The sequence below is a fragment of the Oceanobacillus longus genome (genome assembly GCF_042650085.1).
Taxonomy (GTDB): domain Bacteria; phylum Bacillota; class Bacilli; order Bacillales; family Amphibacillaceae; genus Oceanobacillus; species Oceanobacillus longus.
In genome coordinates, this window is the sequence record NZ_JBHSAO010000001.1 from 519,045 (window position 1) to 576,715 (window position 57,671).

67 protein-coding genes and 1 pseudogene (2 of these 68 cut by a window edge) are annotated in these 57,671 nt (G+C 37.7%); 55 read left to right on the forward strand and 13 right to left on the reverse strand.

Annotated features, from left to right (window positions below):
• The 14 genes from ACFOUV_RS02570 to ACFOUV_RS02635 form a co-directional block, all read left to right on the forward strand.
• Positions 1-299 carry the 3' end of a DUF3102 domain-containing protein gene (locus ACFOUV_RS02570; RefSeq protein WP_379495199.1) on the forward strand. The gene continues 640 nt to the left of window position 1, outside the view, so the window shows 299 of its 939 coding nt (coding positions 641-939); the start codon falls outside the window, past its left edge; it ends in the stop codon at positions 297-299.
• A complete protein-coding gene (locus ACFOUV_RS02575; RefSeq protein ID WP_379495200.1) occupies positions 300-827 on the forward strand; it encodes a hypothetical protein in 528 nt (175 codons plus the stop codon).
• Positions 828-1,086: 259 nt separating this feature from the next.
• Positions 1,087-1,317 carry a helix-turn-helix domain-containing protein gene (locus tag ACFOUV_RS02580; protein ID WP_379495201.1) on the forward strand — a complete coding sequence of 77 codons (231 nt, stop codon included), beginning with the start codon at positions 1,087-1,089 and terminating at the stop codon, positions 1,315-1,317.
• A gap of 46 nt (positions 1,318-1,363) precedes the next feature.
• Complete coding sequence (locus ACFOUV_RS02585; RefSeq protein WP_379495202.1) at positions 1,364-2,038, forward strand: antA/AntB antirepressor family protein; 675 nt, start codon at positions 1,364-1,366, stop codon at positions 2,036-2,038.
• A gap of 475 nt (positions 2,039-2,513) precedes the next feature.
• The gene (locus ACFOUV_RS02590) at positions 2,514-3,338 is read left to right on the forward strand and encodes a hypothetical protein (protein WP_379495203.1); all 825 of its coding nucleotides are present in this window, start codon (positions 2,514-2,516) and stop codon (positions 3,336-3,338) included.
• A 33-nt stretch (positions 3,339-3,371) separates the two neighbouring features.
• The gene (locus ACFOUV_RS02595; protein WP_379495204.1) at positions 3,372-3,833 is read left to right on the forward strand and encodes a phBC6A51 family helix-turn-helix protein; all 462 of its coding nucleotides are present in this window, start codon (positions 3,372-3,374) and stop codon (positions 3,831-3,833) included.
• Positions 3,834-4,059: 226 nt separating this feature from the next.
• Complete coding sequence (locus ACFOUV_RS02600) at positions 4,060-4,293, forward strand: hypothetical protein (protein ID WP_379495205.1); 234 nt, start codon at positions 4,060-4,062, stop codon at positions 4,291-4,293.
• A 15-nt stretch (positions 4,294-4,308) separates the two neighbouring features.
• A complete protein-coding gene (locus ACFOUV_RS02605) occupies positions 4,309-4,929 on the forward strand; it encodes a hypothetical protein (protein WP_379495206.1) in 621 nt (206 codons plus the stop codon).
• Positions 4,926-5,156: a hypothetical protein gene (locus tag ACFOUV_RS02610; protein ID WP_379495207.1), complete on the forward strand. Its 231-nt coding sequence runs from the start codon at positions 4,926-4,928 to the stop codon at positions 5,154-5,156. The genes ACFOUV_RS02605 and ACFOUV_RS02610 overlap by 4 nt, the downstream gene beginning before the upstream one ends.
• Positions 5,150-5,515 (forward strand): hypothetical protein, encoded by a 366-nt coding sequence (locus ACFOUV_RS02615; protein WP_379495208.1) that lies wholly within the window; start codon positions 5,150-5,152, stop codon positions 5,513-5,515. The genes ACFOUV_RS02610 and ACFOUV_RS02615 overlap by 7 nt, the downstream gene beginning before the upstream one ends.
• Positions 5,512-5,763 carry a hypothetical protein gene (locus tag ACFOUV_RS02620; protein WP_379495209.1) on the forward strand — a complete coding sequence of 84 codons (252 nt, stop codon included), beginning with the start codon at positions 5,512-5,514 and terminating at the stop codon, positions 5,761-5,763. Before ACFOUV_RS02615 ends, ACFOUV_RS02620 begins: the two co-directional genes overlap by 4 nt.
• Positions 5,764-6,087: 324 nt before the next feature.
• Positions 6,088-6,315: a hypothetical protein gene (locus tag ACFOUV_RS02625; RefSeq protein ID WP_379495210.1), complete on the forward strand. Its 228-nt coding sequence runs from the start codon at positions 6,088-6,090 to the stop codon at positions 6,313-6,315.
• Positions 6,305-6,508, forward strand: a complete 204-nt coding sequence (locus ACFOUV_RS02630; protein WP_379495211.1) for a hypothetical protein — start codon at positions 6,305-6,307, stop codon at positions 6,506-6,508. Before ACFOUV_RS02625 ends, ACFOUV_RS02630 begins: the two co-directional genes overlap by 11 nt.
• Positions 6,509-6,535: 27 nt before the next feature.
• Positions 6,536-7,408 (forward strand): LamG-like jellyroll fold domain-containing protein, encoded by an 873-nt coding sequence (locus ACFOUV_RS02635; protein WP_379495212.1) that lies wholly within the window; start codon positions 6,536-6,538, stop codon positions 7,406-7,408.
• Between the two features lie 148 nt (positions 7,409-7,556).
• On the opposite strand, the gene ACFOUV_RS02640 is transcribed toward ACFOUV_RS02635, so the two are convergent.
• The 11 genes and pseudogenes from ACFOUV_RS02640 to ACFOUV_RS02690 all read right to left on the reverse strand — a co-directional run bounded on the left by ACFOUV_RS02640 (position 7,557) and on the right by ACFOUV_RS02690 (position 18,126).
• Positions 7,557-8,426 (reverse strand): helix-turn-helix domain-containing protein, encoded by an 870-nt coding sequence (locus ACFOUV_RS02640; protein WP_379495213.1) that lies wholly within the window; start codon positions 8,424-8,426, stop codon positions 7,557-7,559.
• A gap of 25 nt (positions 8,427-8,451) precedes the next feature.
• Positions 8,452-9,969, reverse strand: a complete 1,518-nt coding sequence (locus ACFOUV_RS02645; protein ID WP_379495214.1) for a recombinase family protein — start codon at positions 9,967-9,969, stop codon at positions 8,452-8,454.
• 276 nt (positions 9,970-10,245) lie between these two features.
• Positions 10,246-10,584, reverse strand: a pseudogene (locus ACFOUV_RS02650) (sigma-70 family RNA polymerase sigma factor); the annotation flags it as partial.
• Between the two features lie 146 nt (positions 10,585-10,730).
• Entirely contained in the window at positions 10,731-12,209 is a 1,479-nt protein-coding gene (locus ACFOUV_RS02655; protein WP_379495746.1) for a UDP-N-acetylmuramoyl-L-alanyl-D-glutamate--2,6-diaminopimelate ligase, read from the reverse strand.
• Between the two features lie 141 nt (positions 12,210-12,350).
• A complete protein-coding gene (gene mnhG / locus ACFOUV_RS02660; protein WP_379495215.1) occupies positions 12,351-12,743 on the reverse strand; it encodes a monovalent cation/H(+) antiporter subunit G in 393 nt (130 codons plus the stop codon).
• Complete coding sequence (locus tag ACFOUV_RS02665) at positions 12,730-13,035, reverse strand: monovalent cation/H+ antiporter complex subunit F (protein ID WP_379495216.1); 306 nt, start codon at positions 13,033-13,035, stop codon at positions 12,730-12,732. The genes mnhG and ACFOUV_RS02665 overlap by 14 nt, the downstream gene beginning before the upstream one ends.
• Positions 13,032-13,508, reverse strand: coding sequence for a Na+/H+ antiporter subunit E (locus tag ACFOUV_RS02670; protein WP_379495217.1), 477 nt, complete (start codon positions 13,506-13,508; stop codon positions 13,032-13,034). Before ACFOUV_RS02670 ends, ACFOUV_RS02665 begins: the two co-directional genes overlap by 4 nt.
• 6 nt (positions 13,509-13,514) lie before the next feature.
• Positions 13,515-14,996 (reverse strand): Na+/H+ antiporter subunit D, encoded by a 1,482-nt coding sequence (locus ACFOUV_RS02675; RefSeq protein WP_379495218.1) that lies wholly within the window; start codon positions 14,994-14,996, stop codon positions 13,515-13,517.
• Positions 14,989-15,327, reverse strand: coding sequence for a Na(+)/H(+) antiporter subunit C (locus ACFOUV_RS02680; protein WP_379495219.1), 339 nt, complete (start codon positions 15,325-15,327; stop codon positions 14,989-14,991). The genes ACFOUV_RS02675 and ACFOUV_RS02680 overlap by 8 nt, the downstream gene beginning before the upstream one ends.
• On the reverse strand, positions 15,328-17,649 hold the full coding sequence (locus ACFOUV_RS02685; protein ID WP_379495220.1) for a Na+/H+ antiporter subunit A: 2,322 nt from the start codon (positions 17,647-17,649) through the stop codon (positions 15,328-15,330). It abuts the gene before it with no gap.
• 330 nt (positions 17,650-17,979) lie between these two features.
• Entirely contained in the window at positions 17,980-18,126 is a 147-nt protein-coding gene (locus ACFOUV_RS02690) for a sporulation histidine kinase inhibitor Sda (protein ID WP_379495221.1), read from the reverse strand.
• A gap of 398 nt (positions 18,127-18,524) precedes the next feature.
• Between ACFOUV_RS02690 and ACFOUV_RS02695 the strand changes: the two genes are divergently transcribed.
• The 11 genes from ACFOUV_RS02695 to ACFOUV_RS02745 all read left to right on the forward strand — a co-directional run bounded on the left by ACFOUV_RS02695 (position 18,525) and on the right by ACFOUV_RS02745 (position 27,276).
• Positions 18,525-19,040, forward strand: a complete 516-nt coding sequence (locus ACFOUV_RS02695; RefSeq protein WP_379495222.1) for a YqeG family HAD IIIA-type phosphatase — start codon at positions 18,525-18,527, stop codon at positions 19,038-19,040.
• A gap of 3 nt (positions 19,041-19,043) precedes the next feature.
• Entirely contained in the window at positions 19,044-20,144 is a 1,101-nt protein-coding gene (gene yqeH / locus ACFOUV_RS02700; RefSeq protein WP_379495223.1) for a ribosome biogenesis GTPase YqeH, read from the forward strand.
• A gap of 11 nt (positions 20,145-20,155) precedes the next feature.
• Positions 20,156-21,001 (forward strand): shikimate dehydrogenase, encoded by an 846-nt coding sequence (gene aroE, locus ACFOUV_RS02705; RefSeq protein ID WP_379495224.1) that lies wholly within the window; start codon positions 20,156-20,158, stop codon positions 20,999-21,001.
• A gap of 1 nt (position 21,002) precedes the next feature.
• Positions 21,003-21,296: a ribosome assembly RNA-binding protein YhbY gene (yhbY, locus tag ACFOUV_RS02710; RefSeq protein ID WP_379495225.1), complete on the forward strand. Its 294-nt coding sequence runs from the start codon at positions 21,003-21,005 to the stop codon at positions 21,294-21,296.
• Between the two features lie 58 nt (positions 21,297-21,354).
• Positions 21,355-21,921: a nicotinate-nucleotide adenylyltransferase gene (locus tag ACFOUV_RS02715; protein WP_379495226.1), complete on the forward strand. Its 567-nt coding sequence runs from the start codon at positions 21,355-21,357 to the stop codon at positions 21,919-21,921.
• Entirely contained in the window at positions 21,911-22,483 is a 573-nt protein-coding gene (gene yqeK, locus ACFOUV_RS02720) for a bis(5'-nucleosyl)-tetraphosphatase (symmetrical) YqeK (protein ID WP_379495227.1), read from the forward strand. Before ACFOUV_RS02715 ends, yqeK begins: the two co-directional genes overlap by 11 nt.
• A gap of 4 nt (positions 22,484-22,487) precedes the next feature.
• Positions 22,488-22,844 carry a ribosome silencing factor gene (gene rsfS / locus ACFOUV_RS02725; protein ID WP_379495228.1) on the forward strand — a complete coding sequence of 119 codons (357 nt, stop codon included), beginning with the start codon at positions 22,488-22,490 and terminating at the stop codon, positions 22,842-22,844.
• Between the two features lie 3 nt (positions 22,845-22,847).
• Complete coding sequence (locus tag ACFOUV_RS02730; RefSeq protein ID WP_379495229.1) at positions 22,848-23,600, forward strand: class I SAM-dependent DNA methyltransferase; 753 nt, start codon at positions 22,848-22,850, stop codon at positions 23,598-23,600.
• Positions 23,601-23,718: 118 nt separating this feature from the next.
• A complete protein-coding gene (locus ACFOUV_RS02735; protein WP_379495230.1) occupies positions 23,719-24,309 on the forward strand; it encodes a helix-hairpin-helix domain-containing protein in 591 nt (196 codons plus the stop codon).
• Positions 24,310-24,393: 84 nt separating this feature from the next.
• A complete protein-coding gene (locus ACFOUV_RS02740) occupies positions 24,394-24,960 on the forward strand; it encodes a ComE operon protein 2 (protein WP_379495231.1) in 567 nt (188 codons plus the stop codon).
• 27 nt (positions 24,961-24,987) lie between these two features.
• Positions 24,988-27,276 (forward strand): DNA internalization-related competence protein ComEC/Rec2, encoded by a 2,289-nt coding sequence (locus ACFOUV_RS02745; RefSeq protein ID WP_379495232.1) that lies wholly within the window; start codon positions 24,988-24,990, stop codon positions 27,274-27,276.
• Between the two features lie 125 nt (positions 27,277-27,401).
• On the opposite strand, the gene ACFOUV_RS02750 is transcribed toward ACFOUV_RS02745, so the two are convergent.
• A complete protein-coding gene (locus ACFOUV_RS02750; RefSeq protein WP_379495233.1) occupies positions 27,402-27,536 on the reverse strand; it encodes a YqzM family protein in 135 nt (44 codons plus the stop codon).
• A gap of 321 nt (positions 27,537-27,857) precedes the next feature.
• Between ACFOUV_RS02750 and holA the strand changes: the two genes are divergently transcribed.
• Positions 27,858-28,877: a DNA polymerase III subunit delta gene (gene holA / locus ACFOUV_RS02755; RefSeq protein ID WP_379495234.1), complete on the forward strand. Its 1,020-nt coding sequence runs from the start codon at positions 27,858-27,860 to the stop codon at positions 28,875-28,877.
• 45 nt (positions 28,878-28,922) lie between these two features.
• Here the strand turns inward: holA and rpsT are convergent, their stop codons facing one another.
• A complete protein-coding gene (gene rpsT / locus ACFOUV_RS02760) occupies positions 28,923-29,183 on the reverse strand; it encodes a 30S ribosomal protein S20 (protein WP_379495235.1) in 261 nt (86 codons plus the stop codon).
• Between the two features lie 226 nt (positions 29,184-29,409).
• On the opposite strand from rpsT, the gene gpr reads away from it, so the two are divergent.
• The 29 genes from gpr to glyS all read left to right on the forward strand — a co-directional run.
• Positions 29,410-30,510 (forward strand): GPR endopeptidase, encoded by a 1,101-nt coding sequence (gpr, locus tag ACFOUV_RS02765; RefSeq protein ID WP_379495236.1) that lies wholly within the window; start codon positions 29,410-29,412, stop codon positions 30,508-30,510.
• Positions 30,511-30,627: 117 nt separating this feature from the next.
• Positions 30,628-31,788, forward strand: coding sequence for a stage II sporulation protein P (spoIIP, locus tag ACFOUV_RS02770; protein WP_379495237.1), 1,161 nt, complete (start codon positions 30,628-30,630; stop codon positions 31,786-31,788).
• Between the two features lie 12 nt (positions 31,789-31,800).
• Positions 31,801-32,100, forward strand: coding sequence for a hypothetical protein (locus ACFOUV_RS02775; RefSeq protein WP_379495238.1), 300 nt, complete (start codon positions 31,801-31,803; stop codon positions 32,098-32,100).
• A gap of 168 nt (positions 32,101-32,268) precedes the next feature.
• Positions 32,269-34,077: a translation elongation factor 4 gene (lepA, locus tag ACFOUV_RS02780; protein ID WP_379495239.1), complete on the forward strand. Its 1,809-nt coding sequence runs from the start codon at positions 32,269-32,271 to the stop codon at positions 34,075-34,077.
• 84 nt (positions 34,078-34,161) lie between these two features.
• A complete protein-coding gene (gene hemW, locus ACFOUV_RS02785; RefSeq protein ID WP_379495240.1) occupies positions 34,162-35,337 on the forward strand; it encodes a radical SAM family heme chaperone HemW in 1,176 nt (391 codons plus the stop codon).
• A gap of 90 nt (positions 35,338-35,427) precedes the next feature.
• Entirely contained in the window at positions 35,428-36,459 is a 1,032-nt protein-coding gene (gene hrcA, locus ACFOUV_RS02790) for a heat-inducible transcriptional repressor HrcA (protein ID WP_379495241.1), read from the forward strand.
• A 107-nt stretch (positions 36,460-36,566) separates the two neighbouring features.
• On the forward strand, positions 36,567-37,133 hold the full coding sequence (grpE, locus tag ACFOUV_RS02795) for a nucleotide exchange factor GrpE (RefSeq protein ID WP_379495242.1): 567 nt from the start codon (positions 36,567-36,569) through the stop codon (positions 37,131-37,133).
• A 32-nt stretch (positions 37,134-37,165) separates the two neighbouring features.
• Positions 37,166-38,998, forward strand: a complete 1,833-nt coding sequence (gene dnaK, locus ACFOUV_RS02800; protein ID WP_379495243.1) for a molecular chaperone DnaK — start codon at positions 37,166-37,168, stop codon at positions 38,996-38,998.
• 150 nt (positions 38,999-39,148) lie between these two features.
• Positions 39,149-40,276: a molecular chaperone DnaJ gene (dnaJ, locus tag ACFOUV_RS02805; RefSeq protein ID WP_379495244.1), complete on the forward strand. Its 1,128-nt coding sequence runs from the start codon at positions 39,149-39,151 to the stop codon at positions 40,274-40,276.
• A gap of 59 nt (positions 40,277-40,335) precedes the next feature.
• A complete protein-coding gene (gene prmA / locus ACFOUV_RS02810) occupies positions 40,336-41,295 on the forward strand; it encodes a 50S ribosomal protein L11 methyltransferase (protein WP_379495245.1) in 960 nt (319 codons plus the stop codon).
• Positions 41,296-41,309: 14 nt separating this feature from the next.
• Entirely contained in the window at positions 41,310-42,080 is a 771-nt protein-coding gene (locus ACFOUV_RS02815) for a 16S rRNA (uracil(1498)-N(3))-methyltransferase (RefSeq protein ID WP_379495246.1), read from the forward strand.
• A complete protein-coding gene (mtaB, locus tag ACFOUV_RS02820) occupies positions 42,068-43,417 on the forward strand; it encodes a tRNA (N(6)-L-threonylcarbamoyladenosine(37)-C(2))-methylthiotransferase MtaB (protein ID WP_379495247.1) in 1,350 nt (449 codons plus the stop codon). Before ACFOUV_RS02815 ends, mtaB begins: the two co-directional genes overlap by 13 nt.
• A 31-nt stretch (positions 43,418-43,448) precedes the next feature.
• The gene (deoC, locus tag ACFOUV_RS02825; protein WP_379495248.1) at positions 43,449-44,120 is read left to right on the forward strand and encodes a deoxyribose-phosphate aldolase; all 672 of its coding nucleotides are present in this window, start codon (positions 43,449-43,451) and stop codon (positions 44,118-44,120) included.
• 149 nt (positions 44,121-44,269) lie between these two features.
• Positions 44,270-44,446, forward strand: a complete 177-nt coding sequence (gene rpsU, locus ACFOUV_RS02830; protein ID WP_089062410.1) for a 30S ribosomal protein S21 — start codon at positions 44,270-44,272, stop codon at positions 44,444-44,446.
• Positions 44,447-44,461: 15 nt separating this feature from the next.
• Entirely contained in the window at positions 44,462-44,908 is a 447-nt protein-coding gene (locus tag ACFOUV_RS02835; protein WP_379495249.1) for a GatB/YqeY domain-containing protein, read from the forward strand.
• 214 nt (positions 44,909-45,122) lie between these two features.
• The gene (locus ACFOUV_RS02840) at positions 45,123-46,469 is read left to right on the forward strand and encodes an NfeD family protein (RefSeq protein WP_379495747.1); all 1,347 of its coding nucleotides are present in this window, start codon (positions 45,123-45,125) and stop codon (positions 46,467-46,469) included.
• Between the two features lie 18 nt (positions 46,470-46,487).
• On the forward strand, positions 46,488-47,480 hold the full coding sequence (gene floA / locus ACFOUV_RS02845) for a flotillin-like protein FloA (protein ID WP_379495250.1): 993 nt from the start codon (positions 46,488-46,490) through the stop codon (positions 47,478-47,480).
• A gap of 30 nt (positions 47,481-47,510) precedes the next feature.
• Positions 47,511-48,014 carry a hypothetical protein gene (locus tag ACFOUV_RS02850; RefSeq protein WP_379495251.1) on the forward strand — a complete coding sequence of 168 codons (504 nt, stop codon included), beginning with the start codon at positions 47,511-47,513 and terminating at the stop codon, positions 48,012-48,014.
• Positions 48,015-48,713: 699 nt separating this feature from the next.
• Positions 48,714-48,995: a sporulation protein YqfC gene (gene yqfC, locus ACFOUV_RS02855; RefSeq protein WP_379495252.1), complete on the forward strand. Its 282-nt coding sequence runs from the start codon at positions 48,714-48,716 to the stop codon at positions 48,993-48,995.
• 22 nt (positions 48,996-49,017) lie between these two features.
• On the forward strand, positions 49,018-50,247 hold the full coding sequence (gene yqfD / locus ACFOUV_RS02860; RefSeq protein WP_379495253.1) for a sporulation protein YqfD: 1,230 nt from the start codon (positions 49,018-49,020) through the stop codon (positions 50,245-50,247).
• A 2-nt stretch (positions 50,248-50,249) separates the two neighbouring features.
• Positions 50,250-51,209 (forward strand): PhoH family protein, encoded by a 960-nt coding sequence (locus tag ACFOUV_RS02865; RefSeq protein WP_379495254.1) that lies wholly within the window; start codon positions 50,250-50,252, stop codon positions 51,207-51,209.
• Positions 51,210-51,284: 75 nt separating this feature from the next.
• On the forward strand, positions 51,285-53,417 hold the full coding sequence (locus ACFOUV_RS02870) for an HD family phosphohydrolase (RefSeq protein WP_379495255.1): 2,133 nt from the start codon (positions 51,285-51,287) through the stop codon (positions 53,415-53,417).
• Positions 53,418-53,882 carry an rRNA maturation RNase YbeY gene (gene ybeY / locus ACFOUV_RS02875; protein WP_379495256.1) on the forward strand — a complete coding sequence of 155 codons (465 nt, stop codon included), beginning with the start codon at positions 53,418-53,420 and terminating at the stop codon, positions 53,880-53,882.
• The gene (locus tag ACFOUV_RS02880) at positions 53,872-54,237 is read left to right on the forward strand and encodes a diacylglycerol kinase family protein (protein WP_379495257.1); all 366 of its coding nucleotides are present in this window, start codon (positions 53,872-53,874) and stop codon (positions 54,235-54,237) included. Before ybeY ends, ACFOUV_RS02880 begins: the two co-directional genes overlap by 11 nt.
• A gap of 197 nt (positions 54,238-54,434) precedes the next feature.
• Entirely contained in the window at positions 54,435-55,343 is a 909-nt protein-coding gene (gene era / locus ACFOUV_RS02885; protein WP_379495258.1) for a GTPase Era, read from the forward strand.
• A 97-nt stretch (positions 55,344-55,440) separates the two neighbouring features.
• Positions 55,441-55,587 carry a YqzL family protein gene (locus tag ACFOUV_RS02890; protein WP_379495259.1) on the forward strand — a complete coding sequence of 49 codons (147 nt, stop codon included), beginning with the start codon at positions 55,441-55,443 and terminating at the stop codon, positions 55,585-55,587.
• A 43-nt stretch (positions 55,588-55,630) separates the two neighbouring features.
• Positions 55,631-56,374 (forward strand): DNA repair protein RecO, encoded by a 744-nt coding sequence (recO, locus tag ACFOUV_RS02895; RefSeq protein ID WP_379495260.1) that lies wholly within the window; start codon positions 55,631-55,633, stop codon positions 56,372-56,374.
• A gap of 303 nt (positions 56,375-56,677) precedes the next feature.
• Positions 56,678-57,556: a glycine--tRNA ligase subunit alpha gene (glyQ, locus tag ACFOUV_RS02900; RefSeq protein WP_379495261.1), complete on the forward strand. Its 879-nt coding sequence runs from the start codon at positions 56,678-56,680 to the stop codon at positions 57,554-57,556.
• Positions 57,557-57,671, forward strand: partial view of a glycine--tRNA ligase subunit beta gene (glyS, locus tag ACFOUV_RS02905; RefSeq protein WP_379495262.1) — the beginning only. The gene runs 1,973 nt beyond the window's last position; the window shows 115 of its 2,088 coding nt (coding positions 1-115); the start codon lies at positions 57,557-57,559; its stop codon lies beyond the right edge, outside the window. It begins immediately after the preceding gene.

The following is a 57,671-nucleotide window of genomic DNA, read 5'->3' on the forward strand; positions in this document are numbered from 1 at the left end:
CGGAACAACTTCAACGATACAAAAATCAATACGGTGAACTTCACGAAAACGGCGACACGGTTCGTCGTGTAAGAAATACGGAAGAACGCGATATACACTTCACCGATTTTGTCAACTTCTTGAACGAAGGTCGACGTCGCTTTTCGGATATCCAATTCGAAGGCAAGGAATTCAAAGATTGGGCGGAAGAAGACAATCAAGTTGTTGACGATATGAACGCATTCGGAGATTTCTTTGAACGATTTATAAAAGCAATCCAAAACGAAAATACAATCATTGATATCAAGGGGGAAATGTAAATGAATATTTTAGGACTAAACAAAAAGAAGAATGAAATTGCAGGTCAAGGGGAAGTTGCGGGTGTCGAACTATTCTTATCGAAAATGGAAGATCGTGACCGCAAGCGGGACGAACAAGTCGATCTATTGTTGCAGGAAAATCGTGAAATGCGAAAAGCAATTACACAATTGGTCGGAATAATGGCTTCGAACAAAGATGAAAAAACGACGGAACAACCGTTGCTTGCAGTTGAACAAGAATATCTGAATATTGACCAAGCACAACTTGAATTTTATCGAAACCAAGATCAAAGGGAACTTCGTAGAAATATAGATTTTGACGTTTCATTTCTTGGCGAAAAGATATACGGGGGCGACTATGAAAAGCGGGTTCATAACGGTGTGTTGTATCGAATGCTATACAAGGAATTAGCGTTCAAGACGGGGTTCAACGTGTATAAACTCAAATCCGAAAAGCTAAAACCGTACGAAAATTGGATTGATTTGATTGTTCGAAAAGGGAAGCTTCCCGAATTCAAGTGTATTTAAGCGGAAAAATTTCATGAAGCGTCACAATCCGCTTGATTTGAAGCACAAGTATTCGTGTAAGACGAAATTAATCGGATAACATTTCGAAAATCGTCTTGTGTTCGATTAGCTTGGAACAATTGTGTTTATGAACGGGCGTTCCAACGTCCAAAAATTCATTTGCGTTTAATCCTTCCCTTGTTTGGTTGCGGCGGCTTCGGTCGCCCGACTATTTTTTACCATTCAAGGAATCAAATATTTCAATTAGGGGGCAACATCTATGAAACTTACGGGTGAAATTATACAATTTTTGAGATTTACACGGGGAATTGACCAACGGACGCTTGCACGACAAGTCGGGATTGTACAAAGTAGCGTTTCAAAAATGGAATCGGGTCGTTTGGCTATTTCGCCGACCAACAACAATCGCTTCATGAAGGCGTTCGACCTTTCGGAAGCCGACGTCATTCTATTATTCAACCAAGTTCAAATGAATAAGCGGTTCAAATAAGCCACAACAAAATAAAACTACAATTTCGAAAGGGGGAGAATCAAAAATGACTAAAAACACTCAATTAGCTTTATTCGAAGTCAAAGGATTGCTTGAAGGAATGGTCAACGTAATTATCACGGATAGGAAAGAGCAACTTGTCAATGCCCGTGAATTGCATGAAGCGTTGGAAGTAAAAACACGCTTCGATATGTGGATTAAAAGACGAATTGAACAAGTCGGGCTTGAAGAAAACATTGATTATTTCAGTACGACCAAAATTGTGCGTATTGAGGGGACGAACATTTCGAAAGAAACTTCGGAATATTATTTCAGATTAGACGCCGCAAAGGAAGTCGCAATGATGGAAAATAACGAAATGGGTCGTAAATTCCGCAAATACTTCATTGAAATGGAACGTCAAGCAATTCGATTTCTTGGAAAGGAAGTTCGCCGATCGCTTACGGATACGATTCGTGACCATTGGCAACCGAAAGTCCCCGCACAATACGGATTGTTTACGAATGAACTGATTTACAAACCGTTGTTCGGCACGACTTCCAAGAAGCTAATCAAAAATCGTAATATAAGCGGTTCGTTGCGTGATGGTCTATCGAAGGAAGAATTGAAGATGGTCGAAAAGGCGGAACAAGGGGCTTCCACGTTGATTGATTTCGGTTTTGAATATAAGGAAGTCAAAGCACGAATGAATCAGAAATTTGGCGGAATGTTAGTTGATTAAAAACACAGGGAAAGACATTCCGCCCTTCGGACGGGGCTTCGCCTTGCCTAATTGATTATAGATTGTCGGTATTCAATAACCGATTGGGAATGATTCGAAAATTGCACGTCAAGGCGTAAGCCGAAGACCCAAGCGAAGCGAAGGTGTCACTTGATCTAATTGTTGTGATTCATGAAATGCAACAAGACTAAGAAGTGAAAATGACCCCGAAATCGCTATAACCGTTGGGGGAGTAAGGGCGAAGGCACTTTTCGAGTGTTTCCAAAAAGACCGATGAAAGGGCGATTTTGTTTCCAAAAAGACCGATGTGTCACCAAATGTCCGATAAATGCACATTGATTTTTGTTTCGCAAATGCCCGATGTTCGCAAAAAGACCGATGTTTCCAAAACTACCGATGTTCGCAAAACTACCGATAATGCCCAAAAAGGGCGTCTACAAAAATACTTGGTTTAATACCACGGAGGTACACGAAAATGACAAACAATGAAAGGAATGATTTTCGAGAAGTCACGGTTCAAGTCCGTGAAGGCGATTCGCTTAAAGTAACCCGCCGCGAACAAATGGAAGCTTTACGAGAAAAGGAAAAACGCGACTTCCGTCGTGCCGAAGGGGGTAATTTTACGTTTACAGATATGCAACCAATCCAAAAATTAACCGAAGAAGTTGACACCGTACAATTAGGATATTTGTTCGTACTTCAAACGTTTATTGATTACGATACAAACATTCTTGTAATCGGACGGGACAAGCGACCTATGACGAAAAAGGATATGCAAGCGGCGTTGAATGTCGGTCGAAAAGTGTTTTGGGAATTCATGAAGACAATGGAATTATATTCGGTCGTTATCGAAGACACGGAAGGTCGATTCGTAATCAACGACGCATATGTCTTTCGTGGTCGTCAAGGGAATCGGAAGCGTGTCGTCAAGGCTTACGATATGGGCGTTCGAAAGGTCTATGAAGTCGTAAGGTCGAAGAAGAAGGTCAAACAATTGGGATACGTGGTCAAAACGTTGCCCTATCTTCACATGAAGAACAATGTCGTTGCGGCGAATCCATTCGAAGAAGACGACACGAAGATTCAAGCATTCTCAAAGGCGGAACTTGCCGAATTGTTAGGGGTTCAAGAAAAGGCGGTTTATAGGTTGATTCGAGAAATGCACTTCGAAGGCGAATATGTATTTGTTTCCATTCAACGTGGGAAATCCCTATTCTTCATGGTCAATCCGTCAATTGCTTGTCGTGGGGAAATCGACGATTCAATCCGTTCACTATTCAAAGTCAAGGCGAAGAAATAAAAATAACCAAACAAAATAAAGGGGGTCTTTACTATGGCAAACTATAATGATAGAACACTTGAACACTTGAAAGGGACGGGAACACATTCGACAAATATGCAAATCGCGGCAGAACTTCTTGCGTTACCTTCTCGCGGCGGTCATACGTTGAAAGAAATAAGCGAAAAGGCGGAGATATCCGAAAGACAACTTCGCAATTGGAGAAATGACCCGCGATTCCAACGTTTGGTTGAAACGAAGACGAAGAACTTTGTCCGTGAAAGAATGCCCGACGTCTTGAACACCGTCCTTGACGCCGCGATCAACGATCGAAGCGGGAAACACGCCGAACTTTTGATGAAAATGCAAGGAATGTTCACGGAAAAGCACGAAGTTGTTGCGATTCAAGATCAACGAAACCGACACGACGTCACCGACTTCGACCGCATGAACGAAGAGATCGAAAGGGAAATCGCGGAATTGAAGCAACAAATTGGGGACGAAGAAGACGAATAAAACTTTTTCCAGTATCGACTTGTTATCGAACCGATTGGAACAATTCACGTATAGGGCGGAACTCATGGTCGAAGTTTCGTCTATACCAAGCCCTAACGTCATTGTGGTTTATATACGTTGTAGCGGATGCGGTAATCCTTCGGGGTTGCCGTTTTTATTTATTCCTATCATTAGAAACAATACTTCTAAATTAAAATATACTTCGAACAAAAAGGGGGTTGAAGCAATGAAAACAAAGTTGACAGGTGAAGAATTGCGCATGATTCGAACTTTACGAAAATTAAAGATTTCCGACGTTGCAATTGTCATTGGTCGATATCCTTCGGCGGTGACATATGTTGAAGGCGGGAATCGTTCGGCACTTGACGAAAATCAATCGCAAGCCGTATTGACCGCATTTAATATTGACGAAGAACTTCTTTCCTATATCCGAAAAACAATTAAATTATCGAAAATATAAGGGGGTTGAATATTAATGTTCAAAAACGAAAAGGTCGACAAGATCAACGAAAGATTGCAAACGTTGGAAGCCAAGCGGGAAGAAATCGCCAACACTATCGGCGAAATGGAAACCGCTCTTGAACAAACGGTCGAAATGTTCGCATTGGGGCAAATCGAAGAAAAGGACATCAACGAAGCACATGACTTTCTAAAAGAGCGACGGGCGGAACTTTCGGACATTGAACGCATGGTTGCACGTGTTGAATCTGTTCGAAGCAAGGTGAAAGTCGAATCCGTTCCATTGGTTCGTGAATGGAGAAACAAGCAAGCCGAAGCCGTGCAAAAGGACGTTGACAAAGCGGTCAAAGAAGCACTTGCCGCCCGTGAAGCATTCGTCAAAGCATTGGCGAAGGTCGGACAAGCACAAAGCAAGATCAACGCACCAAACGCCGAATATAACGATCTAATGGAATCGCTTGGGGAACGTAAAACTTCCGTGCAAATCAACGTTCCTTCCGTATATCCCGAAACGATAACAGTCGGATTATATGCTTCCGAAGTCAAAGAAGATACGGCGATCGGTCTTTCGAAGGCAACACAAGAAGCCGCCGCCAAACGTGGGGTTCTTCCGCATTGGGTTGGTGATTCGAAATGAGTTCACAATGTCGACTAAATGGTTTCGAGTTTATGGTGAAACAACTGGAATATGAAGTCGAAACAATCAAAGAAATTGTTAAATTGAAGAACGAAGGCATCAAAGCTTCCAAGATTGCCGAACTTGTTGGTGTGTTGTCAAGCGAAATTCCATATGCGACACAAATAAAATTGAAAAAGATGCAAGAACAACTTGCAATATATAAAGGGGGAATGAATTCATGTTGAACTATCAAGAAAAGAAATATAGTCCGATTGATTCAATTGCACAGGGTTACGCCGAAAGGGGAACGAACCAAGCGAACACGGACGCCGCTTCCGTTTCTTATGAAGCACTTCGCAAACGATTCAAGGAAAATCCCGATTCCCTTTCGCCTATGGAATTATTGACGTTGGGGTCTTATGAATATGACGAAAAGAATCGTCAACAATCCGAACAACAACAATCGGCGGCGAATGAAGACAAAAAGGAACACGACAAAGACCAAGAAATGATTTCGGCATCTTCGAAAGATTTCCAGACGTTGGCGGAAAACATGGCGCAAATGCAAGCCGATTTCCAAAAAATGAATGGCGGCGAAGAATGATGAACCGTCTTGTCGATATAACCCAATTGTTTTTATACGAAACCGACTTCGAAGTCCATGCAAATCGGGAGAAATCTTGGGATTTTGCAACGAAAAAAGATTTCGAATCACGGAAGGAAACCGCGAAGTCTTTGTTCCGTCAAGAACGAAAAGGTTACGATCTTTTCAAGATTGCGGACGTTGCAAAACTGCCAGTCATGACCGTTCGGGAAATTGAATCCGATCTTCAAATCAAGGCGACACAATAAACAAATAAAATATAAATATAAAATTGCATAGGCGTCGGGTTTTTTCGTCGGGTTTATTTTCATTGACGTGCCCCTTCAAACACAAATATGAAAAGGAAATCAGATTCGTTTCCCGACGTCGTGCAATAAATAAATAAAGGGGGTCAAGTATATGTTACCAATTAGTTATAACAAACGAAAACGAAGTCGATATTCCATTGATACACGTACAATGACGCCGCAATCAGATTCTTCCACGGCTTACGATAGACAAAAGCAAGAATACGACCGCCGCCACACTTTCGGCGATTTGAAACGTGAATCCACTAAGGAGGGCGACAATTCATGAATTACAAAGAAGTCGATACATTTATAGATGATTATTACAACGTCCCCAATGTCACAAGTCTTCCCGAAGATGAACAAAAAGAAATCCACAATTTGACGTTCAAGCAATGGAAGGTTCAAGCAATGGTCGCCGAAACGATCGAAGACCAAGCGAAAAAACAACGATTGATTGATAATATCGTCCAATATAAATCGGAAAAATGGGGTGTTGTAAATGGCGAATGATATATTGAAACGACTTCAAGCGTTGCAAAAAGAAAAAGAAACGAATGACACGTTGAAGAAACTTGCGGTTCTTGAAAATAAATTGTACGAAATGGACGTCGACGCCATGACATACGAAGTCGATAAAGGATATCGAACCCAAGAATCCGCCGACAAAGAACTTGAACGTCGTCGAAATAAGTATTTCGGATAATATGGGGGGGGGGGAAATAAAATGAAAATGAAACAATCGTATTGGGATAAAAAATATTCGGCAAGTGTTGGCGGTGGAAGTCTTGCGTTGGACGGTGACGGCGATTATGTAACGGTTAATGGTATAGACATTCAAGATGAATTTACAGTTGAAGCAACCTTCTTTCTTGAAAGTTATGACGAAGGTCTTTATTCGGGTGTTATTTCCCGTATTGATTCAAGCATGGACGGTTGGGGACTTGCAATTGTAGGCAAGAACTACGGCGAAGGTAATTTCGATTTGTATTACGGGCTAAATTCTGTTGTAACCGAAGAAAAAATGAATCTGAATGAATGGCACACGGTAACAATGACCGCAAGTAAATGGATTGAAACGGTGGACAACGGTGACGACACAACAACCGACGTTCCACACGGGAAATTTGAACTTTTCGTTGACGGTGTAATGGTCGATTATACGCCCGATTCAATGGATTGGTCGAACAACAACGTAATTCCAATTCGAATCGGTGGAATGTATCATTCATTATATTTGAACGGATATATGCACGGAAAAATACAGGACGTTCGCATTTACAACCGAGTATTGACCGAGCAAGAAATCGAATCCAACTATGAAGGCAACGTCGTCCGTGACGGTCTTGTCGGTGAATGGTTGATGAACGGCAATGCTATCGACACAAGCGGCTTGAATAACAATGGAACGCTTCACGGTGACGCTTATTTCGTTGAAGGTCAATCACCACGACCAATGACGAATCAAGACAAAGAAGTCTTCGCATTACGATCAATGGGTTTTGACGGCACGTTGAACGATATGCGCCGAGCGTTTTACCAAAAACGTACGGGGATTTCTTCGTTGGGCGACGCAATTGCGGCGAATAAGAACACGGAAGAATAAAACGAATGACGGGGGTTACTTTTTCCCGCCGTTACATATAACGAACAACATACAACCGCCTACAATGAACAATTGACGACTTCCGAAGGGGATAAGTCACGAATCCCCAAAAACGCCCCATAATGGCTTAAATCAACGATAAAGACGATTATACTTCTTGCATACATTCTGCGAACAACTTCAACGTTCCTTGCGGATTTAAAAGACGCTTGACTTTCGACAATTCTGTATCCAAGACCCCGAAGAAATATGACGCAAATGTTTTCTTGATTCGATTGTATTTATAAGCGAATACGGTCGCCTTGAACGCCTTTTCGATTGCTTCGGGTATAGATGGGTCATAATACGTCAAACTATGCTTATTTAAGGCATTACGAAGCACCCGTGACAACGAAAGAATTTTTCGTGTGCCAAAGAACGGTTTCGCCAATTTTACGAAATCAGATTCGACAACAACGTCTGGAATAAGATCGTTCAATTGATCGGGGTCAATGTCGTCTATTTTATCAACGGAAGATTCATTTGCCGATTGTTCAACGGGCTTGTCTAATGTATTAAAAGAATTTAATGATTCTGGTACAATTGGTTCGAAAGTTTCAACAAGCGTCAAACCTTCGTCATTGTTGGCTTCGTCGGTTTCGTATGATGTAACCGCCTGTTGTAACCTTACAAGCGAAAAGGGAAGAATCCGCATGATTTTGACCGACGGGCGACCCGCCTTCGTTTGAGTACGAACGCTATCGACAACGCCCAACGATTCAAGACGCTTGATTGCCTTGTTGACCGTCTTGCGTGTGAATCCCGTGTCTTTCGCGATTGTCGATTGCTTCATGAATGAAATACCAACGCAACGCAAAGACGCCTTGCCAATACATAGCAAGACATCAATGACCGATCTAGGAACGTCGTGTCGAATGTGTTCGATATAATTATAAATTGATTCGTCCATTTGCGATATATTTTCAAATGATTCGTGCTTCCGTAATTCCTTCAAATTGATTGCGTTGATTTCTTTCACAATTATTCGTCCCCTTTGGTTTATACTACATTCGGATAAATTCGACTTTGCCGCTTGGATATACACGAACTTCACGTAATGCCTTTCGAAGTAATTCTTGTTTGCGTTCAACCGACATTTCGGACGCATCTTCCTGCATGAATTCTTCGAATGTTTCTTTCATGATTTCTTCGTTGAATGATTCGTGTTGCATATCTTCAATTAATGCGGCGGTTTCGTCTTTTAGCTTCGACAACTGTTCTTCCTTGTCTTTGAGTTCTTTCAATTGATTTCGGATATCTGCTTCGTCGATAAGATCGCCATTCTTGACCATAAAGTCGAGAAGTCGTTTTCTTCCCGATTTGATTCGTCCGAGTTCCCCGTCAATTCGATCAAGTTCGGATTCTTCAAACGTCTTGGATTTGTCTTCCGTTGTTACCGCCGCTTCCGTCAATGCGTGGGCTTTTGTCGTCATAAGATTGACGAATTGTTCCCAAACGGCGTCGTCAAGGATTTCACATTTGACACGGTTGCCACACCCTTTATGTTTTGCCCCTGCGGTATTTTTGACGTCACTGTATTCGAAGACGTACGTGTCCCAATTCTTTGCATTTCTTCCCGTCATAGTGTTGCCACATTCGCCGCAACGAACCAATCCCGATAGAAGATATATATTCTTTGAATTACCCGCCCAACGACGACGTGATTCCTTCAACAATTTTTGTGCATAATCGAAAGTTTCTTTGTCGATAATAGGGGGGACGTCGACCGCAATCCATTCGTCACGGGGACGCTTGGTCATTTGAACTTTTTCGTCCTTATCTTTTTTATATTTATTCCCAAGCATTCCTTCCGTGTTCCATTTGTTTTGATAGAAGACCCCCGTATACGTTTCATTCAAAAGGAATTGACGGACAACTTGCCTATGCCACGTTCCTTTTCCTTTCTTGGTCGGAATTCCCTTGTCCATCAAATATTTTGCGATTCCGTTTATGCCTTTGACCCGTCCTTGCGGATTGGTGAATAGGTCGAAAACCAAACGCACGACTTCCGCTTCGGGTTCGTGAATTTCAAGTTCGGCGGTTTCTTTGTTATATTTATATCCGTAAACTTTCGAATCCTTCACGACTTTTCCTTTTCGTGCCTTCGCCCGACGTCCGTTTGACATTCGTTCCGTGATCTTTGCCTTTTCGAATTCCGAGAATGCACCCCGCATCTGATAAAACATAATGCCTTCGGGCGTCTTCGCATATTCTCCGTTGACAAATATCAGTTCCGCACGTTTTTCGATTTCTTCCGTGATTACTAATTGATTTGCTAGTTTCCGAGATAACCTATCGGGGTCATATACGATAACTTTGTCGACCAAGCCTTCCCGAACGTTTTCCCGAAGTTTTGAAAGGGCAGGGCGTTCAAGAAATTCGCCCGAGTAACCGTCGTCAACAAATTCTTGGATAGCTTCGTCGTTTCCCGCTTTATTGCGACATTGGCGGATTTGATCTTGAAGTGAATATCCCGATTTAGCTTGTTCGTCGGTCGAGACCCTTACATAAATTGCTATCATTATTTCGTTTCTCCTTTCGTATCAATTTCTTTATATCGTTGTAACAATCAATAAGTGCTTGGTCGCTTGCATTGTCGTCAATTACAACGACGTGGATTTTCTCTTTTGGGATAAGTCCTTTTTTACTCATGAACAACCGTCCCCCCGTAATGTTTTCTTGTTGCCTTCACGAATAAATGTGATTTCAAAAAACGGTGTTGTGACGGTTGCTATGAAGTTGTTGTGGATTGTTTGCAGAATGGTTCGAAGTAATACGCACCCTATTGACTTTACACTTTCGTTTTCAATGCATCGGGCAGCATAAGTAGCCAATTTTGTACCTTTATCAGCAGAGAAACTTTCAACACCTTTTATTAACCCGATCGTACCAATTGATATTAAATCTTCCATATCTTCCCCTGTATTCTCAAACTTTTTAACAATATGTGCGACAAGTCGTAAATTATGTTCAATTAACTTATTTCTAGCTATTTCACTGCCATTTTCCATTTCCTGAATGTATTTCGCTTCTTCATCAGAGGGTAGAGGCTGCGGGAAGGCATGATTTTTTACATAGGAAACGAAAAAGAGAGCTTCTTTAACCAAAAGGGCGAGGACAGATAGAATCCCGGACAAACACAATCACCTCCTAGGTGTGGAGTCTGCTTCAAACGATTAAAGATGTACTTTGGGGTTTTGCCTATATAACATCTTTATGAAGCTTCGGGCTGATTAGTGTCTGTCCATAATAATAATCTTATAAAAGGTTTTACGAATATTTATTACACTTTAAAATTATACTTAGCACTGCATCTTTCCATAGCTATTTTCATATCGCTATGCGGATATTTTTTGTCTTCGATAATCTGATAATCTTCCTGTCCTTTACCGGCGATAATTAATATATCACCTGGTTCACTAATGTCTATTGCATGTTGGATAGCTTCTTTACGATCAGGAATCATTTCGTAATTATTATGACGCATTCCTTTTTCCATATCATATAGGATTGTTGCAGGGTCCTCAAAACGTGGATCGTTTACTGTAAGAATAACGAAATCTGCTGCAGAGGCTTTTTCCCCCATTAATGGGCGTTTTAATTCATCCCGGTTTCCACCAGTTCCAGCAACAAAAATCAGCTTTTTCTTTTTGAAAGGTAATACCGTTTTGATTATATTTTCAATGGCATCGGGCGTGTGAGCATAGTCAAGATATATGCTGATTGGAGAATCAATATCAATTTTCTCCATACGACCACTAACAGGGTTCATTTCTTGAATATACGCAACAATTTTTTCTAAAGGAATATCTCCTTTTGCATAAAGGGATGTGATTGCAGCAAGAGCATTGTAGACATTAAATTTACCCAATAAATTAATATGCATATCTATTTTTGCAGCAGGTGCTATGAGAGTAAAATCAGTGCCATGCTCATGAAAGTTAATATTTTCAGCTTTAAAATGAGCTGCACTGTGAATTCCATATGATATTACTTCGACAGGAGCCATAGAAGCGTATGTTTGAAACCATGCATCATCTTTGTTTAAAATGACATATTTTTCTTTGGTCATGTCATTACCTAATTGTGAAAACAACAATCCTTTAATATAACCATAATCCTCCATCGTATCGTGATAATCCAAATGATCCTGGGTCAGATTGGTAAAAGTGACAATATCAAATTCCACTCCCCAAAGTCTTCCTTGAGATAAGCCGTGTGAAGAGACCTCCATGACCATATTCTTTATACCGAGATTACTTGCTCTATTCATCATTTGTTGGTTTGTTAATGCATCACATGTTGTATTTGGGCTGCTATTATATTCATTATCTAGCTCCGAACCATTCGTCCCAGATAAAGCAGTTTTTTGACCTGATCGTTTTAATACATGGTTGATTAGCGTTGTAACGGTAGTTTTCCCATTAGTTCCAGTTACACCAAAAATAGTAAGGTGCCTGGAAGGGTAGTTGTAAAATTTACATGCGAGTAAGGCTAATGCTTTTGTAGTATCCTCAACAACAACCATCCCAACATGATCTAATTGAATATCTAATTTTTCTTCTGCGATAATGAGGGTTGACCCATTTTTTATTGCTTCTGAATAATAATTATGCCCGTCCACTGTATAACCACGGAGACATATGAAAAGAGAGTTGTTAACAGCTTTTCTCGAGTCGTCGCACAAACCATCTATTTTTTCGGGAAGCGTACCGTATACTTGTTTCATTTTTAAACAGGATAATAATTCGTATGTATTCATCATTAATCGTCCTCACAATCTTCAACACTTTTTATTACCGAAATGGTTTATAAATTCTATTGTTATCCATATTTCCCTATATCTTATATTTTTAATCTTATTTCTTATGGTTTGAGACAAACAAAAAGGTGACTTATAGTGTCACCTTTTTGTTGAATCTGACGCATCCAATTTCCTCATTGCTTCTGCATACTCATCTTTCCGATTATTTAATACCGGTTTGATCCCCTTTAAGTGAGCTGCTCTTGAAATCATGTGGGCTGACACCGGATTAGTAAGAAGAATGAATACAATTGCCAGTAGTAACTTTCCGCTAATGATTGAATGCTGAATATATAGGAATAAAAATGCACCTATCAGAATTCCGATAACACCTAAAGTCGAAGCTTTGGTAGCTGCATGCAGCTTTGTATAAATATCGGGAAAGCGAATAACACCAATAGCAGCAGAAACGATAAAAAAGGTCCCTATTAAGATCGATATAATTATAAGGATGTTAACAATAATTTGAAATAATGTTTCAATCTCTGTCAATGATAACACCTGCTTCCAGATATTTTGCAATTGCTACGGTTCCAAGAAATGCAAGGATACCAATTAATAATACAATGTCATTCAATTTATCGGTTACAAGAAAAATAGAAAGTAGGGCTGCAACAGCCATCAAATTAATACCTATTGTATCTAAAGCTACTGCACGATCCACATTATACGGTCCTATAATAATCTGATACATGAGGAGGATCAAGGATAACGAGATGCCTGTAAACCCGATCTGTACAGTTAGTTCAAGTAGATTTTCTGTTGTCTGAAGTAATTGTGTCATCTTGTTACCTCCATTATCCCTTTTTCAAAAGTTTCTTTAATCGATCGGATTTCGTCATCTACATTTTCTATATTCATCGCATGAATATATAACTTCGATTTATCTTCGGAAATCGCTATTGATAATGTGCCTGGTGTAAGTGATATTAAACTTGATAAGATTGTTATCTCCCAGTCGGTTTTTAATTCAAGGGGATACTCGAAGATTCCAGGCTCTCTGATTGGTCTGGGTGAATAAATATACTTTATCATTTCAATATTGGACATCACCATTTCCCTAAGAAATACCAAAATCAGTTTTATGGCCTTGAGCACCCTGGTAAGATAAAACCCACCAGGGAGGAATCTCCTCAATAACAATAAGAGAAGAACACCGAACAGAAAACCAGTAATAAAACTCGCCATTGTGTACGACTCACTTAGGAACATCCACATAACTGCAATAATTAAATTAATTACTATCTGAAATGCCATAGTCAATTACTCCTTTAATACAGAATCAATATAGATTTCTGGTTCTAACAAATAAGCTGCAATCGAATCTGCAATTGGATAGAAAAATTCTGCTCCTACACCCATTATTACAGTAAGTAATAACAGGAAGATAACAGGTGCAATCATCCCTTTAATCGGTTTCTTTTCTATTCCTTCCATTGCTTGTTTATCCCCCCAAAATCCTCTTACAAAGATTTTAATAATCGAGTAGAGAATAAGCAAACTTGTGAGCAATCCAATAATTGCGAGGATGATCTGATCATTCCTAAACGCACCTTCCAATAATAATACCTTACCAATAAATCCACTGAATGGTGGAATACCAGCTAAAACGAAAGCCGATATAAACAAGAGCCATCCGAGGATAGGGTAGTGATGGATCAAGCCGTTCATCTTACGCAAATCTGATGTGCCAGCAACGTAAGCAATGATTCCAATAAGCAGGAATAGTGCAGCCTTCACAATCATGTCCTGTATGAGATAATATATGGAACCACTAAATGCTTCCTGATTAAAGATACCAATTCCCATTAATATATAACCAACAGCTGGGATGATATTATAAGCAACAATTAATTTAATATTATTCGTTGATAGAGCACCTATAACTCCAAAAATCATGGAAAGGCCTGCTACCCAAATGAAAATGTCATGTGTTAAATCAATATCATGAATGAAAATCAACGTAAAAACCCTTATTAACGCATAAACACCGACCTTGGTTAATAGAGCACCAAACAGTGCGGAAACGAGAGGGTTAGGCACGATGTAAGAATTTGGCAACCAGTAGTAAAGAGGGAAGACTGCAGCTTTTGTCGCAAATACGAAAAAGAGCAAAATTCCAATGGTAGTTAAAATACCTTGTTGATCAACCTCCTGTACTCGTTGGGCAATTTGAGCCATATTAACTGTTCCAACTACTCCATAGAGGAAAGCAATAGCAGTAACAAAGAGCATAGAGGAAAATAAATTGATCAATAGATATTTGACAGATTCTCTTAATTGAACTTTCCCGCCACCGAGTACAATTAATGCATAGGAAGCCATTAAGAGAACTTCAAAGAATACAAAAAGGTTAAAAAGGTCACCTGTTATAAAAGCACCGGATACACCAGTAATCAAGAAAAAGTAAAATGGGTAAAAGTAATAATTTTCTTTTTCTCCCAATCCTGCATGCGGCGCATAAAATGCTCCAGCAACTGAAATTATGTTTGTTGTAAATACAAGTACTGCAGCAAGTGAATCTACTACGAGAATGATACCGTACGGTGCAATCCAGTCACCGGTCTCAAGAATAATACTCCCATTTTCGATAACTTGCCACGTAATATATCCGGAAAGTCCAAGGCCAATTAAAGAAAAAATCTGTGTTAAAAGCCGGGAAACTTTTATTTTTGTATTGAAAAATATAAGGATTATCGCGGATATTAAAGGTATAATTATTGGTAGAACTGCTAAATTACTCATTTGAATTACCCCTCAACTCTTCCATATTATCTGTCTTGTTTTCCTGTGAAGTTCGGTATGCCAACACTAGTAAGAGGGCAGTAATGCCGAAACTAATAACAATTGATGTGAGAATTAAAGCCTGTGGTAAAGGATCGGTATATTCGGAAACACCATCGGTCAGTACAGGTGGCTGACCGCGTTTTAATTTCCCCATTGTTAAAATAAATAGATGAGCCCCATGTGATAATAAAATCGTGCCTATAATTATCCGGAGCAATTGTTTTTGTAATAAATTATAGATTGCTGTAGTAAATAATACACCAGCAAGTATTGAAATAATGATTTCCAATTATTTCGCCTCCTTATTACTTGTTAATTTAATGAGGGCAATTATAGCCAGGGCAGCAATTCCTAACACGGCAATCTCAAATAATGTATCCAAGCCACGCATGTCCACTAGAATTACGTTAACTACATTATCGCCACCACCAAGTTTGTATGAGGTTTCTAGGAAATAATCGGATATTGAATCGAACAAATTAGTACTATGAGCTGAGATACCTATCAAAGTCATCATCAAACCAAAACCGACTGAAATAATAATATTCGTTGTTTTGGTCCGAACACTTTCTTCTCTTTTATTCATCCTAGGCAAGTGATAGAAGCAAAGAAGGAACAATGCAATTGAGATCGTTTCTACAACGAGCTGTGTTAAAGCAATATCCGGTGCACGGTAGATAGCAAACAGTAAAGCTATACCATACCCAACAATTCCAACAACCAGGATTGCGGCAAGATTATTTCGAGTAAAGAGGGTTGCCACTGCACCAATAATAATTACCATTACAACGGAAACTTCCAAAATAGATACACTAGCAACGTCATCAAAACTTATTGAAAAACCGGTTGTAATCAGCATAAATGCAGTGGTAACGATAAATATTGAACCCAGGATTAGCACCATATACGTTCTTAGTGAGCCAGTCATGTAAAAGTTAGTTATCCCCGCAGAATATGTGTCCACTTTTTCAATTAAAGCGTCATACACTTTATTGAAACTGTTTTTTCCAGGGAGAATACGATAAACGCCAGCCCATTTTTTACGGGTAATGAATAAAACAGTACCTACAACTAAAACAATTAGAGACATAATAAAGGCTGGACTTGACCAACCATGCCAAAAGTATACGTCATGGTACTCCACACTACTATTAACCGCTTCTGCGGCATGTTGTATAAATGGAGCGTTCACCATGTTCGGGAAGAGACCAATCAGTATTACTCCCAGGATCAGAATAATAGGCGAGACCAACATCCCGAATGGAGCTTCATGTGGCTTTTTAGGTAATTTTTCAACGTGATTTGGCCCAGTAAATACGCCAAAGAAATAATACATGGAATAAACAAATGTAAAGATACTTGCAATCACTGCAATGTAAGGAATTATCTGACCAAAGAAATTGGCACTATCCAAACCAAGTGTAGATTCAAAGAACAATTCTTTACTGTAGAACCCATTTAGGAATGGTAATGGTACACCTGCCATGGAAAAAGTTCCAAACAATGCAAGCGTTGCTGTCATCGGCATAAATGTCATTAAACCACCGAGTTTGCGTATATCTCTTGTCCCTGTTTCATGATCGATAATACCAGTAATCATAAAGAGACTTCCTTTAAATGTTGCATGGTTTAAAATATGGAACATAGCCGCAAATACAGCAGCTTCTGTACCGAATCCAAGCATAGCCATAATCATACCAAGCTGACTGATTGTCGAAAAAGCTAAAATTGCTTTTAAGTCTGTTTGTCTTACAGCCATGTAGGAGCCCCAGAACAAGGTAATCATTCCTACTAGGCTTACAATAATAAAGAACCATTCATAGGTTGAGAATATCGGTGAAAATCTAGCTACTAAATAGATCCCCGCCTTAACCATTGTGGCAGAGTGCAGGTAAGCGCTGACTGGTGTCGGTGCTTCCATTGCATCCGGAAGCCAAATATGGAAAGGGAACTGAGCTGATTTTGTAAAAGCACCCAGTAAAATGAATACAAGTATTAGAAACAGATATTCACTATTTAAAATGACATCCAATTGTTCAATCATTCCTTGAATACTCGTTGTGCCGGTAATGATTGTTAAGAGGATAAACCCACCAAGCATGCTTAATCCACCAAATACTGTTATTAGCATTGACTTTTGTGCGCCATATCTAGAACGTTCTTTGAAATTCCAATAACCAATAAGTAAGAAAGATGAAATAGATGTTAATTCCCAAAATGTATAAAGTACGAATACATTATCGGATAAGACAACACCTAACATTGCTGCCATAAACATTAGTAAGTAAACGTAGAAAGACCCCAGCTTTTCCGATTTACTTAAATAGAAGACAGAGTAGAGTACTACTAATGCACCGATACCACTTATAAGTAGTACGAATAGTAAACTCAAACCATCCAGATAGAAATCAAAATTGATTCCCATGGAAGGTATCCAATTAACTGTCTCCCTCACTGGTTGAAAGTCATTGCCGATGTATCTTACAAAGTATAAAAATATAACAAACGGAATGAAAAATACAAAAATACCAGTATGTATTTTATCTTTTATTTTACTTAACATTGGAACAAATATTGCCAAAAGAAGTGGGGCAAAAATTGCATAAATCATCAGATAGTATTCCTCCTAAGCTGAAAAAAGTGTTTTTTGAAATGTTTTTCGAGTGGTTTTAATCCTGAGATCGGGGTAGATCTTCATTTAAAGAGTTACTATTGGATGGAACAAATGAACTGCGTTGATATGATACGGGTGGATAAACAATCAATCGAGTTCTTTACTATGTAATAATATACTTTAAGAACAGTTTAACACAATTAATTTGGTCGATAAAACAAAACACCCCTATCAAATTAGATAGGGGTACTCAGCTTATAGATTCCTAATCAAATACCATGTATTATGGAGTATAATGAAAATGAGGGAGTTGGATGTTTATACCTTCTAACCAAATTTTGATTGCTTAATTTTATGAGATAAAGATCTTTTATGAATCTCTTCTTCAAAAAGAGAAATGAAATCAGGGCTTAAGCTTAATTCACATGCTGTATAATAGGACTCCAGCAATAATTCATCTGATAAATTTTCCATAATACAGCCCTCCTAAATAATTATTCTGACTTGAAGTTAGTAATAACTTAACATGTTTACATGGGTAGGACAAGACGCAAGTTATCTACATCATCTTGTAGATAACTTGTGTATAAGCATGTTGATTTAAGACGCAAATACCATTTATAAACCCTTTCCGATGTTAATAAAGTTATCCACAATGAGAAAAAGCATAGAATTTGTCGAACGATTTTTTCTGTTTTTATTGATTATTCGGTAATTTCGATATGTTTTTACACATATAGATGTAATTTGTTTGATAAAAATAGACAACTAACGGTTTTCACTGTAAAACTGTAGTAAGTTATTATAGGATTAGGTTATAATGAGATATTGTATATTAAATGATGCGAATTAAAGGTATTGAGGTGTAATAAATGTTAACGTATTTTTTGCCAAACGAACATGTAAAGAGTGTGTTCGACATCCAACCGGCAACATTAAAGAACAGAGGCATTAAGGGGATTATCACTGACCTGGACAATACTCTCGTAGCCTGGGATGTTAAGGATGCTACTCCTGAGGTTATCCAATGGTTTAAGTTAATGAAGGATCATGATATAAAAGTGACGATCATTTCAAACAATAATCAAGAGCGGGTGGAAGTCTTTTCAGAACCATTGGGCACACCATTTGTTTTCAGTGCGCGAAAACCTTTAAGTAAGGCTTTTAAAACGGTTGCTAATGAAATGGGTTTAAAGAAGGAAGAAGTTGTAGTAATTGGTGATCAATTGCTCACAGATGTGCTGGGTGGGAATTTAGCCGATTTGTACACCATCCTTGTTGTTCCCATCGTTCAGACAGATGGAAAAATAACGAAGTTTAACCGGAAAATCGAACGTAGAATTTTGAACTATTTTAGACGTAAAGGGAAGATAAGCTGGGAGGAATAGATTTTGGAAAATTTATATTGCCAAGGTTGCGGAGTGGGTATTCAGACGAAAGATCCGGAAGCGGCTGGGTTTACACCTTCTTCATCATTGGAGAAAGAAAACTTATTGTGTAAGAGATGTTTTCGACTAAAACATTACAATGAGATACAAGACGTTTCAATTACGGATGACGATTTTCTTCAAATGGTTAGTTCGATAAGGGGAGCAAACGGCCTTGTCGTACATGTTATCGATATTTTTGATGTGAACGGAAGTTTGATTAAAAGTCTTCCAAGAATTACGGGAGACAATCCGATTATACTCGTCGGTAATAAACTTGATCTTTTACCTAAGTCTACAAATCGTAACAGATTGGAACAATGGCTACGCTCTGAGGCAAAACAAGCTGGCATTAAAGTAAAGAACGTTTTTCTGATTTCTTCCGTGAAGGGAACTGGCATTGAAGAACTTACCCATGAAATTGAAAACGATAGAGATAATAAGGACGTATATGTCGTAGGGACAACAAATGTAGGAAAGTCAACGTTTATTAATCGATTGATTAAACAATCGACTGGATTAGGGGAAGTGATCACTACTTCCTATTTCCCTGGTACTACTTTAGGTTTTATTGAGATACCACTGGATGAAGAGACATCATTAATTGATACTCCAGGAATTGTTAACAAGCAGCAAATGGCTCATTACATTTCCGAAGAAGACTTGAAAGTTATAACACCAAAGAAAGAAATTAAAGCCAGAGTATATCAGCTTAATAACCAGCAGACGCTGTATTTCGGTGGTTTAGCCCGTATAGATTTTGTAAAAGGGGACAGGCAGTCATTTGTTTGCTATTTCTCAAATGAGTTGCCTATACATCGTACGAAGTTGGATAAAGCTGATGAATTATATGAAAATCATGTGGGGGAACTTCTTTCTCCACCTAATGAGAAAACGATGGAACATTTACCGAAGTTAGTCTCTAGTACATTTAAATTAAATGGAGGAAAAACAGATATTGTATTTCCTGGTCTAGGCTGGGTAAGTATATCCGGAGAAAATACAACTGTCACAGCACATAGTCCAAAAGGAGTTGCGGTCTCCATCCGCAACTCATTATTATAAGGAGGATTCATATGGGATTTCATTTTAAACTTATTGGATATCCGATAACGCATTCCCTTTCTCCTTGGATTCACGAACAATTTCTTGAGAGATCTAATTTGCAGGGGACATACAAGATAGATGAATTTAAGCCGGAGGACTCTTTTGAGGAAAATATAAAGCGGCTGAAAAATGAACAAATTGACGGTTTTAATGTTACAGTTCCTTATAAGCAGGCGATTATTCCGTTTCTGGATATATTGGATGACACTGCAAGGAAAATGGGAGCCGTAAATACTGTTGCTTATAAAAATGGTAAATGGATTGGTTACAATACAGATGGGGTCGGTTACGTACGTTCATTGGAAAGTAAATATCCCAATCTTTTCAATAATAAAGAGAATCGTGTCTTAGTAATCGGAGCTGGGGGAGCGGCAAGAGCAATTTATTATGCGCTTGATCAATATGAATTTTCAAATATAGATATAGCGAATCGAACAAAGGCCACTGCAGAGGGAATTATTGAGATGGCTCATTCACCAAGACGTACGGAAATACTCTCATTGGAAGAAGCCGAGAAAAATGCAGGAAGTTATGAATTGATTATACAAACAACGTCTGTTGGGATGAAGCCTAATCAAGAGCAGGCAATTATTTCGTCAAACAATATAAAATTAAATACAATTGTCAGTGATATCGTTTATCAGCCCGTTCTCACAAAATTCCTAAGAGACTCTGCTAAGAAGGGTGCGATGATTCATCAGGGACATACAATGCTATTATACCAAGGTCAATATGCTTTTGAAATTTGGACAAATAAGAAAATAAACATTGGTGATATGGATACAAAATTAAAAGATATATTGGAAGGAAGATAATATGTTAACAGGTAAACAAAAAGGATTCTTAAGATCTGAAGCACATCATTTAAAGCCGATTTTTCAAGTTGGAAAAACGGGTGTGAATGATAATATGGTAGAACAAATATCCGAAGCTTTAGAGAAAAGAGAGCTACTCAAAGTAAGTATTCTACAAAACTGTATGGAAGACAAAGATACAGTAGCGGAGCAGTTATCGGAAGGTACGAAATCGGATATTGTACAAATTATTGGGAGTAATATCGTATTATACAAGGAATCGAAGGAAAATAAAAAACTGCAACTACCTTCATAAATGAAAACAATCAATCGAAACAGTAGTTAACCATCAATGTTAGTAAGAGGGGTTTATAATGGAGCGGATTGGAATATTAGGTGGAACGTTTGACCCACCTCATTTAGGTCACTTATTGATTGCGGAAGAGGTCAGACTGGTTATGGAGTTGCAGGAAGTATGGTTTATTCCTACCTATACACCACCACATAAAAATGCTGCAAAGTCGAATGCATCTGATCGAATAAATATGTTGCGTTTGGCGACAGATAGCAATTCTTTTTTTAAAGTGAATACAATTGAAATAGAACGTCCAGGTAAATCATATACTTTAGACACCATGAAAATTCTAAAACAGAAATTTCCTGATAAGGACTTTTATTTTATAATTGGTGCAGACATGGTTGAATATTTACCAAATTGGTACAAAGTGGACGAACTTTTCTCAGTCGTAAACTTTATAGGTGTAAAACGTGCCGGTTATCAGCTGAAGACGAAGTACCCAATAACGGAAGTTGATGTTCCAATTATTGATATTTCATCTTCTATGTTGAGAAGATGGCTCAGGTCCAAAAGGTCTGTTAAATATATCGTACCTGATGCAGTTATTTCCTATATCAAGGAGAACAATTTATATGAAAATTGAATTAGCTATTGAAAAAGTGAAACCCCATTTAACAGAGGCAAGATTCAGGCACACGCTTCGTGTTGCAGAGACAGCTGTACATCTTGCAGGGGTGTATAATGGTTCCATTTCTAAAGCAGAACTTGCAGCAGTATTTCATGATTATGCGAAGTATCGCCCATTAAGAGAAATGGAACATTGGATAAAGAAATCATCTTTGCCGAAAGATCTTCTCGGGTACCATTCTGAATTATGGCACGGACCTGTTGGCTCACTGTTAGTTGAATGGGAACATGGAATCGCGGATACAGAGATACAGGATGCAATTCATTTTCATACAACAGGAAGAGCAAATATGAGTAAATTGGAAAAAATAATTTTTCTTGCCGATTATATTGAACCTGGGAGGAAATTCCCTGGAGTTGAAGAAGTAAGGGAAATGGCGCAACAGGATTTAACGAAAGCATGCTGGATGGCATCCAAAAATACGATTAGCCATCTTATGAAAAAAAATGCAACCATCTATCCAGACAGTTTTTATGCATATAATGACTTAACAAATCAAATTAACGGAGGGGTTTAATTATATGAAAAATAAAGAATTAGTAGAAATAATTGCAGAAGCTTGTGATGATAAAAGAGCAGAAGATATAGTCGCATTGGATATGAATCAAGTTTCACTTGTAGCCGATTATTTTTTAATTTGCCATGGTAATACAGAACGACAAGTACAGGCTATCGCAAGAGGAATTCAAGAATCCATGCATGAGAATGAAGTAGATGTTAGAAGAGTTGAAGGGTTTGAGCAAGCACGTTGGATATTAGTTGATATCGGGGATATCGTCTGTCATATTTTCCACAAGGATGAACGTCACTACTATAATTTGGAAAGATTATGGGGAGACGCTGCCCGAGTACCATTGCAATTGGGACAGGAAGGTTAATAAATGGCATACCAGCAAATGGCATACCTGTACGATCAATTAATGTTGAATGCACCGTATGGGGAATGGATAAATTTTACAGAAAAACTAATTAAAGATTCAGGTAAAACCGTTACCAAAATAGCTGATCTTGGTTGTGGTACTGGTGAGATAACAACCAGATTAGCACAATCCGGCTATCATATGACTGGAGTGGACTACTCTACAGAAATGTTGACGTATGCAGAGCATAAAGCAAGTATGAAAAATCTTTCGATACAGTGGTTACATCAAGATTTAATCACGCTTGAAGGTCTAAGTCAATATGATGCTGCAATTAGCTATTGTGATGTAATAAATTATATTACCGCCCCTGATGATTTGAAGAAGACGTTTCAAAATATTGCTGACTCATTAAGAGTTGGTGGTCTTTTTATCTTTGATATTCATTCCCTTTATCAGGTTGAAGAACAATACATCAATCAAACATTTGCGGATGTGACAGAAGATGCTTCCTATATCTGGTTCTGTACGGAAGGGGAGGAGCCTGGTGAGATGTTTCATGATCTGACATTTTTTTCACGCGTTGATGAGAAGTACATGAGATTCGATGAATTTCACCACCAGAAAACTTATCCTGTTGCGTTTTATAAAAAACTTTTAATGAATGCGGGCTTTGAAAATTTAAAAGTATATGCAGACTTTTCATTGAAAGAAAATGATATAGATGAAAATGCGGAGAGGATTTTCTTTTTAGCTGAAAAAAGATCGGGATAATTCATATTTCCCGATCTTTTTTTGTGTGCAGGAGTTTCATAAATGATGTCGAATAACTATAAGTAAAACCCTCTATGTTAAATTTCCAGAATCTTATTTTGGAGGGAGGTGTCTACTATTGTTCGAACTCCTGAAAAAATCCTCTTTTTTTATAGTTGCTTCGTTAGTGATTCTTCTTTTCCTTGTTTTTACAAGGGAAAAAGAAAGTGAGCATTTTCAAACTGATCTTCATGCTGTTACACCATCAGAAAACCTATTGGAGCAAAAATCTGAATCAAGTCAGAATAGTAATATGGCGATAATTGATGTAAAAGGTGCTGTTTTGAAACCAGGTGTATATGAAATAAAACTGGATTCGAGAATAAATGATATCATTTTAATGGCTGGGGGATTTACTGCCGATGCAGATCAGTCACAGGTTAACCTTGCACAAAAAGTCCAAGATGAAATGATTATCATTGTACCAACAACTGAGGCAGATGTGCCTGCTGGAGAAACTTTAACTAATAGTAATGGGAAAGTGAAGATTAATTATGCAACACCTGCTGAAATAGAAGCTCTTCCGGGAATTGGTCCTACAAAAGCTCAGGCAATCATTCAATACAGAGAGGAAAATGGTAATTTCCAGTCATTGGAAGACTTACTTCAAGTATCAGGGATTGGTGAGAAGACATTAGAGAATATGAAGGACGAGATACAAATTCCTTAGTACATACGTTTTGAAGTGAGGATTGACGAAGTTTCGACAGGAAATGTAAACTAGTAGTAACAACGTAAAAAGGAGTTTTAACAGATGGAAAGAATATCCTGGGATCAATATTTTATGGCACAGAGCCATTTACTGGCACTGAGAAGTACATGTACAAGACTGATGGTTGGTGCTACCATCGTTCGAGATAAACGAATTATTGCAGGCGGATATAATGGCAGTGTATCCGGAAGTATCCACTGTACAGATGATGGTTGCTATGTCATTGAAGGACACTGTGTTCGCACAGTCCATGCAGAAGCAAATGCATTGTTACAATGTGCAAAATTCGGAGTACCTACCGATAAAGCGGATATATACGTGACCCATTTCCCATGCCTGCAATGTACAAAGCAGCTGATTCAAAGTGGCATAAGTACGGTTTATTATGCAGAAGATTATCATAACCATGAATATGCCATTCAACTGTTTGAGGAAGCAGGGGTAAAAACAAAGAAAGTTAAATTGGATTATCTGGCGGTAGACGTGAATTATCAGGAAAAAAATTCCTTGATTAATAACCTGATTGTTAAGCTGGAATCAATAACAGAGAATGATCAGGAAGTTCATCATATGAAAAAAGAAGCAAGAAAACTTTTAAAAAACAAATGAAACTAATCGAAATAGGTGAGTGGAAAATTGAAAGGCTATTGGCATATTGCGGCGTTAGCAGCCGGAGCAGCCATTATTAAAATTTATTTTAATAATGATTGGATCATCCTCGTTTTTTTACTCTGGATATTCTATTTATATTTTTATGAACGGTTAAGGAAATGGCCGATAATCGTTTCCTTAACCGCTTTTATTTTTTTCTCATTTTACATACCCTCAATAGAAAGTCACGAGACAATAGATTATAAATTCCCTGTTGAAGAAACGCTTTATAACGGGAAAATTTCAGGACCTGTTACGAAAACGGAGGAGCGATTGGAATTCGTTGTAAAAGAGAACAATACTGAATCAAACATACTTGTCCTTTATTTCCCAGATAAGAATATTGACAAATCAATGGTAAACCATTTAAACCATGGAGCAGAATGTACGTTAAAAGGTACAGCGGAATTGCCAGCACAAAGCAAGAATCCCGGACAATTTGACTATCGTCATTATTTATTGACAAAAGGGATTACGCATCAGGTTGTTTTGCAGTCTTTAGATGAGATATCGTGTCAAGGATCTTCTTTTATTCATCGGTTTTATAAAGTACGAGAGCATTTACTAACCCTCGTGGATAAAAGGTTAACGGATTTTACAGCATCCTGGTTAAGCGCAATTGTCTTTGGGGAAGATTCGAATATAGATGACGAAACGGAAGAAATTTTTCAACGTTGGAGCTTAACACATATTATCGCTATCTCTGGATCCAATATTGGACTCATTATTGCACTCAGTTACTTTTTCCTAATTAAACTTAATGTAATGACAAAGGAAAATGCCCAGTGGCTTATGGTATTCTTAATGCCGGTTTATGCATTACTTGCCGGAGGTGAGCCGTCCGTTTGGAGAGCAACTGTTATGGTAGTCATCTTTATTCTTTTGAATAAGTACAAACTCAAATTTAGTTATACAGATGTTCTTAGCATCGTTTTTCTAGTTTTAATCCTATTTGATAACTATATTGTCTATCATGTTGGATTCCAATTATCTTTTATTGTCACTTTCGCAATTCTTCTTTCAAAACAATGGATCAGCGAAGTGAGATCCCCATTCTGGCAAGTTCTCCAGATTAGTTTCGTATCCCAAATGGTTATTATCCCAATCCAGCTAGCCTATTTCTCCATATTTCAACCACTATCCATTATCATCAACCTAATCATAATACCCTATTTTACGGTGTTTGCAATTCCTTGTATGTATATCTTATTACCATTGACTTTCTTACCAAGTGTTCTTTTGCGTCCGCTTGACATGACATTTACTTTTATTCACAAATTGGTCATATCTTTTATTGAATATATTGACGGCAATTTTTCTTTTCCACTACTTATGGACGCATTTCCATTGATTGCTACAGTATTGTATTTTGTATTATTTTTTACTTTTATGAATGATTTGCAGCGTAAAAGATTGAAAAAATCGTTTTTATCTGGAATTCTTTTTTGCTTCTTGATCGTAGCTATTGCCGCAAAACCCTATTTTTCGCCGTTAGGTGTAATCACCATGCTAGATATTGGCCAAGGTGACGCATTTTTAATTGAACTACCATTCCGTAAAGGCGTAGTAATGATTGATGCTGGAGCAAAGTTCTCGTTTGATGATATGGAAGAAACAGAAAGTGTATATAAACAGATTCTAAAACCATACTTTTATTCTAGAGGGATATCGGAGCTAGATGCATTAATACTCACACATGAAGATATAGATCATATAGGTAGTGCACGTTACTTGATGAAAGATATGAAAGTGGAGAAATTAATGGTAAGTAATTATTTTGATGAAGAGACATTAAACGAAATAACTAAAAGAAGTTCACTGACTGAAATCGTCCAGGTTGAACAAAATGATACGTTATTACTTGGTGGACAGGAATTTCATTTCCTTGCACCCTCACATAATCGTTTGTCAAATAATGAAAATTCGCTTGTTCTGTATACACAATTGGGTGGAAAATACTGGTTATTTACTGGGGATATAGGGAAAAATGAGGAAAAACAAATTGTAGAAACATATTCAAATTTATCTGTCGATGTTTTAAAAGTTGCACATCACGGAAGTAATACATCCACGGACAAGTCATTTTTGCAAGCAACTAATCCGCAGTTTGCGCTTATTTCTGTTGGAGAAAATAATTCCTATGGTCATCCTGCAGTCGAGGTTGTTCAATCACTGATGGAAGAGGAAATAGAGATTTTGCGAACCGACAAGAATGGAGCAGTTCAATATATTTATAATGGGCAAGGAGGAACATTTTACACCTATTTGCCATAAGCTACTCATGTAGAGGGTAGTTAAAAGCAGTTGCATTTTGAACATTTATAGCTATTAAAAAAAGAGACTGATTAGCCAGTCCCTTTTACTGAAAGGTGTCCATAAATAAATGATTTCAGATTCTTCTATTGGCCTATAACGCTGATAACGGCACCAATAGTAAAAATTAAAAAGAAGAAAATAAATGAGAAAGCAAATCCTTTAATGGAATCGACTACATCGTTACCTTTATACTGTACATCTTTTTCAAATTCGTTCACAATAAATCCCTCCTAATGTCTAACTTTAGTATAAATTAAATTGTTTAAAAAATCTACTTTATAATTTATACTACATGAATTTTATTATTCATCCCCATTTTTAGTAAGAGTTAACATCTATACTTTTGCTGTGTCGGCATAAGCTAAAGACAAGTAAAAATATCGTTTGATATACAGTTTCTAGAGCTGGGTATCAGGCGTTCATATAGATGAAGGAGGGGAGCATTTCAACAAGAAGATTTTCTCCCCTTCAAAATATCTCTTGCCATTCGCGGCATTCCCCTTTACCATTATACGTATACATAGTTGGAGTGAAAAAGAATGTCTTATATTGAAGTAATGAATAATATCAAAAAGAACCAAATTGATTCAGTATACCTTGCGTACGGTTCTGAATCCTTTTTTCTGCAGAATATTAAAAAAGAATTAATGAAACGAGTACTATCGGGAGACGAAGATAATCTCTCTATTTACGATCTAGAGGAAACACCTATTCAAGAAGTTGTTGCAGATGCAGAGACATACCCATTCTTTGGCGACAAGAAACTAATAATCGCCAACAATCCAGGCTTTTTAAAAGCGAAACCGGACAAGCTGCCTTTTGAACATGATACTGCATCCTTAGAAAGATATCTTGAAGCACCTGCAGAATATTCTGTATTCGTATTTATTGCTACTTATGACAAAATCGACGAACGTAAAAAAATAAGTAAACTTCTTAAGAAACAAGCAACCGTTGCAGTATGTAATGCAGTTAAAGAGCAGGAATTAAAAAAATGGATGGACACACTGGCAGGGCAACTTCGAATAAAAATTGATCCTGACGTATATGAGATATTGGAAGCTGAATTATCGTCCAACCTTCACTTATTGGAGAATGAATTGACGAAACTTGCGCTATATGTTGGGGAAAATGGTGTTATAACAAAAGTAATAGCAGAAAAGCTTATATCCCATTCTTCAAACAGTTCATCGTTAAGGCTGGTGGATGCTGTGATCGATCGTGACTTACACAAAGCTATTTCTATTTATAAAGATTTGGAAAAGATGAAAGAGGAACCGATTGCTATGATAGGCTTGCTCGCGTTTCAATTTCGCACCATATTACGAGTGAAACTGCTCAAACAAAAAGGATATAGTCAGTTTCAGATGCAGAAGAGCATCGGAGGACATCCATATGTTATTAAAATAGCACTAGGCCGCGAAAAAAAATTCACTGTTCGAAAACTTGAGGATATTATCAGTAAACTCACGGATGCTGACAGTGTAATGAAACAGGGAAGAATGGAAAAGGAACTTGCGTTTGAACTCCTGCTCTATGATCTGATTCAAGCTTCATAAAAAGCCATAAAAAAACGATCCAGTTAAATTGGATCGTTTTTTTTATTATAGAGAACTTACTTTTTTAGCAAGACGGGATTTTTGACGATCGCCTGCATTTTTGTGGATCAAACCTTTTTGAACTGCTTTGTCGATATGCTTTGTTGTCGTTTGTAAGGCAACTTTAGCATTATCAACGTCATTAGCTTCAACTAGGGTCTCAACACGTTTGATTTCTGAACGCATTTCAGATTTCTGAGCAGTGTTAGCAACACGTTTCTTTTCGTTTACACCAACACGTTTGATTGCTGATTTAATATTAGCCATGTATTTCACCTCCTAGTAATGAACGTTATTTAAATAGTTAATAATGTTCAATTATCCTCTTAAAGTTATCTGTTATTTTTAATTCAACTTTCAGGTGGGACAAAGTGTATTTTACCAAAGGTAGCAGATATTTTCAATAGAATTGTTATCCATTTGATCATTTAGTATGTTTTTGGGTAAATTGTCAATTCTATTATTGATAACCAAATGAAGGGAAGACATGCATATGGAAGACTTAAATAAAGTATTTCAGGTTCGAACAGACTTAGCTGTGGAAGCACGAGATATGTATACAGAAACAAAAAAAGAGAAGAAAAAAAGTGAAATAAAAGGAGTAACTTTCAAGGAAAGAAATGAAGATGACATAAAGATTTCTTATGTTGATATTGATGAAGAAGGCGCAGAAGCAATAGGGAAAAAGCCTGGGTCTTACGTGACAATCTATGCCGATGGCGTGAAAAAACAGGATACATCCAGACAAGAAGCCGCTGCCAAGGTACTTGCCAAAGAGCTCGAAGATTTAATAGCGCGTAATAATATTCCTGCAGGCGGGACAGGTTTAATTGTTGGACTTGGCAACTGGAATGTTACTCCAGATGCACTGGGACCAATGACAATTGAAAAAGTTCTTGTTACTAGTCACTTATTTAAATTACAGCAGGAAACCGTTGCTGATGGATATCGTCAGGTTGCTGCAGTAACCCCAGGCGTAATGGGTGTCACAGGTATAGAAACAAGTGATATTATTTTCGGAATAGCTGAAAAATATAAGCCTGATTTTGTAATCGCAATAGACGCACTTGCATCTAGATCTATTGAACGAATCAATGAAACGATACAACTTTCAGATACCGGTATTCACCCTGGTTCCGGTGTTGGCAATAAGCGTAAAGAAATCAGTAAGGAAACTTTGGGGGTTCCTGTTTTGGCAATTGGTGTACCTACTGTTGTGGATGCAGTAACGATCGCAAGTGATTCGATTGACTTTATTTTGAAGCATTTTGGAAGGGAATGGAAGGAGAAAGATAAACCATCCAAATCATTAACTCCAGCTGGAATGTCTTTTGGAAATAAAAAGCTTACCGAATCAGATCTTCCGGATAAAGAAAAAAGGGAAACCTTTCTTGGTATTGTTGGATCGCTATCAGAAGAAGAAAAGAGGAAACTGATTTCAGAAGTTCTGACACCAATTGGACACAATTTGATGGTTACACCAAAAGAAGTGGATGGATTCATGATTGATATGGCAAATCTTATCGCTAATGGAGTAAATGCTGCATTGCATGAAAAGATAAACGTGAATAATTTTGCTTCCTATTCCAGGTAACTGTATTTAACTCTATTAAAGGCTCTATTTTTTTACCATACATGGTTCTAGTTTCTCTGCTCGGCTCATAGATTTTAAACAAGAGTTGACCGCAGAAAGGTGGGATCATGTATTTTTATGAATAAAAAACACCTAAAAAGCAACGTACAGTTTTTATCACGAAGAGGCGGATTATATTTATTCAGTATTGTACTTTTGTTTTTATTTATTGGATTACTTACAACCGTCCAGCCGGCTTATCGCTTTTCATCCAATTTAATAACGGAATGGACTAGAGATATTGATGGATTTGTATTCTACAATCTTTTAGGAATGGAAAATAGATCCTTTAATGGAGCTTTTCCTGATGATCGTCAATTACCGGAAATCTCTGGTGTTCTGTTCCAAATCGCGACAAACTTAAAACCGAATGATCCTAGAAGCTTATTAGGAAATGAACTCCCGGGTTTTTCAATATATGATAGCCAGATTCTTATAGCTGGTGAAGGAACAAACTATACGAACCTTCCTATAGAATCGAACCCACCACTCGAGGAAGTGTTAAAAGATCGTGAAGCAATTATGGATGAAGAAATGGAAGAACCAATAGAAGATACACAAGAAGATATTCAACAAACGACAGGTGAGCGGGATGTTGTATTTATCTACAATACACATAATCGTGAATCATTTCTTCCATATTTACCGGATACATCAGATCCTGATTTAGCACATCATTCGGAAATGAACATTACAAAGGTAAGTGAAAGACTCGCAGAATCCTTAGAGCGAAAAGGTATTGGTACTTATGTGGACGATACGGATATTGGGAAATTACTGAATGATAAAGGATGGGATTACGGGAAATCGTATAATGCTTCAAGAGATATCGTGGAAGAAGCTTTTGCAGCGAATAAGGATATTCAATTTGTGTTTGACCTCCATCGGGATTCTATTCCTAAAGATAAAACGACAAAAGTAATCGATGGGAAATCCTTTGCAAAAGTAATGTTTGTCGTCGGTGCTGAGCATGCCGGTCATGAGAAGAATCTAAAGCTTGCTTCGGATCTTCATTATTTAATTGAAGAAAAATACCCAGGATTAAGCAGAGGTGTGCTGCCTAAACAGGGTGCACGAACAAATGGGATATTCAATCAGGATCTCTCTGAAAATTCCTTACTGATTGAATTTGGTGGAGTCGATAATACCATGGAAGAACTTTATCGTTCTGCGGATGCACTTGCAGAAATTTTCAGCGAATATTATTGGGACGCAGAAGCTGTACAAGCAAATCCATAGGAGGTATTTTAATTGATGCGATTATTTGTTGTTCTACTGTTGTTGGCTGTATTTTTTTTATCAGGAACCGTATTTGGAATGAATCAAGATTCACCCTCGGTGCTGGAAATGAATGAAGAAACTAATATACAGGAAGATCCGGTCCCGGTTGCAGAAAAAGAAATTGTATCGGTCAGCAGCCAACCGGGATTGAATGAGACTTCATCGATTCAAAACACACAAAAAACGGCATCTGTATTGGAAGCCGGAGTAAAAGGTTTCTTTGAGATTTTAATGGCACTAATGTATCAAATTGCTCAACTATTTTTTTAAAGACATGCTTTGAACTGTCATGGTGAACTGTAAATAAAGGCTGTGATAATATTTATTGATTGAATATAACTGCTGCTATTGCTATAATCAATCCTAGTAATTGACGCCTTAAATTTTGAAACTTTCATCTGATTGTTGGATGAAAGACTGTGGGAGTGAACAGCAGCAATGGTGAAAAAACAACGTAAAGTACGTAATTTTTCGATTATAGCGCATATTGATCACGGAAAATCAACATTAGCTGATCGAATTTTAGAAAATACAAAAACAGTTACAAAGAGAGAAATGAAGGAACAGCTTCTTGATGGAATGGATCTTGAACGGGAACGAGGAATTACAATTAAATTGAATGCTGTTCAACTGGCATATACAAGTAATAGTGGTGAAGAGTTTATCTTTCATTTAATTGATACTCCCGGTCACGTAGATTTTACATATGAAGTTTCCAGAAGTCTTGCCGCATGTGAAGGTGCAATATTAGTAGTGGATGCTGCGCAGGGAATCGAAGCACAGACCTTGGCGAATGTATATTTAGCCATGGAAAACGAGCTGGAAATCATACCGGTTATTAATAAAATCGATTTGCCGAGTGCTGATCCGGAGCGAGTGAAAAAAGAGCTAGAAGATGTTCTCGGAATTGATGGAGAAGATGCTATTTTAGCTTCAGCCAAAGCGAATATTGGTATCGAAGAAATCTTGGAGAGAATCACAGAGGTCGTGCCAGAGCCTGCCGGCAATTCGGAAGCTCCATTGAAAGCTCTTATATTCGATTCTTTATATGATTCCTATCGCGGTGTAATTGCATATATTTGTGTGAAAGAAGGCTCCGTAAAAGTCGGGGATAAAATAAAAATGATGGCTACCGGAAAAGAATTTGAAGTTAATGATGTCGGGGTATTCACACCAAAACCTTTTTCAAAAGGGGAATTGACCGTCGGGGACGTTGGCTATCTTACCGCATCTATGAAAAATGTTGGTGATTCTCGTGTTGGTGATACGGTCACCCTTGCAAATAGACAGGCAAATGAAGCACTGCCAGGATATCGTAAATTAAATCCGATGGTGTTCTGTGGGTTATATCCGATAGATGCCGATGACTATAATGACTTACGAGAAGCATTAGAACGACTTGAATTAAACGATTCTTCGCTTCAATACGAGCCTGAAACTTCCCAGGCATTGGGATTTGGTTTCCGATGTGGTTTTCTAGGATTATTGCATATGGAGATTATCCAGGAAAGAGTTGAGCGTGAATTCAATATTGGCTTAATCACAACTGCACCAAGCGTAATCTTTGAAGTGGAACAAACAAACGGTGAAGTAATTAATGTGGATAATCCTTCCAAAATGCCTGATCCGCAAGTTGTGCAAGAAATACGTGAACCTTTTGTTGAAGCTACCATTATGGTACCAAATGATTATGTTGGTGCAGTTATGGAAATCTCTCAAAAAAAACGCGGTCACTTCGTGGATATGCAATATCTTGATGATATTCGCGTAAACGTTATTTATCATATACCATTGTCTGAGATCGTTTATGATTTCTTTGATCAATTGAAATCACAGACAAAAGGGTATGCTTCATTTGATTATGAACTAATCGGATACCAGCCATCCAAACTGGTCAAAATGGATATTCTTTTAAATACGGAAACAATCGATGCATTATCATTTATTGTCCATACAGATTTTGCCTATAATCGAGGAAAACAGATTGTCGATAAATTGAAAAAGCTTATTCCAAGACAACAATTTGAGGTACCGATTCAAGCTGCAATCGGGAATAAGATTGTTGCCAGGTCTACTATTAAAGCAGTGCGGAAAGATGTTACAGCTAAACTATATGGTGGTGACATTACACGAAAACGTAAATTACTTGAAAAACAAAAAGAAGGTAAGAAACGGATGAAGATGGTTGGGTCTGTGGAAGTGCCACAGGAAGCATTTATGGCCGTATTGGAAATGAGTGACGATTAATCTTGAGAAAAAGGGAAAACTTGAATGCATCTACTTTGCTGGATAGTTTTTCCTTTTTGTATTTTACATAGGAGTTGAAACTGGATGAACGATATACAATCGGCATATATTCACATACCTTTTTGCAGACAGATTTGTCATTACTGTGATTTTGTAAAATTCTTCTATAATGAGCAGTCAGCAACTGCGTATTTAGAGGCGCTTATTCAAGAAATAAATGTATCATTGCCGGGTACGAATCATAAAATGAAAACTATTTACATCGGCGGGGGTACACCTACAGCTTTAAATATGGAACAGCTAAAATCATTGCTTCGTTTCCTGAATAAAAAATTTGATATTACAGGCTGCGATGAATTTTCCATAGAGGTCAATCCAGGAGACATCGATGAAGAAAAAACACGTCTATTAAAAGACTATGGAATTAACCGCATATCATTCGGAGTACAGGTGATGGATGATGTAATGCTGGAGAAACTAGGTAGAGTTCATCGGGTAAAAGATGTTTATGATACGGTACATCTTTTGAAAAAACATCATTTTTCAAACATAAGCCTTGATTTAATTTATGCGCTGCCACATCAGTCCGTGGAGCAATTTAGAACGTCATTACAGGACGCGTTATCATTTGGACTCCCCCATTACTCCACCTATGCTTTGCAAATTGAACCGAAAACCGTTTTTTATCAAAAGCATAAAAAAGGAGAGCTACATAGGCCTGCTGAAGAAGATGAAGTGGCCATGTACGAAATACTGCAATCCACGATGAAATCAAGGGGTATTAAACAATATGAAATTAGTAATTTTGCTGTGCCTGGTTATGAGAGTAAGCATAATCTAACCTATTGGAGCAATAATTATTACTATGGTTTTGGAGCAGGTGCTCATGGTTATTTACCGGGGGAGCGAATTACAAATATTCGCCCACTTCCAGCTTATGTAAAACAGGCGCTTGAAAACGGGCGACCAGTACTACATATAGATGAAATCTCAACGAAGGAAAGAATAGAAGAGGAAATGTTTCTTGGTCTCCGGAAAATAAAAGGAATTGACAAAGTTCATTTCCAAAATAGATTTGGTTTTAAAGTAAAAGAGTTATTTGAGAAAGAGATTGATGAATTGATTCAAACTGGGCTTCTAAAGGAGAATGAAACTACAATTAAGCTAACAGACCGGGGATTACTTCTCGGAAATAGAGTGTTTGAAAAGTTTCTACTGGACAAAAACTACAAACAACTGGTGAAAACAGCGAAGCCCTGAGACATTCTGTTTGACAAAGAAATACGGATTTGATAATTTAATTATAGTATTAGCACTCAATTAGTTAGAGTGCTAACAGGAGTGATCATCATGTTAACAGAAAGGCAACTTATAATTTTACAAGTCATAATTGATGATTTCGTTGATTCTGCACATCCTATCGGTTCACGGGCGCTATCCAAAAAAGAAAATCTCCCGTATAGTGCTGCCACAATAAGAAACGAAATGGCAGACTTGGAAGAATTGGGTTTCCTGGAAAAAACCCATACTTCTTCTGGTAGAGTCCCGTCCGAAAAAGGGTATCGTTATTATGTTGACCATTTAATTGGACCTAGTACAAACCAGAATGAAATAAGTATGATCAAAGATATTGTTCAAGATGGCTTTTTTGAGTTCGAACAAATCGTGCAAATGTCTGCCGAAGTATTATCAGAACTTACTAATTATACATCGATTATCCTGGGTCCTGAGATGTTTGAAACAACATTGAAGCAAATCCAGATTCTCCCGCTCTCCAATCACACAGCGGTAGCCATTCTGGTGACCAATACAGGACATGTAGAACATCGTTCCTTTACTATTCCGGAAAAAATTAATACTTCTGATTTGGAAAAAATGGTTAATATAATGAACGATAGGCTTAATGGAGTACCAATTATTAAACTGCAGGATGTATTGAATACAGAAATTCCTCATCTTATGAAAATGTATATCGATGACTTTGATAAATCTTTTGACTACTTAAAGGCATTTTTTGTAAATGATAATCCAGTAAAATTATACATTGGAGGAAAATCCAATATACTAATGCAGCCTGAATTTAACGATGTTGATAAAATCCGTTCCTTCTTTACAATGATGGAGAAAGAAGACGAAATAGCCAGTATGCTGAAAAACAGCAAAAATGGTATTGAGGTTACAATTGGTAATGAAAATGAAGTGGACGCCATCAAGGATTTAAGTTTAATTACCACTTCATATCATCTAGGTGGAGGCCACATGGGCACAATCGCCTTGCTTGGTCCTACTAGAATGGAATACAGAAAGGTTATTTCATTAATAAAAGGTTTATCTACTGAAATGACGGATGCACTGTATATGTGGTACAGAAATAACGACTAACAGGTGCGGATGTCCGCTTATTACGTAACAGCTAAGCATTGTAGTATCTTTAAAAACCTTTTCATGATATAGTCTTACATGGAATTTTGATAATGGAGGTGCACCTAGTGGAAGAAAAAGAAAAAGATTCAATTGTTGAAGAGAATCTTCATACAGAAGAAGTAGAAGTGATTGATTCGACTGAAAACGAAACAGAAGATACTGGACAAAGTGATACAGTTGAGGTGAATACAGAAATCCAAGCATTAATAGAAGAAAAAAATGAAGTTTATAATCGATTAATTAGGCTTCAGGCTGAGTTTGATAATTTTAAAAAACGCTCGCAGAAAGAGAAAGAAGCTGACCGTAAATATAAATCACAGGAATTGATCAATGACCTGCTACCTGCTATCGATAATTTTGATAGAGCATTACAGGTAGAGGTAACAGAAGCTAACTCAAGCCTATTTGAAGGTATTACAATGGTATACAACCAACTCCAGGATGCATTAAAATCTCAAGGTGTTGAGGTTGTAGAAACCGTTGGAAAACCATTCGATCCTAATTTGCACCATGCTGTAATGCAAATTGAAGATAACGAAAAGGAATCGAATACGGTGGTAGAAGAACTTCAAAAAGGGTATATGCTTAAGGATAGAGTGATTCGTCCAGCTATGGTAAAAGTAAATAAATAATTGGAACAGAAGTTGAAGGAGGAAATTGAATTATGAGCAAAATTATTGGTATTGACTTAGGAACAACGAATTCATGTGTGGCAGTAATGGAAGGTGGGGAAGCTGTAGTTATCCCAAACCCAGAAGGTAACCGTACAACACCATCTGTTGTGGCATTTAAAAATGGCGAAAGACAAGTTGGGGAAGTAGGAAAGCGCCAGGCAATCACAAACCCTAACACAATTCAATCCATTAAACGTCATATGGGAACAGACTACAAAGTTAAAATTGATGACAAGGAATTCACACCACAGGAAATTTCTGCAATTATTCTTCAATATATCAAATCATACGCAGAAGATTATATTGGTGAAAAGGTTGAAAAAGCTGTCATCACAGTACCTGCTTATTTTAATGATGCAGAACGTCAGGCAACAAAAGATGCTGGGAAAATTGCGGGACTTGAAGTAGAACGTATCATTAATGAACCTACTGCAGCAGCATTATCATATGGTATTGAAAAAGACGATCAAGATCAAACAATTCTTGTATATGATCTTGGCGGCGGTACATTCGATGTATCGATTCTTGATATTGGTGATGGTACGTTTGAAGTTGTATCTACTGCTGGTGATAACCGTCTTGGTGGCGATGACTTTGATGATGTAATCATTAATCATATGGTTCAGGAATTCAAGAAAGAAAATGGAATTGATCTTTCCAAAGACAAAATGGCAACACAGCGTTTGAAAGATGCAGCTGAGAAAGCGAAAAAAGATCTTTCAGGTGTTTCCCAAACACAAATTTCTCTTCCATTTATCACTGCTGGAGAAGCGGGACCATTGCACTTGGAATTGAATATGACTCGTGCTAAATTTGATGAACTATCTTCTGATTTGGTGGAACGTACTATGGTTCCAACTCGTAAAGCTTTATCAGATGCTGGATTATCAAAAAGCGATATTAACAAAGTAATCCTTGTTGGAGGATCAACACGTATCCCTGCAGTTCAGGAAGCTATAAAAAAAGAACTTGGTCAGGAACCATCCAAAGGTGTTAACCCTGATGAAGTAGTAGCGCTAGGGGCTGCAATTCAAGGTGGCGTATTACAAGGGGATGTAAAAGATGTTGTATTACTCGATGTAACACCACTTTCTCTAGGAATTGAAACAATGGGTTCTGTATCTACAAAACTAATAGAACGTAACACAACTATCCCAACTAGTCATTCACAAGTATTCTCAACTGCAGCAGATAATCAAACAGCAGTAGATATCCATGTGCTGCAAGGTGAACGTGAAATGGCTGCAGATAATAAAACACTTGGTCGTTTCCAATTGACAGATATTCCGCCAGCACCAAGAGGCGTTCCACAAATTGAAGTATCATTTGATATTGATGCTAATGGTATTGTAAATGTACGAGCTAAAGACCTTGGAACAAATAAGGAACAATCCATCACTATCAAATCTTCTTCAGGACTATCTGATGAAGAAGTAGAAAAAATGGTTCAAGATGCAGAAGAAAATGCTGATGCAGACAAAAAACGCCGTGAAGAAGTTGAATTACGCAATGAAGCAGACCAACTAATCTTCACAACTGATAAAACTCTTAAAGATCTTGGGGATAAAGTTTCCGAAGAGGATAAACAAAAAGCTGAAGCAGGAAAAGAAGAATTAAAGGCTGCTTTGGAAGCCAATGATATCGATCAAATGAAGGAAAAGAAAGATGCTTTGCAGGAACAAGTACAGCAACTGTCTGTTAAATTGTATGAGCAAATGCAACAAGATGCAGAAGCTGGCGAAGGTCAGGAAGAAAACGGTAGCGCTGAAGACGTAGTGGATGCAGACTACTCTGAAGTTGATGACGACAAAGATAAGAAATAATTGAAATAAAATAAATGCTATACCCCAAAAGTCAAAGTCAGGATTCTCTTGACTTTGACTTTTTTACGGTAACGATCATTAGTTGCTATTGATGAATAATTGATGATATGATAAAACCTATGTTATAGCGTATCGGGAGAGTGATGGAACTTGAGTAAACAAGATTATTATGATGTCCTTGGTGTGGATAAAGGTGCATCGAAAGAAGAGATAAAAAAGTCATATAGGAAATTAGCGAGAAAATATCATCCGGATGTAAATAAAGAAGCGGATGCAGAAGATAAATTTAAGGAAGCAAAAGAAGCATATGAAGTATTAAGTGATGAGCAAAAACGTGCACAATATGATCAATTTGGCCATGCTGGGGCCGGGGGTCAAGGTTTCGGTGGATTTGGTGGAGGTGCACAGGACTTCGGAGGTTTCGGCGATATATTCGATATGTTTTTTGGTGGCGGTGGACGTTCTAGAGATCCGAACGCACCAAAGCAAGGGGCAGATTTACAATACACCATGGTCCTTGATTTTGAGGAGGCAATATTCGGGAAAGAAACCGATATTAATATCCCGAGAGAAGAATCGTGTGATACGTGTAGTGGGTCTGGTGCAAAACCCGGAACGAGTGCGGAAACATGTTCCCATTGTAGCGGTTCTGGACAGCTAAACCAGGAGCAAAACACACCATTTGGCCGTGTTGTAAACCGAAGAGTCTGTCATCATTGTAATGGTTCAGGTAAAATCATCCCTGAGAAATGTAATACATGTGGTGGTGCCGGAAAAGTTAAAAGGAATAAACAAATCCATATTAATATTCCAGCAGGTATAGACGAAGGACAACAAATCAGAGTTACTGGAAAAGGGGAACCTGGTAGAAATGGTGGTCCCGCTGGAGATTTATTTGTTCTCATTCAAATTCGCCAGCATGATTTCTTTGTACGTGAAGGGGATCACATTTTCTGTGAATTACCGCTAACGATTTCACAAGCTGCTCTTGGAGATGAAGTTGAAGTTCCTACCGTTCATGGGAAGGTAAAACTTAAAATTCCTGCAGGGACACAGACAGGTAAAACATTCCGGATAAGAGGAAAAGGCGTGCCAAATGTTCGTGGTCGTGGCCAGGGTGATCAGCATATTAAAGTGAAAGTAATGACACCAACACAATTAACAGATCGACAAAAAGAACTCTTGCGAGAATTTAATGAAATTGGCGGAAATGATTCCACTGATGAGCAAGATGGAAATATTTTTCAGAAGTTCAAAAAGGCGTTCAAAGGGGAATAAGGATATTGTGTATGCAATATCCTCTACATAATAAGTACCAATGGAATGGGTGATTCGTAATGAAATGGTCAGAAATTAGTATTCATACCACCAATGAAGCAATTGAACCGATTTCTAATATTCTGCATGAAACTGGCGCAAGTGGCCTTGTCATTGAAGATCCGCTAGACTTGGTTAAAGTTCGGGAAAACGTTTATGGTGAAATCTATGATTTAGACCCGAATGAATATCCTGAAGAAGGGGTTCGGATTAAAGCATATTTACCAATAAACAGTTTTTTAAGTGAGACGGTTGAGGAAATCAAACAGGCAATAAATAATTTATTGATATATGATATCGATTTGGGAACAAATCAAGTATCATTAAGTGAAATAAATGAAGAAGAATGGGCAACTGCATGGAAGAAGTATTACAAGCCTGTAAAAATCTCAAAGAAAATAACAATTACTCCGACATGGGAGGAGTACTCTCCTGTATCCACGGATGAAATTATTATCGAACTGGATCCTGGGATGGCTTTCGGTACGGGTACACACCCTACAACTGTACTTAGTATACAGGCACTAGAAACGTATTTAACTAAAGAGGATATTGTTATTGATGTCGGTTGTGGATCTGGAGTGCTTAGTATAGCTGCATCTAAACTTGGTGCGAAGGAAGTTTACGCTTATGACCTGGATGAAATAGCTGTAAATAGTACGAAGCTAAATGCAAAAGTAAATCAACTGGATCAACAAATTGTTGTTAAACAAAATAATCTGCTTAACAATATAAACATGACGGCAGATGTAATAGTATCCAATATTCTGGCTGAAATTATTGTACAGTTTGTAGATGATGCATGGAATAATCTGGTGGATGGTGGATTATTTATCACCTCTGGAATTATTCAAAATAAAAAGCAACTTGTAAAAGACAAGTTGGTAGAGCAGGGCTTTGAAATAGTCGCTGTAAATGAAATGGAAGATTGGATATCCATTGTTGCCAAAAAAAATGAATCAACGCAAGTTAATAAATAAAGTGGGTGCGTGTGTTGCAGAGATATTTTATTTCTTCTTCTGACTTTATCGATAATGAAGTAACTATTACAGGGGATGATGTTCATCACATCACCCGTGTAATGAGGTATACAATTGGTGACCAAATTATTTGCAATAATGACCAAGGCCAAGCGGCTTTATGTCGCATTTCACAGATTGCTGAAAATATGGTACGTGCTGATGTGGAAGAATGGCTAGATGAGACAGTAGAACTTCCCATCCATGTTACCATTGCTCAAGGAATTCCAAAAGGTGATAAATTTGAACTTATATTGCAAAAAGGAACGGAATTAGGAGCGGCTTCTTTTATACCTTTTCAGGCAGAAAGGTCTGTTGCTGTATGGGATGAGAAAAAAATTGCAAAAAAAATGAAACGTTTTGAGAAAATTGTCAAAGAGGCTAGCGAGCAAAGTCACAGGAACAAAGTACCAGTTATTGAGAAATCGATGTCGTTGAAAGAATTAATCGATAAAAGTAAAAACTATGATGTTAAAGTTTTTGCATATGAAGAAGAAGCAAAAGTTGTCAATCACCAGTCATTTGGTAATCTAATAAATAAGCTTTTGCCCAATCAGAGACTTATGGTATGCATTGGACCAGAGGGTGGATTCTCACCAAAAGAATCCGAATTTCTTAAGGAGAATGAATTTTCCCCTGTCCGCCTTGGTCCAAGGATTTTGAGAACAGAGACTGCTGCATTATATGTGTTAGCAAGTGTTTCCTATCATTTTGAAGAAATGAGGTGTAATGAATGCCATCAGTAGCATTTCATACATTAGGCTGTAAAGTTAATCATTATGAGACAGAAGGTATTTGGCGAATGTTCATGGATGAAGGTTATGAGCGTGTCGAATTTGACCATAATTCAGATGTATATGTTATAAATACATGTACCGTAACTAATTCGGGCGATAAAAAAAGCAGACAAGTCATCAGAAGAGCAATCCGAAAAAATCCGGATGCCGTTATATGTGTTACCGGTTGTTATGCACAAACTTCCCCAGGAGAAATCATGGAAATTCCGGGTGTCGATGTTGTCGTCGGAACACAGGATCGCAAAAATATTTTCACCTATATCGAAGAACATCAAAAGACAAAAGAACCAATCAATGGCGTTTCCAATATCATGAAAAATCGAGTTTTTGAAGAAATGGATGTACCGGTCTTTACGGATCGTACACGTGCATCGTTGAAAATACAGGAAGGGTGTAATAATTTTTGCACATTCTGTATTATCCCTTGGTCACGTGGCTTGCTTCGTTCCAGAGATCCTGAAAATGTAATTGAACAAGCACAAAAATTAGTAGAGGCAGGATACAAAGAACTTGTTCTTACCGGAATCCATACTGCTGGTTATGGAGAAGATTTAAAGGATTATAATTTTGCAATGTTATTACGGGAACTTGAAAAGGTAGAAGGATTGGAGCGAATTCGAATTTCATCCATTGAAGCAAGTCAGATTACAGATGAGGTTATTGATGTTCTTGATCAGTCGAAAAAAATCGTAAGACATTTGCATATCCCACTGCAAGCCGGATCTGACACTGTGTTAGCAAGGATGCGAAGGAAATACTCTACAAGCTTTTATAAAGAAAAAGTGAATAAGATTAGACAAGCATTGCCTGGTCTTGCAATTACATCGGATGTTATAGTAGGGTTTCCTGGTGAATCTGAGGAAGAGTTCATGGAAACATATAACTTTATAAAAGAAATTGGTTACTCCGAACTGCATGTTTTTCCATTCTCCCGCAGAACCGGCACCCCCGCAGCCAGAATGGAAAATCAAGTAGCAGCTGAAATAAAGGATGAGCGTGTACAACGCTTAATTGCATTATCAGACCAATTAGCGAAAGAATATGCTTCACAATATGAAAATGAAGTACTCGAAATTATACCGGAAGAACGGATTGTTGATGAGAGTCATCCTGAATTACTCGTCGGATACAGTGATAACTACATGAAAGTACAATTTGAAGGAACACCAGACATGATTGGTAAAATTGTACGTGTAAAGATTACCAAATCTGGATATCCATATAATAGTGGTACTTTTGTCAGAATTATGGATAATGCAACCCATTCTGGTGAAAAAGTTTATTAATATTAGCTCTGAACAGAGAGGAAGATATTTTATGAGTAAGGAATTGGCGAAGTATATTGATCACACTCAATTAAAACCGGATACAACGAAAGAAAAAATAGCACAAATTGTGAATGAAGCAAGAGAATATCGTTTTGCTTCTGTCTGTGTAAATCCGCACTGGGTTTCTTATTGCTTTGAGCACTTGAAAGATACCTCTGTAAAAGTATGTACGGTGATCGGCTTTCCCTTAGGTGCAACTTCAACTCCAACGAAAGTATTTGAAACGAAACAGGCTATCGAAGACGGTGCAACAGAGGTAGACATGGTAATTAATGTTGGTGAACTTAAATCCGGAAATGATAAACTAGTTCAAGCTGATATTCAAGCTGTTGTAGATGCAGCGAGAGGGAAAGCTTTGACGAAAGTAATAATTGAAACATCTTTACTAAATAAGGAAGAAAAGATTCGTGCTTGCAAACTGGCAAAAGAAGCAGGTGCTGATTTTGTAAAAACGTCGACTGGATTTTCCGGTGGCGGTGCGACTGTGGAAGATGTGAAGTTAATGCGTGAAATAGTAGGACCAGATATCGGTGTAAAAGCTTCTGGTGGGGTTAGAGATCTAGAAGCAACAAAAGCTATGATTGAAGCAGGCGCAACTAGAATCGGTGCAAGTGCAGGAATCGATATCGTAAATGGCAATATAGGCAGCTCCGATTATTAAGCACTTCTGACAGTAGAATAAATTAGATTCAATAAATATGAAAAAATCGTTGACCTGAATGTAGGAATATATTATACTTTAACAAGGCATGAGAAGGTAATATATGCCTGTATAAATTGGTTTTGTGCTTCGGAGGGAGGGAAATTAGCATGTCAAATACAACTCGCGTTCGTAAAAACGAGTCCATTGAGGATGCTCTTCGTCGCTTTAAACGCAGTGTGTCAAAAAGTGGTACACTACAGGAATATCGCAAGCGTGAACACTATGAAAAACCTAGTGTTAAACGTAAGAAGAAATCTGAAGCTGCTAGAAAGCGTAAATTCTAAAGAGGGTGCAAGCGTATGACTTTACTTGATCGTCTAAATCAAGATATGAAGCAAGCGATGAAGAACAAAGATAAACAAGCCCTGAGCGTTATTCGCATGGTGAAAGCTTCCATACAGAATGAATTGATTAAGCTTGGTAAAGATACTCTATCTGAGGACGAAGAATTAACTATTCTATCCCGAGAAGTTAAACAGAGAAAAGATTCCCTCCAGGAATTTAAAGCTGCCGGACGTGAAGACTTAGTTGAGAAACTTGACAACGAATTGGTTATATTACAAAAGTATTTACCGGAGCAGTTATCTGAAGACGAACTATCAGCTATCATTGTAACAACAATTCAGGAAGTTAATGCTACATCTATGAAAGATATGGGTAAAGTGATGGGTGCTGTAATGCCAAAAGTAAAAGGCAAAGCAGACGGCTCTCAAATAAAAAAAGCAGTACAGCAGAAATTACAATAAGTTTAAGTAAAGGACTCCAGTCAACGTTGGCAGGAGTCCTTTAGTATCTTCTTCAACAAAATTGAATATTTCATATGAAACGGCGGTCTCAGTTCCACTCTTGTTGTAATTATGATACTATCTAATTATAATAGCATGAGCCCTTTTAAAAATTTTGAAACCAATTACATATCTCTTTCGTATAAGTATGTACCGGAGCCGAGGGAGGTGAATAATTTTGTCGGGTAAACGGGGTACAACATACATAATGATGATTGCAGTCATTTTCCTTACATTTCTTACGTTCTTTGATACTTTTGGTACTCGTACTGTTTCTGGAGAAGGTGCTGGAAATACCGTTTATATTATACCGATAGAACGGGAAGTAGAGCGAGGATTGGAAGCGTTTTTATCCCGAACTACAACAGAAGCGCTTGAAGCTGGTGCTGATCACATCATTTTTGAGATCGATACACCTGGTGGAAGAGTTGATTCGGCTGGACAAATAGGTGCTCTGATACAGAGTCTGGAAATACCAACCACAGCTTATATTGTAAATGAAGCCCTATCTGCAGGATCTTATATCGCCTTATTTTCCGATACAATTTTCTTTAACCCTCATGCAACAATGGGAGCCAGTGGTGTTATTAATTCCGATGGTACAGCCGCAGATGAAAAGGCACAATCAGCGTGGCTGGAACAGATGCGTAGCGCAGCTGAATCAACTGGTAGGGATCCATTATATGCTGCAGCCATGGCAGACAGTAGTATAGACCTGCCCGAATATGACGCACCAGAGGGTAAATTTTTAACTATTGGCCCTTCTGATGCATTGGAAGTCGGATATGCAGATGGGATCGTTAATGATCGCGTTGAACTTATAGCTGAACTAGGCTTATCGGAAGCTTCTATAGTAGAAACAGAACCTACAATCGCTGAAGAGGTAGCTCGGTTCTTAACCAATCCGGTTGTAATTCCTATCCTTCTATCGGTTGCCAGTCTTGGACTTATCGTTGAATTATACTCACCTGGATTTGGAGTACCTGGGATCATGGGCCTTGTATCCTTACTATTATTCTTCTACGGGCATATTGTAGCGGGACTTGCCGGCATGGAAGCGATCGTTTTACTCTTACTTGGTATTATTTTAATTGTAGCCGAGTTGTTTGTTCCAGGAGGAATACTGGGATTCCTCGGTATAGGAGCGATTATTGGATCCCTATTTTTATCTGGTTATGATATAGGACATATGTCTATGAGTATTGGTATTGCCTTTCTCGTTACGTTGGTTGCAGCAATCATTCTTTTTAGAAGAATTGGTATGGATAAAGGAATTTTCCGCCATATTATTCTTAAAGATAGTACAAAGACTGAGCTAGGATATGTGTCATCTGTGAATCGATTGGAACTTCTTGGGCTAGAAGGCGAGACAGTTACCCCATTACGTCCTTCAGGCATTGGATTATTCGAAAACGAACGGATAGACATTGTATCTGAGGGCAGCTTTATCGAGAAAAACCGTATCATTAAAGTGGTTAAAGTAGAAGGAGCTCGTGTGGTTGTAAGAGAAATAAAAAAATAATAAATTGGAGGAATTTTAATGTCAATAACAGACCTTATGCCGCTTATTATCATTGCGGTCATCTTAATTGCGTTAGCGATATTGTTCACGTTTGTACCAGTAGCTCTATGGATTAGTGCTTTAGCAGCTGGGGTAAGAGTAAGTATTTTCACACTCATTGGTATGCGACTACGTCGAGTAGTACCAAATAGAGTAATTAACCCGCTCATTAAAGCTCATAAAGCTGGTTTGAGCGTGAAAACAAATCAATTGGAGAGCCATTACTTAGCAGGTGGTAATGTGGATAGAGTAGTAAATGCATTGATTGCTGCTCATCGTGCTAATATTGATCTTCCGTTTGAACGTGGTGCAGCAATTGATTTAGCTGGCCGTGATGTATTGGAAGCAGTTCAAATGAGTGTTAACCCTAAAGTTATTGAAACACCTTTTATCGCAGGTATTGCTATGGACGGTATTGAAGTGAAAGCATTGGCAAGAATCACTGTACGTGCCAATATTGACCGCCTTGTCGGTGGTGCAGGTGAAGAAACGATTATTGCACGTGTTGGTGAAGGTGTCGTAAGTACAATCGGTAGTTCCAAAACACATGCAAGAGTTCTAGAAAATCCGGATTCAATTTCACAAACGGTGTTAAGTAAAGGTTTAGACTCAGGTACTGCATTTGAAATATTATCTATTGATATTGCCGACGTTGATATCGGTAAAAACATTGGTGCCATTTTACAAACTGACCAAGCTGAAGCAGATAAGAATATTGCGCAGGCAAAAGCAGAAGAACGTCGTGCAATGGCAGTTGCACAAGAGCAGGAAATGGTTGCTCGTGTACAAGAGATGCGTGCTAAAGTTGTAGAAGCTGAGGCAGATGTACCTCTAGCTCTTGCAGAAGCTTTACGCTCCGGTAAAATGGGTGTAATGGATTATATGAACTACCAAAATATTGGTGCAGATACTGATATGCGCGATACGATTGGTAAATTAAGTAAAGACAGCAAGGAAGACGATCAAAAATAATGACAGTCATTTTGATAGAGGAGGGATCTGATGGACTGGATTTTTGATAATTTATTTATTGTCATTATTATTATTTCAGGGCTTATAAGCTTTTTCAGAAATAATAATACAGAAGAGAAGAAAAAGGAAACGAAAAAACCAGTTCCTCCTAAGTCTGGTAGAATTCCAAATGCTCCACCTGTAAGAAGGGAACAACCAAGAGCTGAGCGCAATGTTTATAAAGAAAGAACAAAAAAACCTATTGTCTCAACCGCATCTATTGAGGAACAACAGAAGATGCAAATGGAAAGATTGGCGAGTAGGTATGGTGCGATATCAGACACCATCGAAGATCTAACAGCCCAGTCTTCAAAAGGGAGTAATCTCAACGAACCAACAAAAGAATCAACAGTAATGAAAGAAAGAATGAGAAAACAGGTTGAAGGTAATCTTGGAGCGCAAGGACTTGTTAACGGAGTTATTATGTCCGAAGTCCTCGGAGCACCAAGAGCAAAGAAACCATACAAGACTGTATTACAAGATCGAATAAGATAGACCTAATTGCCATTCAAGTAAACTTTACTTGAATGGCTTTTTTTATAGTCTGCTTTCTATAAGATCGGGGGTTTATGGTTACTCGTCCACCAAAACGAATTTTTGTTTTCGTAACAAATTATATAAAATGAAAAGTAACTGCTGGTTGATTTCTATCAGTATGTAGAAACTTCGGCGACCGCTCTGGGAAATATACTTGCGGTTCGCGGGCGGCTGGTGAGCCTCTTCATGCTAACGCATTTCAGAGTCTCACCGATGCCTTTCCTCCCGCAGGAGTCTTCGTATTTTTCCCAGAGCTAGTTAGAAGAGGCTCACAATTACTACAATTGTGATAGCTAAAAGCGGTGACTCCTGCGGGAACAAATGTTTTCGGTAGGGCGAGTAATCGCAGTCCCAGCACGTGTCCGAAGACCCCGCAGAGCGGTTTTCTCTTCGGGGCTGAGGCCGTGCCCTAAGGATGCGCATCCGCCCGTAGCGATCCCGGACGGCAGCAAAAGCATATGTCTTCAGATATCAGCAAGTAGTTAAGTCGCTTTTTATGATTTTAGAATCTAACAAGGATAAAAGTTACTTCGTAGTTTATCTCTACTCTGAGATGATTAAAAGATAATAACCATTACGAGTGCCTTAATAAAATTAGCTAATTCAGGTCTTATCTATCCAACTCTTTCATAATATCTATGTGAGGGGGGATCATCATTGGCTAAATGGCAACAACGTTTTCGTTCCTTATTAATTGAACATTTCTCTCTTCCTTCTGATGTAATTCTCGAGATGCCAAGAATTACAATCATTGGGCATATTCATTTTTATATAGAGAATCATCAAGGGTTGGTAACTTATTCTGAGAATGAATTGAAGTTAAAGATAAATAAAGGCTATGTCCAAATAATAGGTACATCTTTCGTGCTAAAAATGATGTTGCCAAAAGAGATCATGCTAGAAGGTAAAATTGCAGAAGTTAAATTTTTAATTGATTGATTCAATTGGAAAGGAGGATGCTATGAAGTTTAGTAAAGGTTCTAAAGTTACAGGATATGTAACTATTCTAGTTAAGGGCACTGCTCCGGAATTATTTTTTCAGAAATGTGCTAGCGAAGGGGTACCCGTCTGGAATGTAAAAAAAAGGGATAAAGAATCATGTGAGGGGGACATAAGTCTCTCAGACATAAAAAAAATGAAACAAATCCGACGGAAAACGATATATAAGGTTACATTTACAGGGAGAAATGGTTATCCGTTTATAGTGAATCGTTTTTTGAAGAAGAAACCATTAGTATTTGGTTTACTCATCAGCATTCTCTTTTTCCTCGTGTTATCGAATATCATTTGGGAAGTAAAAATTAAAGGTGTTCCGAAAGATATTGAAGAAAAAATAGACAAGCAGTTAACGGCGTATGGAGTGCACCCAGGAGCATGGTTGTTTTCTTTGGATAGCCCGACCGAAATACAACAAAAATTAATACAGGACATTCCTGAGCTTTTATGGGCTGGTGTGGATCAAAAAGGGACAACCTTCTATCTGGAAGGGGTAGAAAAAATAATTGTACAAGAAGCAGACCCCAAACAACCAAGAAATCTTGTTGCTTCTAAAAAAGGCGTTATTACAAAAATGTATGTATCAAAAGGAACACCAATGGTCCGCGTAAATGATTACGTGGAACTTGGAGATATTCTTGTGTCAGGCGATGTGGAGCGTGCAGATAGCACTGATTCGGAAGAAAAAGAGGATAAAGAACAAGAATCAATGATTGAACCAATTGCAGCAGAAGGAGAAATTTTAGCAAATACCTGGTATGAGGTTTCATTAACGATTCCTCTTAAATATAATTATCAAAAACTTACAGGAGATAAAGAAAGTAAATTCTTTCTAAAGACCGGAGACTTCCAGTTACCAATATGGGGATTTGGTGAACCATCATATAATGAGATACATCGTGAGATAACAGAAAATAAAATTAACATTTTAAAATGGGAATTGCCTTTCTCCGTCATAAAAACAGTTTTGAGTGAAAAGGAGATTGTTGAAGGGGAGAGAACAAAAGAAGAAGCAATAGAAGTCGGAATTGAACAAGCAATCATTCAACTTCAACAGGAATTGGGTCTTGATGCGAAAATATTGTCAGAAAAAGTTTTGCATGAATCTGTAGAGCGTGGTAAAGTTAAATTAAACCTATATATTTCTGTAGAAGAAAATATAGTAAAGCAAGTACCATTAGTTCAAGGAGATTGATTATGTCAGGTAGCCTAACCGAAATTGACTTGCATTTAACTAGTACGAATGAAGCGCTTGCATTATTCGGAACAAACGATAAACATTTAAAGCAGCTTGAAACACAACTAGATGTTTCTATAGTTACCAGAGGTGAAGTAGTCAGCGTATCTGGCACTGATGAAGCTATTTCACTTGTACAGGATATACTTCTTACGTTATTAAACGTTATACGAAAGGGGCAATCCATTTCTGAAAGAGACGTGGTATATGCCGTTGATTTAGCAAAAAAAGGCAAGATTAAACAGTTGGAAGCACTCTTTGAAGATGAAATAACGAAAAATGTTAAAGGAAAATCCATTCGGGTAAAAACACTTGGTCAAAAAAGTTACATTAGTTCCATTAAATCGAACGACCTTGTCTTTGGAATTGGCCCTGCGGGTACTGGAAAAACATATCTAGCTGTTGTCATGGCTGTTCATGCTTTGAAAAATGGCATGGTGAAACGAATTATTCTGACCAGACCAGCTGTAGAAGCCGGGGAGAGTCTTGGTTTCCTTCCAGGAGACCTTAAAGAGAAAGTGGATCCATATTTACGTCCATTGTACGATGCTTTACATGATGTCCTCGGTGTCGAACATACATTGCGTCTAATTGAACGAGAAACGATTGAAATCGCACCTCTAGCCTATATGCGGGGAAGAACATTGGATGATGCATTTGTCATTTTGGATGAAGCTCAAAATACCACACCAGCACAAATGAAAATGTTTCTTACGCGACTTGGGTTTGGTTCAAAAATGGTCATTACCGGAGATATTACTCAAATTGATCTTCCCAAAGGTGTTAAATCGGGATTGAACGTAGCACAACAGCTGCTAAACACAGTTGAGGGAGTATCATTTAATCATTTAAATCAAACAGATGTAGTTCGACATCCATTGGTTCAACGTATAATTGCAGCATATGAAATGGATAATTAAAAGACTTAAAAAAGTAAGACCCTGTAAGAGGGGTCTTATTTCTGTATAACTGTTTATAACAGTGGGGTGATGCGAATGATTGACCGAATAAAAAATAGCATTGTATGGATAAAGAAGAAACATGGATGGTTTCTTATATTGCTACCGGTTTTATTATTAGGTGTTTTCTTCTTTTTTATAACACTTAACAATGTACATACAGAAACCTATGATATCGAACGTTTTACCAATGCCAGCACAACGATTCGTTCTCCAATTACAATCGAAAATGAAAAGGAAACAGAACGAAAAACGCGGGAAACTGTACAATCTGTTCAGGATCGGTATGATGTTTCCAGTGAAGTAACAAATGAACAACTTAGCTATATAGAAGAATTGTTTGATGCTATTACCAAATCTGAAGAAGAACCTGCAGAAACAGATTCGGTATCAGACGAAGTTGAACAACAAACGGATCAAGAGAAAGTTACGCATCTAAAAAATATTTTATCAGAGGAAATCATTAATTCTGTAGGAGATAGTACACTTATTCAACTGATGAAGTTTTCTCAGGAAGAGCTGGAGGAAGCGAAAGATTTATTTCTAACATCTTTGAAAGAGATATTAAATAATGGCGTTCGAACAGAAAATCTGCAAACGGCAGAAACAAATCTAAAACAAATTATTCAATTTTCGAGTTTAAGTGAATCAATGAAGGAACCATTGACAGAGATTATTGACTTTGCTGTCACAGAAAACTCTTTCTTTGACTATGAGAAGACATCAGAAGCACGAAAAGAGGCAGCGGCTGGCGTAGATCCGGTAGTGATTCGAGCTGGTGAGGTTATTGTGAGAGAGGGACAGCCGATTACGAATGAAATCTATGAAAAGCTTGAACTCGTGGGCTTAATGGATGCAGAGAGAAATATCTTTCCATTACTAGGGCTTGCAATACTTATCATCTTAATTTGTAGTTTAATAGGTTTTGAAATGCATCAGACGATGAAAGAGAACGACTGGAATTACGGCAAAATTATTGCTGTATTCCTAACAAGTATTATTGTTGTTACGCTAATGAAAATTATCAGCTTATATACTACCCAATCCAATCAGCTTTTTTTCGCTGCGCCAATTGCAACGGGCGTATTGCTTATTAAAATATTAATTAACGAAAGACTGGCAATCGTCCTTGCTGCGTTGTATTCTATTTTGGGAAGTGTCATCTTTAATAATCAAATTGCTGGTGCATTAAATGTGGAGGCGGGGATCTATTTCCTTATTTCGCAACTGGCTGGTATTATTTTCTTAGTAAATATGAAAGATAGATTGGCAATTCTAAAAAGCGGCATTGGAATCGCCATTGTGAATATGTTAACTGTATTACTATTTCTATTTCTCTCTTTTGAAAAGTATTCCTGGTTCGATCTATTTATTCATTCAAGCTTTGGTCTTGTTTCAGCATTTATGGCAACCGTGCTTACGATTGGGTTACTCCCTTTCTTTGAAACGCTGCTTGGTATCCTATCAGATGTTAAATTGCTGCAACTTTCAAACCCAAATCAACCATTAATGAAAAAGCTTCTGACGGAAGCTCCGGGCACATATCATCATTCCGTAATGGTTGCAAATATAAGTGAAACAGCATGTGAAGCAATCGGAGCTAATGGATTGTTGGCCAGAGTAGGAGCATATTATCACGATATTAGTAAAACGGTTCGGCCGCATTATTTTATTGAAAATCAAGTTTCTATGAGAAACCCACATGATTTTATTGATCCTAAAGAAAGTGCGGAGATTATTATCCGTCACCCATTTGATGGAGCAGAAATGTTGAAAAAGCATAAATTACCTAAAGAAATTATTGATATTGCGAAACAGCATCATGCTACTTCATTATTAAAATTCTTTTTTTACAAAGAGAAAGAAAATGATGAGAATGTGAAGGAGTCAGACTTCAGATATCCGGGACCGAATCCACAGACAAAAGAAGCGGGTATTATCTGTATTTGTGATTCTGTAGAAGCTGCTGTTCGTTCTTTAAAGGAACCCACGAAAGAGAAAATTGAAGAAATCGTCGCTTCAATTATAAAGGACAAAGTCTCTGATGGACAATTGGATGAAAGTCCTTTAACATTAAAGGAGATAAATATTATTCAGATTGCAATTTGTGAATCTCTTAAAGGGATTTTTCACTCGAGAATACAATATCCAATGAAGGAGGCTAATTGAATGCATATTGATTTTCATGATAATACGAATTCCGTACCTACCGATAACATTGATTTAATACAAAGATTACTTAATTTCGCTGCTGGAAAAGAAGGAATCGTAAGCGAAGCAGAAATGTCTGTAAATTTTGTTACTAACAAGGAAATTCAGGAGCTTAATCGCAACTATAGACAAAAAGATACACCTACAGATGTTATATCCTTTGCCATGCAGGAATCCGTAGATGGTGAAATGGACATTATTGGTGAAGACCTACCTATGATCCTTGGAGATATTGTTATATCTGTGGATAAAGCAAAAGAACAGGCAAATGAATATGAACATACGTATGAAAGAGAACTGGCATTTCTCACTGTGCATGGTTTCCTTCATTTATTGGGATATGATCATATGAATAAGCCAGATGAGGAAAAAATGTTTAAAAGACAAGAAGAAATTTTGGGTGAGTTTGGAATTGAAAGATAAACGCAAAAGTAGTATTGGATTTTCTTATGCTTGGAATGGTATAAAGGAAATCGCTAAAACAGAGCATAATTTCCGAATTCATTTAGTCGCAACGATATTGACAACTGTAGCAGGATTTACTTTTCGACTTTCCAATGTCGAATGGGCAATTATCGTACTGACGATTGGTCTGGTGCTGATGGCCGAAGTAATGAATAGCGCTATTGAAAAAATGATTGATTATCTGAAGCCGGAAATACATCCGTCAGCTAAAATAATTAAAGACATTGCGGCAGGGGCTGTTCTAATTACGGCCGTCATTGCGTTTATCGTTGCATTAATTATCTTCTTACCTAAATTGGATAGTATATTTTAAGCCCTTTTATAAAGGGCTTTTTGTCATATATAAATACAAGAAACGGTAAAAAATTTTCTTTGATTTTGTCTTCATTTCGTTTTATGTGGTACTTTAGAAGAAAAGATATTCTTTTTAAAGGTTTTGTCGATTTAGTGAAAACGTGCATTATTTGTAGTAAAATAGAAAATAAAAGAAAACGTCTCGGAGGAAACAACATGAATACAAATACTAATTTCAAGTCAGGATTTATTACAATTATTGGAAGACCAAATGTTGGCAAGTCAACATTTATGAATCGTGTTATCGGGCAAAAAATTGCCATTATGAGCGATAAAGCGCAAACAACAAGAAATAAAATTCAAGGGGTACTAACAACTGATGATGCACAGATGGTTTTTATCGATACACCGGGAATTCATAAGCCTAAGCACCGTCTGGGTGATTTTATGGTGAACATTGCTGAGAATACGTTAAATGAAGTGGATGTAGTGTTGTTTATGATTAACGCAAAAGAAGGCTATGGAAGAGGCGATCAGTATATCATTGATTTGCTGCAAAAGGTGAACAGCCCAGTCTATTTAATCATCAATAAAATTGATCTCATCCACCCTGAAGAAGTATTCCAGTTGATTGAACAGTATAAAGACAAATGTGATTTTGAAGAGATAATCCCAATTTCAGCACTCGAAGGTAATAATGTGGATCATTTAGTAGATGTATTAAAAGGCCATTTACCTGAAGGGCCTCAATATTACCCTGCTGATCAGGTTACAGATCATCCAGAGCGATTTGTCATTTCGGAATTGATAAGGGAAAAAGTATTACATTTGACAAAGGAAGAAATTCCACACTCCATTGCGGTAGTTATTGAAAACATCGAAGAAAGAGAAGAGGATAAAATCTTAATCCAAGCAATAATCGTTACAGAGAGAAGTACTCAAAAAGGAATTCTAATTGGTAAACAGGGTACGATGCTGAAAAAAATTGGTAGAAATGCCCGCAAGGATATCGAAGCATTACTTGGCTCGAAAGTATATTTGGAACTCTGGATAAAAGTAAAAAAAGATTGGCGAAATAAAGAAAGTCAATTGCATGAATACGGTTTCCGCAAAGATGAATATTAGAGTTGGTAATTTTTTATACTAATTAAATTCAGCTAAAGAGCCACTCTAATTAGTGAGTTACATTTTCAAACAATATTAAAGAAAGGTGGGGTTTCTTGTGGTCGACCTATCATGGAAAGTCTTTAGTCAGACAGGAAACATTGAAACCTATTTATTAATGAAAGAGTTGGAAAATGCAACACCTAAAGAAGAGCACGGGCAGGCTGAAACTGAAAATATGACATCACTGGATGCGAAATTATAAGTCAATCTGCGTTCATCTTCGAATGGGGAAGAAAGGTGAAACTGTGCTTGAAAAAATAGATGGAATTGTTATAAAAACACAAGATTATGGTGAAACACATAAGATTGTAACGATATTCAGTAAGAAAATTGGTAAATTCACAGCACTTGCAAGAGGTGCAAAAAAAACAAAAAGCAGAATGGCTGCTGTAACGCAGCCATTTATTTACGCACAGTTTTTTGTATATTTAAATACTGGTCTCAGTACATTGCAGCAGGGTGAAATCCTCAATTCCTTTCGTGCGGTGAGGGAGGATATCATAAAAACTTCCTACGCTGCCTATATTACGGAGCTGACAGACAAATTGCTTGATTCCAAAATTACAGATCCATATCTTTTCGATCAATTCGAGCAAACAATGACGTGGATTGCCAAAAATGAAGATGCGGATATACCAATTATTATGTATGAGCTGAAATTATTTGAAAAGGGTGGATTTGCTCCAACTTTAGATCGTTGCACCAATTGCAGTAATCCGAACGCTCCATTTGCTTTTTCAATCTCTGAAGGTGGCATGCTTTGTACAAAATGCAGATATTTAGATGAAATGGCAATTTCATTAACAAATTCATTGGCTAAATTGCTGCATGTTTTTTCATCAGTCGGACTGGAACGTGTTGGCTCCATATCTATCAAACCTGAAAATAAAAGATTGCTCAGGCAAGTATTGAATTCGTATTATGATCAATATGGTGGTTTTTATTTAAAATCAAGGAAGTTTTTAGACCAACTGGATAAATTAAGATAGCTTTATATTGACAGAATGTATTTGATGCAGTATCATTTTTTACATATTTCAATATTAAATAATGAACTGTGTGGATTGAGAAGAGTACCAGTAAAACTTCTATTTAAAGCGAGTCTGGGATAGTGAAAGCCGGATATGTGGAATGCTGGGAAAGGAACTCAGGGAGCAGTTGTAATAAAGTGGCTCTGTAAGAGAGCAAGTAGGGTGGAACCGCGGTAATAAACCGTCCCTATGTCTATCAGTAGATAGACATAGGGACGGTTTTTATTATTGTTAAAAAATAGTTATGAAGGAGAGAATTTTATGAATATTCAGGAAATGATTTTAACACTTCAAAAACACTGGTCTGAAGAAAATTGTATACTTATGCAGGCATATGATACGGAAAAAGGAGCAGGTACGATGTCACCAATGACATTACTTCGGAGTCTTGGCCCAGAGCCTTGGAATGTTGCATACGTAGAACCTTCCAGAAGACCTGCTGATGGGCGTTACGGCAAGAATCCAAATCGTCTATATCAACATCATCAGTTTCAGGTAATTATGAAACCATCTCCTGATAATATACAGGAACTATATCTGAAGTCTTTAGAAAAATTAGGAATTGATCCGCTTTCGCATGATATACGTTTTGTGGAAGATAACTGGGAAAATCCTACGCTTGGTGCTGCGGGTCTTGGTTGGGAAGTTTGGTTGGATGGAATGGAAATTACACAATTTACCTACTTCCAGCAAATTGGTGGACTAGAAGCGAGCCCAGTGACGGTTGAAATAACGTATGGTATTGAACGCCTTGCTTCTTATATTCAGGATAAAGAAAACGTATTTGACCTGGAATGGAATAATGGAGTTACCGTTAGAGATATTTTTTATCAGCCTGAATTTGAACATTCCAAATATACATTTGAGGAATCGAATACAGACATGCTTTTCCAATTGTTTTCCATGTATGAAGAGGAAGCTAGAAGTACAATGGAAAAAGGCCTTGTTTTTCCCGCCTATGACTATGTACTTAAATGTTCACACACATTCAATCTGCTTGATGCAAAAGGCGTTATTTCAGTGACTGAACGAACAGGATATATTTCACGTATCCGTAACTTGGCAAGAAGTATCGCCAAGACTTACGTTGCTGAAAGAGAGAAACTAGGATTTCCAATGCTTCAAAAGGAGGAAAAATAAATGGCTACAGATGTTTTATTTGAAATTGGACTTGAGGAGCTGCCTGCAAGATTTATTGATGATGCAGAAAATCAGCTATTAAAGAAAACGACTGCTTGGTTGAAGGACCTGAGAA

Coding starts and splice junctions, on each gene's coding strand:
- prmA (WP_379495245.1), top strand. CDS start 40,336: ATGAAATGGTCAGAAATTAGTATTCATACCACCAATGAAGCAATTGAA.
- ACFOUV_RS02675 (WP_379495218.1), bottom strand. CDS start 14,996: ATGAGTAATTTAGCAGTTCTACCAATAATTATACCTTTAATATCCGCG.
- yqeK (WP_379495227.1), top strand. CDS start 21,911: ATGAAAATTGAATTAGCTATTGAAAAAGTGAAACCCCATTTAACAGAG.
- rpsT (WP_379495235.1), bottom strand. CDS start 29,183: ATGGCTAATATTAAATCAGCAATCAAACGTGTTGGTGTAAACGAAAAG.
- mtaB (WP_379495247.1), top strand. CDS start 42,068: ATGCCATCAGTAGCATTTCATACATTAGGCTGTAAAGTTAATCATTAT.
- dnaK (WP_379495243.1), top strand. CDS start 37,166: ATGAGCAAAATTATTGGTATTGACTTAGGAACAACGAATTCATGTGTG.
- ACFOUV_RS02625 (WP_379495210.1), top strand. CDS start 6,088: ATGAATTACAAAGAAGTCGATACATTTATAGATGATTATTACAACGTC.
- rsfS (WP_379495228.1), top strand. CDS start 22,488: ATGAAAAATAAAGAATTAGTAGAAATAATTGCAGAAGCTTGTGATGAT.
- ACFOUV_RS02695 (WP_379495222.1), top strand. CDS start 18,525: ATGTTAACGTATTTTTTGCCAAACGAACATGTAAAGAGTGTGTTCGAC.
- ACFOUV_RS02850 (WP_379495251.1), top strand. CDS start 47,511: ATGGACTGGATTTTTGATAATTTATTTATTGTCATTATTATTATTTCA.
- ACFOUV_RS02835 (WP_379495249.1), top strand. CDS start 44,462: ATGACTTTACTTGATCGTCTAAATCAAGATATGAAGCAAGCGATGAAG.
- floA (WP_379495250.1), top strand. CDS start 46,488: ATGTCAATAACAGACCTTATGCCGCTTATTATCATTGCGGTCATCTTA.
- ACFOUV_RS02600 (WP_379495205.1), top strand. CDS start 4,060: ATGAAAACAAAGTTGACAGGTGAAGAATTGCGCATGATTCGAACTTTA.
- ACFOUV_RS02655 (WP_379495746.1), bottom strand. CDS start 12,209: ATGAATACATACGAATTATTATCCTGTTTAAAAATGAAACAAGTATAC.
- ACFOUV_RS02740 (WP_379495231.1), top strand. CDS start 24,394: ATGGAAAGAATATCCTGGGATCAATATTTTATGGCACAGAGCCATTTA.
- lepA (WP_379495239.1), top strand. CDS start 32,269: ATGGTGAAAAAACAACGTAAAGTACGTAATTTTTCGATTATAGCGCAT.
- holA (WP_379495234.1), top strand. CDS start 27,858: ATGTCTTATATTGAAGTAATGAATAATATCAAAAAGAACCAAATTGAT.
- ACFOUV_RS02685 (WP_379495220.1), bottom strand. CDS start 17,649: ATGATTTATGCAATTTTTGCCCCACTTCTTTTGGCAATATTTGTTCCA.
- glyQ (WP_379495261.1), top strand. CDS start 56,678: ATGAATATTCAGGAAATGATTTTAACACTTCAAAAACACTGGTCTGAA.
- era (WP_379495258.1), top strand. CDS start 54,435: ATGAATACAAATACTAATTTCAAGTCAGGATTTATTACAATTATTGGA.
- yhbY (WP_379495225.1), top strand. CDS start 21,003: ATGTTAACAGGTAAACAAAAAGGATTCTTAAGATCTGAAGCACATCAT.
- ACFOUV_RS02595 (WP_379495204.1), top strand. CDS start 3,372: ATGGCAAACTATAATGATAGAACACTTGAACACTTGAAAGGGACGGGA.
- ACFOUV_RS02715 (WP_379495226.1), top strand. CDS start 21,355: ATGGAGCGGATTGGAATATTAGGTGGAACGTTTGACCCACCTCATTTA.
- ACFOUV_RS02610 (WP_379495207.1), top strand. CDS start 4,926: ATGAGTTCACAATGTCGACTAAATGGTTTCGAGTTTATGGTGAAACAA.
- ybeY (WP_379495256.1), top strand. CDS start 53,418: ATGCATATTGATTTTCATGATAATACGAATTCCGTACCTACCGATAAC.
- ACFOUV_RS02645 (WP_379495214.1), bottom strand. CDS start 9,969: ATGATAGCAATTTATGTAAGGGTCTCGACCGACGAACAAGCTAAATCG.
- deoC (WP_379495248.1), top strand. CDS start 43,449: ATGAGTAAGGAATTGGCGAAGTATATTGATCACACTCAATTAAAACCG.
- ACFOUV_RS02575 (WP_379495200.1), top strand. CDS start 300: ATGAATATTTTAGGACTAAACAAAAAGAAGAATGAAATTGCAGGTCAA.
- ACFOUV_RS02690 (WP_379495221.1), bottom strand. CDS start 18,126: ATGGAAAATTTATCAGATGAATTATTGCTGGAGTCCTATTATACAGCA.
- ACFOUV_RS02605 (WP_379495206.1), top strand. CDS start 4,309: ATGTTCAAAAACGAAAAGGTCGACAAGATCAACGAAAGATTGCAAACG.
- ACFOUV_RS02585 (WP_379495202.1), top strand. CDS start 1,364: ATGACTAAAAACACTCAATTAGCTTTATTCGAAGTCAAAGGATTGCTT.
- hemW (WP_379495240.1), top strand. CDS start 34,162: ATGAACGATATACAATCGGCATATATTCACATACCTTTTTGCAGACAG.
- ACFOUV_RS02580 (WP_379495201.1), top strand. CDS start 1,087: ATGAAACTTACGGGTGAAATTATACAATTTTTGAGATTTACACGGGGA.
- ACFOUV_RS02665 (WP_379495216.1), bottom strand. CDS start 13,035: ATGACACAATTACTTCAGACAACAGAAAATCTACTTGAACTAACTGTA.
- spoIIP (WP_379495237.1), top strand. CDS start 30,628: ATGAATAAAAAACACCTAAAAAGCAACGTACAGTTTTTATCACGAAGA.
- ACFOUV_RS02615 (WP_379495208.1), top strand. CDS start 5,150: ATGTTGAACTATCAAGAAAAGAAATATAGTCCGATTGATTCAATTGCA.
- ACFOUV_RS02620 (WP_379495209.1), top strand. CDS start 5,512: ATGATGAACCGTCTTGTCGATATAACCCAATTGTTTTTATACGAAACC.
- aroE (WP_379495224.1), top strand. CDS start 20,156: ATGGGATTTCATTTTAAACTTATTGGATATCCGATAACGCATTCCCTT.
- ACFOUV_RS02870 (WP_379495255.1), top strand. CDS start 51,285: ATGATTGACCGAATAAAAAATAGCATTGTATGGATAAAGAAGAAACAT.
- ACFOUV_RS02630 (WP_379495211.1), top strand. CDS start 6,305: ATGGCGAATGATATATTGAAACGACTTCAAGCGTTGCAAAAAGAAAAA.
- yqfD (WP_379495253.1), top strand. CDS start 49,018: ATGAAGTTTAGTAAAGGTTCTAAAGTTACAGGATATGTAACTATTCTA.
- gpr (WP_379495236.1), top strand. CDS start 29,410: ATGGAAGACTTAAATAAAGTATTTCAGGTTCGAACAGACTTAGCTGTG.
- ACFOUV_RS02730 (WP_379495229.1), top strand. CDS start 22,848: ATGGCATACCAGCAAATGGCATACCTGTACGATCAATTAATGTTGAAT.
- rpsU (WP_089062410.1), top strand. CDS start 44,270: ATGTCAAATACAACTCGCGTTCGTAAAAACGAGTCCATTGAGGATGCT.
- ACFOUV_RS02865 (WP_379495254.1), top strand. CDS start 50,250: ATGTCAGGTAGCCTAACCGAAATTGACTTGCATTTAACTAGTACGAAT.
- ACFOUV_RS02670 (WP_379495217.1), bottom strand. CDS start 13,508: ATGGCATTTCAGATAGTAATTAATTTAATTATTGCAGTTATGTGGATG.
- hrcA (WP_379495241.1), top strand. CDS start 35,428: ATGTTAACAGAAAGGCAACTTATAATTTTACAAGTCATAATTGATGAT.
- ACFOUV_RS02635 (WP_379495212.1), top strand. CDS start 6,536: ATGAAACAATCGTATTGGGATAAAAAATATTCGGCAAGTGTTGGCGGT.
- ACFOUV_RS02590 (WP_379495203.1), top strand. CDS start 2,514: ATGACAAACAATGAAAGGAATGATTTTCGAGAAGTCACGGTTCAAGTC.